Annotated in this window: 55 protein-coding genes (2 of these 55 only partly in view); 38 read left to right on the top strand and 17 right to left on the bottom strand. The window is 71.1% G+C overall.

The features are described from left to right. Positions 1–119: the start of a 5'-3' exonuclease gene (locus QQ657_RS26500; RefSeq protein WP_284744958.1), read on the bottom strand. The gene continues 826 nt to the left of window position 1, outside the view; 119 of the gene's 945 nt are visible here — the first part of the coding sequence; it begins with the start codon at positions 117–119; the stop codon falls past the left edge of the window. A gap of 208 nt (positions 120–327) precedes the next feature. Between QQ657_RS26500 and QQ657_RS26495 the strand changes: the two genes are divergently transcribed. From QQ657_RS26495 to QQ657_RS26480, 4 genes are read left to right on the top strand one after another with little or no spacing between them, the layout of a single operon-like run. Next, a complete protein-coding gene (locus QQ657_RS26495) occupies positions 328–1,470 on the top strand; it encodes a M24 family metallopeptidase (RefSeq protein ID WP_284744957.1) in 1,143 nt (380 codons plus the stop codon). After that, positions 1,467–1,922 carry an Lrp/AsnC family transcriptional regulator gene (locus QQ657_RS26490; RefSeq protein WP_247023285.1) on the top strand — a complete coding sequence of 152 codons (456 nt, stop codon included), beginning with the start codon at positions 1,467–1,469 and terminating at the stop codon, positions 1,920–1,922. Before QQ657_RS26495 ends, QQ657_RS26490 begins: the two co-directional genes overlap by 4 nt. Positions 1,923–1,968: 46 nt before the next feature. Then, the gene (locus tag QQ657_RS26485) at positions 1,969–2,193 is read left to right on the top strand and encodes a hypothetical protein (RefSeq protein ID WP_284744956.1); all 225 of its coding nucleotides are present in this window, start codon (positions 1,969–1,971) and stop codon (positions 2,191–2,193) included. Next, positions 2,180–2,479: a hypothetical protein gene (locus QQ657_RS26480; RefSeq protein ID WP_125316436.1), complete on the top strand. Its 300-nt coding sequence runs from the start codon at positions 2,180–2,182 to the stop codon at positions 2,477–2,479. Before QQ657_RS26485 ends, QQ657_RS26480 begins: the two co-directional genes overlap by 14 nt. A gap of 91 nt (positions 2,480–2,570) precedes the next feature. Here QQ657_RS26480 and QQ657_RS26475 read toward each other — a convergent pair whose 3' ends face one another. The 3 genes from QQ657_RS26475 to QQ657_RS26465 all read right to left on the bottom strand — a co-directional run bounded on the left by QQ657_RS26475 (position 2,571) and on the right by QQ657_RS26465 (position 5,983). Beyond that, positions 2,571–3,650 (bottom strand): GDSL-type esterase/lipase family protein, encoded by a 1,080-nt coding sequence (locus QQ657_RS26475; protein ID WP_284744955.1) that lies wholly within the window; start codon positions 3,648–3,650, stop codon positions 2,571–2,573. A 47-nt stretch (positions 3,651–3,697) separates the two neighbouring features. Beyond that, the gene (locus QQ657_RS26470; RefSeq protein ID WP_284744954.1) at positions 3,698–4,888 is read right to left on the bottom strand and encodes a cytochrome P450; all 1,191 of its coding nucleotides are present in this window, start codon (positions 4,886–4,888) and stop codon (positions 3,698–3,700) included. A gap of 192 nt (positions 4,889–5,080) precedes the next feature. Beyond that, entirely contained in the window at positions 5,081–5,983 is a 903-nt protein-coding gene (locus QQ657_RS26465) for a LysR family transcriptional regulator (protein ID WP_284744953.1), read from the bottom strand. A 98-nt stretch (positions 5,984–6,081) separates the two neighbouring features. On the opposite strand from QQ657_RS26465, the gene QQ657_RS26460 reads away from it, so the two are divergent. Next, positions 6,082–6,921 carry an oxidoreductase gene (locus tag QQ657_RS26460; protein ID WP_284744952.1) on the top strand — a complete coding sequence of 280 codons (840 nt, stop codon included), beginning with the start codon at positions 6,082–6,084 and terminating at the stop codon, positions 6,919–6,921. Here the strand turns inward: QQ657_RS26460 and QQ657_RS26455 are convergent. The 4 genes from QQ657_RS26455 to QQ657_RS26440 all read right to left on the bottom strand — a co-directional run bounded on the left by QQ657_RS26455 (position 6,918) and on the right by QQ657_RS26440 (position 11,422). Next, positions 6,918–7,268, bottom strand: coding sequence for a VOC family protein (locus tag QQ657_RS26455; RefSeq protein ID WP_284744951.1), 351 nt, complete (start codon positions 7,266–7,268; stop codon positions 6,918–6,920). The genes QQ657_RS26460 and QQ657_RS26455 overlap by 4 nt on opposite strands. Positions 7,269–7,471: 203 nt before the next feature. Next, entirely contained in the window at positions 7,472–8,158 is a 687-nt protein-coding gene (locus QQ657_RS26450; protein ID WP_284744950.1) for an ABC transporter ATP-binding protein, read from the bottom strand. Beyond that, entirely contained in the window at positions 8,155–8,847 is a 693-nt protein-coding gene (locus QQ657_RS26445) for an ABC transporter ATP-binding protein (protein WP_284744949.1), read from the bottom strand. The genes QQ657_RS26450 and QQ657_RS26445 overlap by 4 nt, the downstream gene beginning before the upstream one ends. Further along, the gene (locus tag QQ657_RS26440) at positions 8,840–11,422 is read right to left on the bottom strand and encodes an FtsX-like permease family protein (protein ID WP_284744948.1); all 2,583 of its coding nucleotides are present in this window, start codon (positions 11,420–11,422) and stop codon (positions 8,840–8,842) included. Before QQ657_RS26440 ends, QQ657_RS26445 begins: the two co-directional genes overlap by 8 nt. A 286-nt stretch (positions 11,423–11,708) precedes the next feature. Here QQ657_RS26440 and QQ657_RS26435 point away from each other — a divergent pair, with 286 nt between their 5' ends. Further along, on the top strand, positions 11,709–13,424 hold the full coding sequence (locus QQ657_RS26435) for a glycosyl hydrolase family 18 protein (protein WP_284744947.1): 1,716 nt from the start codon (positions 11,709–11,711) through the stop codon (positions 13,422–13,424). A gap of 101 nt (positions 13,425–13,525) precedes the next feature. Next, positions 13,526–14,059: a carboxymuconolactone decarboxylase family protein gene (locus QQ657_RS26430; RefSeq protein WP_284744946.1), complete on the top strand. Its 534-nt coding sequence runs from the start codon at positions 13,526–13,528 to the stop codon at positions 14,057–14,059. Here the strand turns inward: QQ657_RS26430 and QQ657_RS26425 are convergent. The 5 genes from QQ657_RS26425 to QQ657_RS26405 all read right to left on the bottom strand — a co-directional run bounded on the left by QQ657_RS26425 (position 14,056) and on the right by QQ657_RS26405 (position 18,709). Continuing rightward, positions 14,056–14,994 (bottom strand): quinone oxidoreductase family protein, encoded by a 939-nt coding sequence (locus QQ657_RS26425; RefSeq protein ID WP_284744999.1) that lies wholly within the window; start codon positions 14,992–14,994, stop codon positions 14,056–14,058. The two genes, QQ657_RS26430 and QQ657_RS26425, sit on opposite strands and share 4 nt — an antisense overlap. 20 nt (positions 14,995–15,014) lie before the next feature. Then, entirely contained in the window at positions 15,015–15,875 is an 861-nt protein-coding gene (locus tag QQ657_RS26420; RefSeq protein WP_284744945.1) for a dioxygenase family protein, read from the bottom strand. A gap of 11 nt (positions 15,876–15,886) precedes the next feature. After that, complete coding sequence (locus QQ657_RS26415) at positions 15,887–16,678, bottom strand: citryl-CoA lyase (protein WP_284744944.1); 792 nt, start codon at positions 16,676–16,678, stop codon at positions 15,887–15,889. After that, on the bottom strand, positions 16,671–17,831 hold the full coding sequence (locus QQ657_RS26410; RefSeq protein WP_284744943.1) for a CaiB/BaiF CoA transferase family protein: 1,161 nt from the start codon (positions 17,829–17,831) through the stop codon (positions 16,671–16,673). The genes QQ657_RS26415 and QQ657_RS26410 overlap by 8 nt, the downstream gene beginning before the upstream one ends. 68 nt (positions 17,832–17,899) lie before the next feature. Further along, positions 17,900–18,709, bottom strand: a complete 810-nt coding sequence (locus QQ657_RS26405; RefSeq protein WP_284744942.1) for an IclR family transcriptional regulator domain-containing protein — start codon at positions 18,707–18,709, stop codon at positions 17,900–17,902. 141 nt (positions 18,710–18,850) lie between these two features. Here QQ657_RS26405 and QQ657_RS26400 point away from each other — a divergent pair, with 141 nt between their 5' ends. From QQ657_RS26400 to QQ657_RS26385, 4 genes are all read left to right on the top strand, one after another. Then, complete coding sequence (locus tag QQ657_RS26400; RefSeq protein WP_284744941.1) at positions 18,851–20,266, top strand: amidohydrolase family protein; 1,416 nt, start codon at positions 18,851–18,853, stop codon at positions 20,264–20,266. Between the two features lie 494 nt (positions 20,267–20,760). Then, positions 20,761–21,504 carry a hypothetical protein gene (locus QQ657_RS26395; protein ID WP_284744940.1) on the top strand — a complete coding sequence of 248 codons (744 nt, stop codon included), beginning with the start codon at positions 20,761–20,763 and terminating at the stop codon, positions 21,502–21,504. 17 nt (positions 21,505–21,521) lie between these two features. Continuing rightward, on the top strand, positions 21,522–22,022 hold the full coding sequence (locus tag QQ657_RS26390) for a hypothetical protein (protein WP_284744939.1): 501 nt from the start codon (positions 21,522–21,524) through the stop codon (positions 22,020–22,022). 109 nt (positions 22,023–22,131) lie between these two features. Next, a complete protein-coding gene (locus QQ657_RS26385; RefSeq protein ID WP_284744938.1) occupies positions 22,132–23,247 on the top strand; it encodes an epoxide hydrolase family protein in 1,116 nt (371 codons plus the stop codon). Here QQ657_RS26385 and QQ657_RS26380 read toward each other — a convergent pair. After that, a complete protein-coding gene (locus QQ657_RS26380; protein ID WP_284744937.1) occupies positions 23,235–24,056 on the bottom strand; it encodes a hypothetical protein in 822 nt (273 codons plus the stop codon). The genes QQ657_RS26385 and QQ657_RS26380 overlap by 13 nt on opposite strands. 136 nt (positions 24,057–24,192) lie before the next feature. Here QQ657_RS26380 and QQ657_RS26375 point away from each other — a divergent pair, with 136 nt between their 5' ends. From QQ657_RS26375 to QQ657_RS26275, 21 genes are all read left to right on the top strand, one after another. After that, a complete protein-coding gene (locus QQ657_RS26375) occupies positions 24,193–24,834 on the top strand; it encodes a TetR/AcrR family transcriptional regulator (protein WP_284744936.1) in 642 nt (213 codons plus the stop codon). A 75-nt stretch (positions 24,835–24,909) separates the two neighbouring features. Next, entirely contained in the window at positions 24,910–25,620 is a 711-nt protein-coding gene (locus tag QQ657_RS26370; protein WP_284744935.1) for a hypothetical protein, read from the top strand. A 109-nt stretch (positions 25,621–25,729) separates the two neighbouring features. After that, a complete protein-coding gene (locus QQ657_RS26365; protein ID WP_284744934.1) occupies positions 25,730–26,947 on the top strand; it encodes a cytochrome P450 in 1,218 nt (405 codons plus the stop codon). A gap of 88 nt (positions 26,948–27,035) precedes the next feature. After that, entirely contained in the window at positions 27,036–27,863 is an 828-nt protein-coding gene (locus QQ657_RS26360) for a hypothetical protein (protein WP_284744933.1), read from the top strand. Positions 27,864–27,872: 9 nt separating this feature from the next. Next, entirely contained in the window at positions 27,873–28,016 is a 144-nt protein-coding gene (locus QQ657_RS26355) for a hypothetical protein (protein WP_284744932.1), read from the top strand. 11 nt (positions 28,017–28,027) lie between these two features. Further along, entirely contained in the window at positions 28,028–29,158 is a 1,131-nt protein-coding gene (locus QQ657_RS26350; protein WP_284744931.1) for a hypothetical protein, read from the top strand. A gap of 13 nt (positions 29,159–29,171) precedes the next feature. Beyond that, a complete protein-coding gene (locus tag QQ657_RS26345) occupies positions 29,172–29,564 on the top strand; it encodes a hypothetical protein (protein ID WP_284744930.1) in 393 nt (130 codons plus the stop codon). 4 nt (positions 29,565–29,568) lie between these two features. After that, positions 29,569–29,835, top strand: coding sequence for a hypothetical protein (locus QQ657_RS26340; protein WP_284744929.1), 267 nt, complete (start codon positions 29,569–29,571; stop codon positions 29,833–29,835). Between the two features lie 22 nt (positions 29,836–29,857). Further along, positions 29,858–30,361 carry a hypothetical protein gene (locus QQ657_RS26335; protein WP_284744928.1) on the top strand — a complete coding sequence of 168 codons (504 nt, stop codon included), beginning with the start codon at positions 29,858–29,860 and terminating at the stop codon, positions 30,359–30,361. 14 nt (positions 30,362–30,375) lie between these two features. Beyond that, on the top strand, positions 30,376–30,738 hold the full coding sequence (locus tag QQ657_RS26330) for a hypothetical protein (protein WP_284744927.1): 363 nt from the start codon (positions 30,376–30,378) through the stop codon (positions 30,736–30,738). Then, positions 30,735–32,396, top strand: coding sequence for a hypothetical protein (locus QQ657_RS26325; RefSeq protein WP_284744926.1), 1,662 nt, complete (start codon positions 30,735–30,737; stop codon positions 32,394–32,396). The genes QQ657_RS26330 and QQ657_RS26325 overlap by 4 nt, the downstream gene beginning before the upstream one ends. After that, on the top strand, positions 32,396–32,725 hold the full coding sequence (locus QQ657_RS26320; protein WP_284744925.1) for a hypothetical protein: 330 nt from the start codon (positions 32,396–32,398) through the stop codon (positions 32,723–32,725). The genes QQ657_RS26325 and QQ657_RS26320 overlap by 1 nt, the downstream gene beginning before the upstream one ends. Beyond that, positions 32,722–33,162 carry a GPW/gp25 family protein gene (locus QQ657_RS26315; RefSeq protein ID WP_284744924.1) on the top strand — a complete coding sequence of 147 codons (441 nt, stop codon included), beginning with the start codon at positions 32,722–32,724 and terminating at the stop codon, positions 33,160–33,162. The genes QQ657_RS26320 and QQ657_RS26315 overlap by 4 nt, the downstream gene beginning before the upstream one ends. Continuing rightward, positions 33,159–34,469, top strand: coding sequence for a baseplate J/gp47 family protein (locus QQ657_RS26310; protein WP_284744923.1), 1,311 nt, complete (start codon positions 33,159–33,161; stop codon positions 34,467–34,469). The genes QQ657_RS26315 and QQ657_RS26310 overlap by 4 nt, the downstream gene beginning before the upstream one ends. Continuing rightward, positions 34,466–37,594: a LamG domain-containing protein gene (locus QQ657_RS26305; RefSeq protein WP_284744922.1), complete on the top strand. Its 3,129-nt coding sequence runs from the start codon at positions 34,466–34,468 to the stop codon at positions 37,592–37,594. Before QQ657_RS26310 ends, QQ657_RS26305 begins: the two co-directional genes overlap by 4 nt. Further along, positions 37,587–38,195 (top strand): hypothetical protein, encoded by a 609-nt coding sequence (locus tag QQ657_RS26300; protein ID WP_284744921.1) that lies wholly within the window; start codon positions 37,587–37,589, stop codon positions 38,193–38,195. The genes QQ657_RS26305 and QQ657_RS26300 overlap by 8 nt, the downstream gene beginning before the upstream one ends. Positions 38,196–38,213: 18 nt before the next feature. Continuing rightward, positions 38,214–38,849: a hypothetical protein gene (locus tag QQ657_RS26295; protein ID WP_284744920.1), complete on the top strand. Its 636-nt coding sequence runs from the start codon at positions 38,214–38,216 to the stop codon at positions 38,847–38,849. A gap of 17 nt (positions 38,850–38,866) precedes the next feature. Next, positions 38,867–39,499, top strand: a complete 633-nt coding sequence (locus QQ657_RS26290; protein ID WP_284744919.1) for a hypothetical protein — start codon at positions 38,867–38,869, stop codon at positions 39,497–39,499. 31 nt (positions 39,500–39,530) lie between these two features. Beyond that, entirely contained in the window at positions 39,531–41,351 is a 1,821-nt protein-coding gene (locus tag QQ657_RS26285) for a hypothetical protein (protein ID WP_284744918.1), read from the top strand. Beyond that, positions 41,348–43,030, top strand: coding sequence for a hypothetical protein (locus tag QQ657_RS26280; protein ID WP_284744917.1), 1,683 nt, complete (start codon positions 41,348–41,350; stop codon positions 43,028–43,030). The genes QQ657_RS26285 and QQ657_RS26280 overlap by 4 nt, the downstream gene beginning before the upstream one ends. A 106-nt stretch (positions 43,031–43,136) precedes the next feature. Then, positions 43,137–43,700, top strand: coding sequence for a hypothetical protein (locus QQ657_RS26275; RefSeq protein WP_284744916.1), 564 nt, complete (start codon positions 43,137–43,139; stop codon positions 43,698–43,700). A 385-nt stretch (positions 43,701–44,085) separates the two neighbouring features. Here QQ657_RS26275 and QQ657_RS56990 read toward each other — a convergent pair whose 3' ends face one another. After that, positions 44,086–44,466 carry a hypothetical protein gene (locus tag QQ657_RS56990; protein WP_284744915.1) on the bottom strand — a complete coding sequence of 127 codons (381 nt, stop codon included), beginning with the start codon at positions 44,464–44,466 and terminating at the stop codon, positions 44,086–44,088. A 124-nt stretch (positions 44,467–44,590) separates the two neighbouring features. On the opposite strand from QQ657_RS56990, the gene QQ657_RS26265 reads away from it, so the two are divergent. Next, complete coding sequence (locus QQ657_RS26265) at positions 44,591–45,151, top strand: hypothetical protein (protein WP_284744914.1); 561 nt, start codon at positions 44,591–44,593, stop codon at positions 45,149–45,151. A 418-nt stretch (positions 45,152–45,569) separates the two neighbouring features. On the opposite strand, the gene QQ657_RS26260 is transcribed toward QQ657_RS26265, so the two are convergent. Further along, entirely contained in the window at positions 45,570–46,811 is a 1,242-nt protein-coding gene (locus QQ657_RS26260; protein ID WP_284744913.1) for a hypothetical protein, read from the bottom strand. 1,223 nt (positions 46,812–48,034) lie between these two features. Here QQ657_RS26260 and QQ657_RS26255 point away from each other — a divergent pair. Then, entirely contained in the window at positions 48,035–48,997 is a 963-nt protein-coding gene (locus QQ657_RS26255) for a serine hydrolase (protein WP_434056779.1), read from the top strand. Positions 48,998–49,385: 388 nt separating this feature from the next. Here QQ657_RS26255 and QQ657_RS26250 read toward each other — a convergent pair whose 3' ends face one another. Beyond that, positions 49,386–49,811: a hypothetical protein gene (locus QQ657_RS26250; protein WP_284744911.1), complete on the bottom strand. Its 426-nt coding sequence runs from the start codon at positions 49,809–49,811 to the stop codon at positions 49,386–49,388. Between the two features lie 98 nt (positions 49,812–49,909). On the opposite strand from QQ657_RS26250, the gene QQ657_RS26245 reads away from it, so the two are divergent. The 4 genes from QQ657_RS26245 to QQ657_RS26230 form a co-directional block, all read left to right on the top strand. Beyond that, positions 49,910–50,701, top strand: coding sequence for a DeoR/GlpR family DNA-binding transcription regulator (locus QQ657_RS26245; protein WP_284744910.1), 792 nt, complete (start codon positions 49,910–49,912; stop codon positions 50,699–50,701). Positions 50,702–50,787: 86 nt separating this feature from the next. Further along, entirely contained in the window at positions 50,788–52,395 is a 1,608-nt protein-coding gene (locus QQ657_RS26240) for an alkaline phosphatase D family protein (protein ID WP_434056776.1), read from the top strand. 95 nt (positions 52,396–52,490) lie between these two features. After that, positions 52,491–53,780 carry an MFS transporter gene (locus QQ657_RS26235; RefSeq protein WP_284744909.1) on the top strand — a complete coding sequence of 430 codons (1,290 nt, stop codon included), beginning with the start codon at positions 52,491–52,493 and terminating at the stop codon, positions 53,778–53,780. Beyond that, positions 53,777–56,551, top strand: partial view of a hypothetical protein gene (locus QQ657_RS26230; protein WP_284744908.1) — the 5' portion only. Its footprint extends 777 nt past the window's final position; 2,775 of the gene's 3,552 nt are visible here — the first part of the coding sequence; it begins with the start codon at positions 53,777–53,779; the stop codon falls past the right edge of the window. The genes QQ657_RS26235 and QQ657_RS26230 overlap by 4 nt, the downstream gene beginning before the upstream one ends.

Genomic DNA, 56,551 nt, shown 5'->3' with positions numbered 1-56,551 from the left:
GCGAACCCGCGCACGGCGTTGACCTGCGTCCCGTCGGCCGCGCGCATCGAGTCGGGCAGGGCGAAGAACGAACGGAAGTACAGGCTCGCGGAGTCGAGCAGGGCAAGGGATCCGGTCACCCGCACAGCCTGCCACGCCGGGCGGTGGCTCGGGGCAAGCCACGCGCACGCGCACCGCCGCGGCGGTGCTCGGGAGGCCGTGAACGGCACGTCAAGAGAACTGAAGCCGCGGGGGAGTGGAGCGCGTGCGCGAGCCGCGTCACCCGGCACGGCATGTCGTGGGCCCGGGCGGGCGGATCACCCGGGCCGCCCCACTAGGCTCGGCTTCATGTCGCGCCGTTCCCTCCACACGCCCGCCCCCGACGCCGCCGCCCTCCGGGCCCGCCTGGACCGCGCCCGCTCGGCCGCGGCCGCCGCGGACACCGATGCCCTGCTGATCGCGCCCGGTTCCGACCTGCGCTACCTGATCGGCCAGGCCGGCGGCTCGTTCGAGCGCCTCACCACCCTCGTCGTGCCCGCCGACGGCACCCCCGCGCTGGTCGTGCCGAAGCTGGAGGCGCCCGGGTACGCCGACGTCCCCACCGACGAGCTGGGCGTCGAGCTGGTCACCTGGGTTGACGGCGACGACCCGTACGCGCTCGTCGCGGACCGGCTCGGGAAGCCCGGCCGCGTCGCGGTCAGCGACTTCACCCCGGCCCTGCACGTCCTGGCCCTGCGGACCGCGCTCGGCGCGGCCGAGCAGACGCTGGCCGGCCCGGTGGTGCGGGAGCTGCGGATGCGCAAGGACGCCGCGGAGGTCGCGTCGCTGCGGGACGCCGGTGCGGCCATCGACCGCGTGCACGCCCGGGTCCACGAGTGGCTGCGGCCCGGCCGCACCGAGGCGGAGGTCGGCGCCGACATCGCCGCGGCCATCGTCGAGGAGGGCCACGTCCAGGCCGACTTCGTGATCGTCGGGTCCGGCCCGAACGGCGCGAGCCCGCACCACGACGTCTCCGGCCGCGTCATCGAGAAGGGTGACGTCGTGGTCGTCGACATCGGCGGCCCGCTGCCCGCCGGCTACAACTCCGACTCGACCCGCACCTACGCCGTCGGCACCCCGCGCGACGCCGACGTGGCCGAGACCTACGCGGTGCTGCAGCGCGCCCAGGCCGCCGCGGTGGCCGCGGTGAAGCCGGGCGTGACGGCCGAGGCGGTCGACGCGGCCGCGCGCGACGTCATCGCCGAGGCCGGGTTCGGCGAGTACTTCATCCACCGCACCGGCCACGGCATCGGCCTGGACGTGCACGAGGAGCCCTACATCATCGCGGGCAACGCGCTGCCGCTGGAGCCGGGCATGGCCTTCAGCGTCGAGCCGGGCATCTACCAGCCGGGCCGCTGGGGCGCCCGGATCGAGGACATCGTCATCGTCACCGCGGACGGCGTCGAGTCCGTCAACAACCAGCCGCACGAGCTCGTCGTGCTGGACGCATGACGGTCGGCGGCCTGGAGCCGCTGGACCAGTCGATCGTCCAGGAGCTCGCGGCCGACGGGCGGCGCAGCTTCACCGACCTCGCCGAGCGGGTCGGGCTGTCGGTGTCGGCGGTGCACCAGCGGGTGCGCCGCCTGGAGCAGCGTGGCGTCATCCTCGGGTACACCGCGCGGCTCGACGGCGAGCAGATCGGCCTGCCGCTGACGGCGCTGATCTCGCTGACACCGAACGACCCGGGTGCGCCGGACGACTACCCGCAGCGGATCCAGCACATCAAGGAGATCGAGTCGTGCTACTCCGTGGCCGGCGACGAGTCCTACATCCTGCTGGTGCGCGTCCAGTCGCCGCTGGCCCTGGAGGATCTGCTGCGCCGGATCCGCGAGGCCGCGAAGGTGTCGACGAGGACCACGGTGGTGCTCTCTACGCCGTTCGAGGGACGTTCGCCGACGTTCTGACACCAGCGCTCCGCCCGGCGGCCGGGGCGCTGGTACGGTAAAAGGTATGGCAACACGTAAGGTCACTCTTTCACTGGACAGTGGCGCCCTGGACTTCGCCGAACGCGCCGCGAAAGCACACGGGATCTCGGTCTCGTCCTGGCTGTCGAAGGCAGCCAGGCGCGAGGCGGTACGCACGGGCTACACCCCGCAGAAGCCGGAACCGGCCGTCGCCGAAATCGACGAGGCCGAGCTCGCGGCGGCGGAGAAGGATCTGCGTGCGCAGGGGTGAAGTCTGGACGTACCACCCCCCAACCGAACCAGCCCGGCAACGCACCGTGGTGCTGCTGTCCTCGGACGGGGTGAACGAGTCCGAGCGCCCCTGGCTGCTCGGCACCGAACTGCTCGAACGCGACCCACAGGACATCCTCGGTGTCGCGATCGACGCCCGGTACTGGGTGTCGACGCTCAACCTGACCCGGCTCTACCGGCCGTGGTTCGACGAGCGCATCGCCGAGATCGACCTCGAGGTCCAAGAGCGCATCGACATCGCCCTGCGAGCCGCCCTCGATCTCTGAGTGTATAACGGCCTATACCGCTCGACAGGGCTGAAGAACAACGGTCCGGTAAGCGCCCGCGTCACCCCTAAAGCCGCTCAGAGCGAGGGGGTCAGCGAGCGACGACCTCCGGGGCCGCGTGCAGCTTCCCGTCCGCGCCCGCGAGGCAGGACGCGTTGCCGTCGCGGGCCGCGATGAACTCCGTCAGGCAGTTGGCGATCGCCGCGTGGCCGGCCGCGTTGGGGTGGAACGACTCCTGGAGCGCGTGGCCCGCGCGGTCGGCCTGGCCGAGGTCCGCCAGCTGGAGCGTCAGCCGGGTGAACCACTCGGTCGCCGGGTTGGCGCCGCCGCTGCACGCTTCGTGCTTGACGCCGGCCTTCGCGAGGTCGAGGAACCGTGCGCCGGTCTGCTGGGCGGCGGATTTCAGGCCGGCGGAGAGCACGCCGATGCCGGTCTGGGAGATCCACTGGAGGTCTTCGACGCGGAACGGGCAGCCGTTGAGGCTGCGCAGTTCCTCGGGGAGGTCCGGGCCGATCGGGGCGGCGTAGGACTGCAGGATCAGCTGGTAGTCCGCGGGGACGTACCCGGCGGCGGCCAGCACCTTCTTCACGTCGGCGACGGCGGTGGCGACCTTGGGCACCATGGCGTCCACTTTGGACTGCCAGGTCTGCTTGAGTGCGGTGCTGCACGGCGGGCCGACGGCGTTGAACCAGGCTTTGAAGCAGTCGGTGACCTGGCTGGAGAACTTCGGTTCGTCGTTCGCGCCGACGGCGATCACGACCGCGGCGACGCGGTGGTCCTTGACGAGCGCGGCGAGCTGTTGTGCCTGGGAGGGTTCCGTCCACTGCTTGACGTCGCCGAGGGCGACCTGTTCGGCGGGTGCGCCGGAGCAGGCGAGGTTGACGTGGGCGGTGATGCCGGGGATGGCGATCTTGTCGACGAAGGCGTTGGGGGAGCGGTGGCACCAGTTGCCGCCCTGGCCGTTGGTGGTGGGGGTGTACTGGCCGGCGCCTTCGCCGGAGACGGTGCTGTCGCCCATCGCGACGACGGTGAGCGGTCCGGTGCCGGGTGGGCCCTGCCGGGGTTGCGGTTGCCCGTTTTTGCTTTCGGAGCCGAAGAAGACGAAGAATCCGGCCAGCAGGGCCACGCACGCGAGGACCAAGGCTCCCCAGTACCACTTGAGACGTCGCATCGTCGTCGAGTCTACGGATCAGGGGTGGGCGGGGTGTGCGTCACCGGTCACGCCGTGCGGGCGACGGCGTGGCGGGGGACGAGTTCGACCGGTAGTTCCCGGACGCCGAAGATCATCGGTGAGGGGTAGCCGACCTGGACGCCGTCGCGGACGCGGATGTCGTCGAAGCGGTCCAGCAGTTGTTCGAACACGACTCGTCCTTCGAGGCGGGCCAGGGGTGCGCCGAGGCAGAAGTGGACGCCGCCGCCGAAGGCGAGGTTGGCTTCCTTGCGGGGGCGGGGGCGGGGGTCGAATTCGGCGGCGCGGGTGTGGTGGCGCGGGTCGCGGTTGGCGCCGAGGACCCAGGGGGTGACCATCGACTTGGCGGGGATGGTGACGCCGCCGAGTTCGACGTCGGTGGTGCTGATCCGCAGGAGGCGCATGATCGGGGGCCGGTGGCGGGTGACTTCGTCGAGGAGGCTGGGGATGAGGCTGGGGTCGCGGCGGACCGCGGCGGCGGCGTCGGGGAATTCGTGCAGGGAGAGCACGGTGTTGCCGAGCATCATGGTGGTGGTGATGTGGCCGGCGGCCAGCAGCAGGGAGGCGAAGTTGAGGACTTCGTGGTCGGCGAGGCGTTCGCCGTCGACTTCGGCGTGGGCGAGTGCGCTGAAGAGGTCGTCTTCGGGGTTGCGGCGGCGCTGGGCGAGCAGGGCGGCGAGGTAGGTCTCCATGACCTCGGTCAGGGAGGTGCCGTCTTCCTGGGGGGCGCCGCCGGCGAGCAGGGCGTCGGCCCAGCCGCGGTAGAGGGTGCGGTCTTCGGGTGGGATGCCGATGAGGTCGCCGATGACCACGACGGGTAGTGCGTAGGCGAGGTCGCGGATGAGGTCGGGGTCGTCGCGTTGCGCCATTTCGGTGATGAGGGTGTCGGTGGCGGTCACGATCCGCGGTTCGAGGTCGGCGACGACTTTGGGGGTGAAGGCTTTGCTGACCAGTTTCCGCAGGCGGTGGTGGACCGGCGGGTCGACGGCCGCCATATTGCCGCGGACGGCTTCGGCGGTGTCCGGGAGGAGTAATCCCGGGTCGGAGGAGAATGTCTGGTGGTCGGTGAAAATGCGGCGGACGTCGGCGTGTCGGAATACGTGCCAGGTTTCGTTGTCGTCCTCGATGACCGGGTGGTTCTCGCGCATCTCGTCGACCCATGCGAACAACGCGGATCCGCCGTCTTCCAGTGACGGTGGGCGGACTTCGGGCGAGTTCATCCCGCGGCTCCTTCGCTGAAACCGATTTCCCCAGAACGAAGAAATTCATTCGTTGACATTGAACAGGCTATTGGCGTTGCCGGTTGGGCGTCAACAAGAAAAGGTGATCACCGTTGTCAACGAAATGGGCTTGTCGATCAACTTTCGATGTGAATGCGGCGAGATCGGGCAACCTTCGCGATTCGGGGCGTGCTATCCGGCTTCGGTGAGGTCGGTGGTCGCGGCGAGTTCGGCGGCGACGTCGGCGATGACCGGGATCGCGGGGTTGTCGTGGCCGGGTACCCAGACGAGTTCGGTCCGGGCGACTTCGTCCTCGAGGGGCACGAACGCGACGCCGCTGCGGCGCAGGCTGTGGGAGGAGCGGGTGAGCCGGGTGACTCCGACGCCGGCGGCGACGAGGCCGAGCAGTCCTTGCACGGTGGCGGCGCGCTGGACGACGTGCGGGGTGAAGCCGGCGGCGGCGAAGTCGGCATCGTAGCTGCGGTGCCAGGGTTCCCAGGTGCTGCGCGGGGTCAGCACCCATGGTTCGCGGGCCAGGTCGGCGAGTTTCAGCGACGGGCGTGCGGCGAGGGGGTGGCCGGTGGGGAGGACGGCGCACACTTCCTCGGTGAGCAGGGTCCGGGACGCGAGGCCGTCGACCAGGGGTGGCCGGGTGAAGGCGAGGTCGAAGCGGTGTTCGCGGAGGCCGTCGACGAGTTCGGCGATCGAGGCTTCGGCGGTCGTCACCGTGAGGTCGGGGAACCGTTCGCGGGCGGCGCGGACCACCGGGGGCAGCAGGTAGTTCGCCGTGGTGGTGAGGAAGGCGAGGCGGACGGTGCCGATCTCGCCGCGCACGGCCCGCGCGAGGGTCGCGACGGCTTCGTCGGCGCGGGCCAGGACCGCGCGTGCTTCGGGCAGGAAGAGTTCGCCGACGGCGGTGAGGCGGGTGCCGCGGGGGTCGCGGTCGAACAGGCGCGTGCCGAGGCTGCGTTCGAGGACGGTGATCTGCTGGGAGAGCGACTGCTGGGCGATGTGGAGGCCGGTGGCGGCGCGCGTGAAGCTGGTTTCGTCGGCGACGGCGACGAAGTAGCGAAGCTGCCGGAGCTCGGGGGTCACAGGCTGGGACTGTAGCCCCGGCAGGAGATCGATGTTGGCGGCGCGGTCGTGATCGTCCCCAGGATGGCAGGGAGGACACCACTGGGAGGAACGTGAAGATGACGAACACCGATGGCCGCGTCTGGCTGATCACCGGGTGCTCGGCCGGGTTCGGGCGGGAGATCGCGCTGGCCGCTTTGGCCGCGGGTGACCGGGTGCTGGCCACCGCGCGGCGCCCGGAGGCCCTGGGCGAGCTGCGGGAGCGTGGCGGGGACCGGGTCCGGACCGCGGCGCTGGACGTCACCGATGCCGGGCAGGTCGACGCCGCGGTGAAGACCGCGCTGGAGGAGTTCGGCCGGATCGACGTCGTGGTCAACAACGCCGGCAACGGGTCGGTCGGCGCGGTCGAGGAGCTCACGCTGGAGGAGCTGCGCGCGCTGATGGAGGTGATGTTCTTCGGTGCGGTGGCGGTGACGAAGGCGGTGCTGCCGCACCTGCGTGCCCAGGGCAGCGGCACGGTGGTGCAGATCAGTTCGATGGGCGGGCAGCTGTCGATGCCGGGCTTCGGTGCTTACAGCGCGGCGAAGTACGCGCTGGAGGGCTTGTCCGAGGCTCTCGCGGAAGAGGTGAAGCCGTTCGGGGTGCGGGTGCTGATCGTGGAGCCGGGTGCGTTCCGCACGGAGTTCGGCGGCGGCCGCATGCATCGTTCCCGCACGATCGACGCCTACGCGGTGTCGACGTCGGGCACGCGGGACGCGGTCGAGTCGATGGACGGCACCCAGCCGGGCGACCCGGCCAAGGCGGCCGCGGCGATCGTGCGCGCGGTCGGCAGTGCGGACGCGCCGCTGCACCTCGCGCTGGGCGCGGACGCCGTGGCGGCGATCCGGGCCCAGCATGAGGCGCTCGCGGCGGACCTGGCGGCCTGGGAGGAGGTCAGCCGGGCGACCGCGCTGGCTTAGGCGGGGTCCTCCAGCAGGCCCAGGACGTTGCCGTCGGCGTCGGTGAAGGTCGCGACCAGGCGGCCGTTGCCGACGTCCTTCGGTTCGTCCTTGACCTTCGCGCCCGCGGCGGTCACCTCGGCGAGCTTGGCGGCTATGTCGCTGACGTGCCAGTAGGTCACCGGGCCGGTCATGCCCTGCTGCGCGCCGTTGGGCACGAGGCCGATGTGCTGGCCTTCGGTGTCGTAGCCGACGTAGTAGGGGGCGTCGGCCACGGGTTCGATGCCGAGCAGGGCGGTGTAGACGGCCTTGGCGGCGGCCACGTCGGTGACGGGGTGGAGAACGGTCTTGATCCCCTGGGTGCTCATCGCGGGTTGCTCCTGAAGTCGGTGGTGCGGTACGGCGATGACGCTATTCGCGGCCCGGTGACCAGCGCTTCTCGATTCCTGATCGGTTAGTGCGGGCCGACCCTATGTCTTGAATGAGTCATTCAGGTCTTCCGGCGTCCTGAATGACTCATTCAAGACATCGCTGTGCGGGACCCCAGCCGAACGCGGAAGGTCCGCCCCGGTTAGTCCAGGAGGGCGGTGAGCACTCCGTCGAGGAGGCGGACGCGGCGGTCGGCGATGCGGTGGACCTCGTCGTCGTGGGTCGCGACGATCACCGCCGCTCCCTCCTCCGCGCAGCGGCGGAGCAGGCGCAGGACCCGGGGTGTGCTGCCGGCGTCGAGGTGGGCGGTGGGCTCGTCGGTGAGCAGGACCCGGGGCTTCCCGGCGACGGCGCGGGCCAGGGCGACGCGCTGCTGCTGCCCGAACGACACCTCGAGGGGGTAGCGGTCGCCGAGCTCGCCGATGCCCAGCTCGTCGAGCAGTTCGGTGACGCGGGAGTGGATCGCCGCCGGCGCCGGGCGGGGTACGTCGGAGCGCAGCCGCAGGGGCAGTGCGACGTTCTCCGCGATCGTCAGTTCGTTGGCCAGCCCGAGGGCCTGCGGCAGCACCGCGCAGGTGTGCCACGGCGGGGCGCCGCTGATGGGGACGCCGTCGAGCAGGACGCAGCCGGAGTCGGGGGAGTCGAACCCGCACAGCAGCGCCAAAAGAGCGCTCTTGCCGGAGCCGGAGCGGCCCGAGACCGTCACGAGCTCGCCGGCGGCGACGCGCAGTTCGAGCCCGCGCAGGACCTCGATGTCGCCGCTGGGGTGGGCGAAGCTGCGGCGCAGCCCGACGGCTTCGAGCATGGACGGCGCGATCTGGGCGGTCATCGCTGCGGCTCCCGTTCTTCGACGCCGTCGAGCGTGCCCTTGTGCAGCCGGGCCACACGCGCGCCGAGGTCGATGAGGCGTTCGTCGTGGGAGGCGACCAGTACGGCGAAGTCCTGGTCCACCAGGTACTGCAGCGTGTCCAGCACGAGGTCGGCGGAGGCTTCGTCGAGCTGGGAGGTCGGTTCGTCGGCCAGGATCACCGTGGAGCGCGCGGCGAGCACGCATCCGAACGCCAGCCGCTGCTGCTGTCCGCCGGAGAGCGCGGAGATCTTCCAGTCGCCGGTGCCGTGCAGGCCGAGCTGCCCGAGGATGTCCTCGGCGTTGCAGTCGGTCCCGGCGGCTTCGGCCGCGGCGCGCAGGTTCTCGGCCACCGAAAGGTAGCCGAGGAGGTTGTCGGACGGGTTCTGGAACACCAGCCCGAGGTGGTGGCGTCGCAGTGCGCGCCGCTCGCGGTGCTTGAGCTTGCGGACGTCGGCGCCCTGGAAGGTCAGTGTGCCGCGTGCGGGCTGTTCGAACAGGCCCAGTACGCGCAGCAGGGTCGACTTCCCGGAGCCCGACGGTCCGGCGAACACGGTCATGCCGCGGGCGGGGACGTCGAAGCTGACGTCGTCGACGCCGGTGACGACGCCGGCGGGGGTCGGGTAGTCGACGCCGATGCCGCGCAGGGAGAAGATCGGTTTGTCAGGCACGGATCAGCTCCGCGGTCCGGGCGGTGCGCACCGAGCGCACCGCGATCCAGCCGGCCAGGGCCACCACCAGCACCCCGACGACGAGCACGGTCAGCACGAACGGCAGCGGGTCGGGTAGTTCGGAGCGTGGGGCGAGGAAGGTCGCCGGGTCGAAGCGCGGCACCGACAGTCCGGCCACGGAGACCCCGCAGACCACGCCGACGACGATCGCCAGCCCGCTGAGCGCGCCGAGTTCCATCAGGTGGCTCGCGAGCAGGGTCCGCGGCCGCATGCCCATCCGCAGCACCAGCGCTCCGGCGAGGGCGTTCTGCCGTCGCCGGACTTCGACCGCCACGAGCAGGGCGAGGATCGCGACGACGCCGAGGACCGCGCCGAGCAGCGCGACGAACGAGAACGTCCACGACACGACGAAGAACGGCAGGCCGTCGAGTGCGGTTTCGCGGCTGATCCGGTTGGGGATGAACACGCCCGCGGCGCGCAGGGCGGCGGTCGCGTCGGCCAGCGACGCGCCGGTCAGGACGCTCCACTTCGGGATCCCGTCGAGCTGCCCGTGGTCGAGCGCGGTGCGGGAGACGACGTAGCCGGGTGAGGTGCCGATCATCGGGAACACCGGCAGGTCGGCGACGGTGACGGCGTCGCGCAGCCCGCCGGGCAGCTGGGCGCTCTGCTTCGCGGTGTGGCCGACGCGGATCACCGGGGTGCCGCGGGGGTCGGGTTGGGAGATCTTCCGCAGCAGCCCGTCGAGGTCGCCGGCCGGGATGTCACCGACGGCGGCGCCCTTGGTGAACGTTGCGGGGTCGATGACGAGCACGACGCTGCCGGTGCCGGTCAGCTCGCCGACGACGGTGCTGGTGCCGGCGAGCGCGGCGGGCATCGCGACGGTGCCCATCCCGATCGGGCTGTCGGTGTCGAGGCGGGCGTTGCCGCCGACGAAGATCGCCGACTTCGTGTCGAGGGCGGCTTCCTGGCCGTTGGCGATGCCGATGCCGGTGGCCAGCGTGCCGATGGCGAGGGTGCCGATGACCAGGACGCCGGTCACCGGGGCGCGGGCGCCGGCCAGCCGCCGGATCGCCAGCTGCAGGGCCGGGCGTGACCAGAACCGGGCCCGGTGGGAGGCGTGCAGGGCCAGCCACGCCAGCCGCGCGGTCAGCAGGCCGACGGTGAGCACGACGAACACCGGGTAGGTCAGGGCCAGCGGATCGACCTGGGGTAATGGATTTCCGAGGCGGGAGCCGGTGCTGTAGTGGGCCAGGCGGGTCCAGCCGAGCCACGCCATGCCGGCGGTCGCGAGCTCCCACGGGAAGTACCCGAGCAGCCGCATCCGGTGGCCTGCGCGGCGGACGCGGCCGAGTTCGAATTCCCGGTGCGCCCGCACGGCGACGACCAGGGCCAGCAGCGCGAGCGACACCACCAGCACCCCCGCGGCGACGATGCCGGCGCGCAGTTCGGCGTCGGGGTCGGGCGCGCCGGGTGGGCCGTACACGCCCAGCAGCAGCCGGGCGGCGGCCGCGCCGAGGGCGCCGCCGAGCAGGATGGGCAGGCCCAGTTCGGCGACGGCGAGGCCGCCGAGGGCGCCCGGGCCGCTGCCGCGCGCGGAAAGCAGCCGCAGTTGCGCGTGCCGCCGCTGGTACCACTGCAGGGCGACGGTGCCGAGGCCGGCGCAGCCGACCAGGACGCTGATCAGCGCGAGCGGCAGGATCGAGACGAACACGTTGTCCTGGGCCTGGCGGGCGATCTGCACCGAGCGATCGAACGTCGGGACGTCGCCGGGGACCAGGTTCCCGAGCCCTTGGGCGGTCAGGTCCGCGCGGACGTCGGCGACGAGGTCGCGGGAGCGCTGCAGGAGGTCTTCGGCCGCGCTGAGGGTGGCCGGGGCCGGTTCGTAGAAGGAGATGTGGAAGTACTGCATCTTCGGCAGGCCGATCGCGCGGACCGTGTCGTCGAAGGTCTTGCGGTCGGTGGCGAACACGATCGAGTCGATGGGGTCGTTGGCGAGCCGGTCGACGACGGCGCCGGACTGCTGCGAGCACCACCACCGCGGTGGCGGGTCGACCAGGTCGCGGTAGATGCCGGTGACCGGCGGCAGGACGTCGCCCCGGATGCTCGGCTTGGTGCCGATGCCGATGTGCTCGGCGTCGGCGACGACGTTGCCGAGCCACAGCCCGGGGGCGCGGCTGCCCTGCTGCAGCGTCAGGTTGTCCAGACCGGCCTGGTCGCGGTAGGCGAGGCGGATCTTGTAGTTCGGGTCGCCGTTGAACTGGGTGCCGGGCAGGACGGTGGTGTACTGGCCGACGACGGGGGTGCCGAAGCCGTGTGCGCCGGCGTGGCGCTGCACCGCGCCGGTCACGGCCGGGATGTCCTGGACGGGGATGTTGCCCTTGCCGAAGACCGGGCCGTAGCTGTCGGGGCAGGTGATCCCGGTCTGGTAGGCGATCGTCGCGCCGCCGGCGGCGGAGGCCTGCAGGACCGCGGCTGTGCCGAGGAAGCAGGCGAGCAGCGAGGTCACCGCCGCGACGATGAGGGTGAGCGGGCTGGAGAGGGCGGCCTTCGGTGCCGCACGCCACGGCTTGGTCACTCTGCGCTGTCCAATGTTCCCCCATTTCACCCGCATGGACGCGCACGCTACCGGCAGATCGCAGGAGTTCGCACGTTTTTGTATCCGATTGTTGCTCACAGGCGGTCATCGGCCGTCGATTGGGGAGCGAGCAACGTGTGCGGCCATCCGGCCGGTTTAATGGTCTAGACCTTGACGCCGATATTGGTCTGATCCAATCCTGAAGACGTTCTCGCCGTGTTACGCCGCGGCACGGCTCCCCGCCGGCACTGGAGCGCAGATGCGTCGACGCAGACCTTTCTCCCGAATGTCCGTTTTGCTTGCCCTGGCAGCGATCTCGACCGGCTCGCTGGTCACCGGCGCCGGGACCGCCCAAGCCGCGCCGCCGCTGCCCGCGCACGTCTTCGCGCCGTACTTCGAAGCCTGGACCGGCGAAAGCCCCGCCGCGCTGGCCCAGCAGTCGGGCGCCAAGCACCTCACGATGGCCTTCATCCAGGCCGCCACCAAGGGTTCCTGCACCGTCTACTGGAACGGCGACACCGGGATGCCGATCTCGACCGGCGTCTTCGGTTCCGACATCGGCACCATCCGCTCCCGCGGTGGCGACGTCATCCCGTCCTTCGGCGGCTACACCGCCGACAACACGGGCACCGAGATCGCCGACAGCTGCTCCTCTGTGGACTCGATCGCCGCCGCTTACGAGTCGGTGATCACCACTTACGACGTCCCCCGGCTCGACATGGACATCGAGGACAACTCGCTCACCAACTCCGCCGGGATCGACCGCCGCAACAAGGCCATCAAGAAGGTCCAGGACTGGGCCGCGGCGTCCGGGCGGTCGCTGCAGATCTCCTACACCCTGCCCACGACCACCCGCGGCCTCGCCGACAGCGGCCTGGCCGTGCTGCGCAACGCCGTCAGCAACGGCACCCGCGTCGACGTGGTCAACATGATGACCTTCGACTACTACGACAACGCCGCCCACGAGATGGCCACCGACACCCAGACCTCGGCCACCGGGCTGGTCTCCCAGCTCGGCGCGCTGTACCCGGGCAAGACGCAGGCGCAGCTGTGGGCGATGGTCGGGATCACCGAGATGATCGGCGTCGACGACTTCGGCCCGGCCGAGACGTTCACGACCGCCGACGCGGCCACCGTCTACAACTGGGCGGTCTCGAAGGGCATCAACGAGCTGTCGTTCTGGGCCCTGCAACGCGACAACGGCAGCTGCCCCGGCGGCGCCGCCGCGGACAACTGCTCCGGCATCGCCCAGGACACGTGGTTCTTCAGCCACGCCTTCGCACCGTTCACCGGCGGCACGACCGTGCCCGGCAACGACTTCTCCCTCGCCGCGAACCCGGCCTCGGCCGCGGTGAACCCGGGCGCCTCGACCTCGGCGACGATCAGCACCGCCGTGACGTCCGGCTCCGCCCAGCCGGTGACGCTCTCGGTCACCGGCGCCCCGGCCGGCGTCACCGCGTCGGTCAGCCCGGGCTCGGTGACCGCGGGCGGCAGCGCGACCCTCTCGGTCGCCACGACCGCCGCCGCGGTCCCCGGCGTGTACCCGCTCACCGTGACCGGCGCCGGGACCTCCGGCAGCCACAGCGCCACCTTCACCCTCACGGTCAACGGCACCGTCCCGGCCGGCTCGGTCGTCAACGGCGGGTTCGAGACCGGCGCGCTGAGCCCGTGGAGCGCCGCGGGTGACGCGATCGTCGCCACCCCGGCCCACTCCGGGACCCACGCGCTGCAGGTGGTGCCCACCTCCTCGGCCACCGGGGAAGCGGCGCAGAACGTCACGCTCGCACCGAACCACGCCTACACGCTCAAGGCGTGGGTGCAGGGCAGCTACGCCTACGTCGGGGTCCGGGGCGGCGCGAACGCCAGCACGTGGACCTCGAGCAGCGGCTGGACGCAGCTGTCGGTGCCGTTCACGACCGGCGCGTCCGGCGCGGTGACGGTGTACGTCCACGGCTGGTACGGCCAAAGTGCCCTCTACGCCGACGACTTCACCATCAGCTGATCCTTTCGGCGGCGGCCCGGTTGGGCAACACGGAGGTTGGCCGGGCCGCCGCCACCCGAAAGACTCCTCGGGGGAAGATCTCCGCCCACGAGGAGGACCGGATGCCGCACATCCCGCTCGACCCGCAGCTGCCCGGGATCTCGGCGCTGTTCGCCTACCGGCCGGAGACCGCGGTGCCGCTCGGGCAGCTGGGCCAGGTCCTGCTGCGCGGCCCCAGCACCCTCACCGTCGGAGAGCGCGAGCTGATCGCCACCCTCGTCTCGCAGGGCAACGAATGCCGCTTCTGCACCGGCAGCCACGCCGCCGTGGCGGCCCAGACCATCGAAGGCGGCCGGGCCGTCGTCGACGCCGCGTGCGACGGGATCGACGACGCCCCCGTGTCGGCGAAGCTCAAGGCGCTGCTGCGGATCGCCCTCGCCGTGCGGGAGACGGGCCGCGCGGTCACCGAAGAGCTGGTCGCCGCCGCCCGCGCGGAGGGGGCGACCGACACCGAGCTGCACGACACGGTCCTGATCGCGGCGGCCTTCTGCATGTTCAACCGGTACGTCGACGGCCTGGCCACCGTCGTGCCGGAGGATCCGGCCGTCTTCGACCTGATCGGCAAGCGGCTGGTCGAGAACGGCTACGGCCGCTAGGGCACCAGCACGACCCGGCCCGGGCGGGTCCACGCGTCACCCGCGTCGCGCAGCGGGACGCGTTCGTAGTCGACGGTGAGCGCCCCGGCGATCGCGTGCTCCACCACCGCGAGGAGTGCTTCGCGGCGGCGGCCGGCGTCGAGCTCGTTGTTCGTGTAGCCGTGGATGTGCAGTGACTTGCTGCGCAGCACGGCCGAGGACACCGGGCTCTCGTCGCCGGCCGCGCCGCCGAGGTTCACCAGCCGCCCGCCCGGGCGCAGGGCGCGCAGTGCCGCCGCGGCCGGGATCCCGGACACCGGGTCGATCACCAGGTCCACCGGGCCTTCGCCGAGCCGGCGCGCCAGGCTTTCGACGTCGTCGTCCGCCTCCAGCCGCACGACGGTGTCCGCGCCGAGCCGCCGGGCCCGCTCCAGCGCGGCGTCCGAGCGCGCGCACGCGACGACGTGCCCGGCTCCGGCCACGCGGGCCAGCTGCACCGCCGACTGGCCGACCACACCGCCGGCGCCGAGCACGAGCACGGTCTCGCCCGGGACGAGGTTTCCCTTCCAGGTCAAGCACATCCACGCCGCCACCGCCGACAGCCCGAGCGCCGCCACGAGGGCGTGGTCCGCGCCGGGCGGCAGGACCACCAGGTCGCCCGGCGCGGCGACGGCGTGCTCGGCCATGCTGCCGTCCCCGGGCCGCATGCCCGCGGTCGTGGCGAACCAGACCGGGGTCCCGGCCGGCTCGGTCGGCGTCGGGCGCGTCAGCACCCCCACCCCCTGAACCCCCGGCACGTACGGCGTCTCAGGCACGCCGAAGTAGGACGTGCCGGACGCGCACAGCAGGTCGAGCGGGGTGATCGGCGCGGCGGTCACGCTCACCGCCACCTCGCCGGTCCCGGGTTCGGGCACCGGCCGGTCGGCCACCACCGGGGGACCACCGGCCACCCGCATCTCCGCCGCGCGCACCGGCGTCAGACGGGCTGGAGGACGAAGTCGTAGCGCGCCTCGAGCCACGGCTCGGCGGACTCGCCGCCGTCGGGTGTCGGGCCCGGGTCGCGGGGCACGAAGGTGACGACCAGCTCCTGCTTGGTGCCGAACACGACGTCGCTGTCGAGGTACTCGGCGCCCTCCTGGAACAGGTGCGTGATCAGCGGCTCGTAGCCGGCCGCGTTGATCAGGAAGTGCACGTGGGCCGGGCGGAAGTGGCTGATGTCGGTGCCGCGGATGAGCTCGCCGACCGGGCCGTCCATCGGGATCGAGTAGCCCTTCGGCGCGATGGTGCGCAGGCAGTAGGTCCCGTCGGCGCGCGCGGTGTACTTCGCGCGCAGCCGGGCTTCGTCGATGTCCGGGATCTGCGACTCGTACGCGCCTTCTTCGTCGGCCTGCCAGACGTCGAGGACCGCGCCGGCGACGGGGGAGCCGTCGAGGCCGGTGACGGTGCCGGTGACGTAGAGCGGCGTGCCGGGCAGGCCGTCGGACATGTCGCCGCCGAACTCCTGCTCCGGCGAGCCGTCGATGTGGAACGGGCCGAGCACGGTGGCCGGGGTCGCCTTGGCGTCGAAGGCGTGGTTCATCTGCACCACCAGCATGCTCAGGCCGAGCACGTCGGAGGCGAGGATGAACTCTTCGCGCTTCTCGTTGCTGATCTGCCCGGTTTCGGTGAGCCACCGCATGGCGGCCATCCACTCGGTCTCGCTCAGCCGCACTTCTCGGGCGAAGGCGTGCAGGTGCCGGACGAGGGCGGCCATGACCTGCGCCGTGCGCGGGTCGTGTGCGCCCGACCAGCGCTGCGCGGCGAGCTCGGTGATGTTGTCCTCGGTGACGAGCTGCATCGGCGTTCCTCTCAGCGTTGCGGGTCCGGGGGGACCGGCCGGTTGTTCAGGTCGACCGACAGGAAGATGTCGTTCGCGACCGGGTGGCGCAGCTCTTCGGCGAGCTGGCCGATCAGCCCGGCGGTCCGGGCCAGCAGCGCGAACCCGCGCAGCAGCTCCAGAGGCAGTCCGAGATCGGCCAGCGCGGCACCGCAGACGCCGGCACCGTTGAGCGGCAGCGTCTTGCCGAGCACCTGCGGGTGCACGCGGCCGATGGCGGCGAACAGCTCCAGGTGCGGGCCGCGCAGGCCTTCCTCGTCGGCGATCTCGAACAGCCGCCGCGTCCGCGGGTCGCCGTCCTTGTGCACGTGGTGCCCGAGCCCGGGGATGAACTTCTTTTCCGCACGGCGGTTTTCGACGGTTTTCAGGGCGAGCGCGTCCCAGCCCGCCTCGTCGGACGGCCGTTCGGCGGTCGCGAGGACGTCGTGCAGGAACCGGCCGCAGTCCTCGGTGACGCCGAGGAAGCGCGACCCGCCGCCGAGCAGGCCGGCGGCGAGCGCGCCCTGGACCGAGTCGGGGGCGGACAGGTAGGTCAGCCGGGTGACGATCGCGGTCGGGGTGAAACCGTGGTCGGCCAGCGCCGCCAGCACCGCCTCGAAGACCCGGGTTTCCCCTTTGGACGGACGTCGTTGCGTCGCCAGCCAGAAGGCCAGCTCGCCGAAGCCGACGGTGCCCATGACGTCTTCGGCGAGGTCCTGGCCGAGGAGGGTGATCTTGTCCTTCGTGGACGATCCGAGCGCGGTCTCGTAGACGGGGTCAGTCATCCGTGGTCTCCGTGAGCCAGGCGCGCAGCTCGGCGCCGTGTTCGTCGAGCTCCGGCGGCGGCAGCCGGTAGGCGGCCGGGGTCGCGGAGAAGCGGATCGGGTGCCGGGTCGTCGGGACGGCGCGGTCGCCGTCGCCGACCTCGACGATCGGGTCGAGGCCGAAGCGTTCGGCCATCGCGAACCCGCCGTCGATGGTGTTGATCGGTCCACAGGGGACGCCGACCTTCGTCAGCGCGTCGAACCACTCCACCGCACCGCGTTCCTTGAGCCGTTCGACCAGGATCGGGCGGAGCTCTTCGCGGTTCTTCGTGCGGTCGGCGTTGCGGGCGAACCGCGGGTCGTCCGGGACGTCGGGCAGGCCGAGGACCTCACACAGCCGGCGGAACTGCCCGTCGTTGGCCGCGGCGACGATCAGGTCGTGGTCGGCGGTGGGCAGCGGCTCGTAGGGGAAGACGCTGGGGTGGGCGTTGCCCATCCGGTACGGCACCACCCCGCCCGCGGCGTAGGCCGAACTGTGGTTGACCAGCCCGGTCAGCGCCGAGGACAGCAGGTTGACCTCGACGTGCTGGCCTTCGCCGGTCGCGTCGCGGTGGCGCAGCGCGGCGAGGATGCCGATCACCGCGTGGTTGCCCGCCATCACGTCGAACACCGAGATCCCGGCCCGGTACGGCGGTCCGTCCGGGTCGCCGGTCAGGCTCATCAGCCCCGAGATCGCCTGCACCATCAGGTCGTAGCCGGGCACGTGCCGGCCTTCGCCCGAGCCGAAACCGCTGATGGAGGCGTAGACGCTGCCGGGGTTGGCCGCTCTGACGGAGTCGTAGTCCAGGCCGTACTTGGCCAGGCCGCCGGGCTTGAAGTTCTCGATCACCACGTCCGCGCGGGCCGCCAGCTCGCGGGCGACGGCGGCGTCGGCCTCTTCGCGCAGGTCGAGCGCGATCGACCGTTTCCCCCGGTTCACCCCGAGGTAGTAGGTCGAGACGTCGCCGCGCACCGGCGGCATCCACGTGCGCGTCTCGTCGCCCTGCGGCCCTTCGACCTTGACGACCTCGGCGCCCATGTCGGCGAGCAGCATCGTGGCGTAGGGCCCGGCGAGCACCCGGGAGAAGTCCGCGACCAGCAGCCCGGACAACGGGCCGGCTGCGCTGTGTCCCACCCGGATCCTCACTTCCTGTCCGTCTGACGGACTCTTGTCCGCAGTCTGCTACCGAGGTGCGGTGGCGGTCAAGACACCGCGGGCACGGTCACGTGCGGGACGTCGTGCAGCCGCGCGAAGTCGGCGCTGATCTGCCCGGCGGTCTGCAGCAGCAGCGGCAGGTGGTGCTCCAGCAGCCGCTCCACCGGCGTCTCTGCGGCGTGGCAGTTGACGTTGACGCCGGCGATCACCCGGCCCGAGCCGTCCCGCAGCGGCGCGGCCACCGAGCGGATCCCCAGCGCGAGCTGCTCGTCGGTGAGCGCCCACCCGCGGGCGCGGACCTCGCGCAGCTCGGCGTCGCGCTCGGCCCGGTCCGGCTGCCAGCGCGGGACGAGCCCGGAGCGGGTCGGCTGGGCCAGCACCGCGTCCAGCTCATCGGGGGCCAGTGCGGCGAGCTGCACCTTGCCCAGCGACGTCGGCAACGCGGGGAAGCGGGTGCCGATCTGGACGGTGAGCCCGACGATCTTCGGCACCGCGACCCGGGCGACGTAGACGATGTCGGAACCGTCGAGCTGGGCGATCGAGCACGACTCGTTCGTCCGCGCGACCAGGCGTTCCAGGTGCGGCCGGGCGATGTCCCACAGGCCCATCGAGTGGACGTAGGCGACGCCGAGGTCGAGCACACGCGGGGTCAGGGCGTAGCCGCGCCCGCCGGCACGGACGTAGCCCAGCTCCTCCAGGGTGAGCAGGATCCGGCGCGCGGTCGGGCGGGCCAGGCCGGCGGCCGTCGCCACCTCGGCCAGGGTCATCTCCGCCTGGTGCGGCCCGAACGCCGTGATCACCTCGAGCCCGCGCGCCAGCGCTTCGATGAAGTCGGGACCCGTTCCCTCGCGTGGCATGCACGACCTCCCTCTGCAGTCCTGCCCCGCAGCGTAGCGGCGGGGATCGACGGGGATTGACACCGGCGCGGCGCTGGGCAAAGGTGACTTCGCCCGTTGAGTGTCCGTAGAGCGGACGAGTGTACGCAGTCGGAGGCAGCGATGTCCGGATCGATCGTCCTGCGAGGTGGCACGGTGCTGACCCTCGACGACGCCCACCGGGTGCTGCCCGGCGAAGACGTCCTGGTCACCGGCGGCGAGATCGCCGCGATCGGGCCCGCGCTCGAAGTCTCGGCGGGCACGACCGAGATCGACGCCGCGGGCGGCATCGTCATGCCGGGAATGATCGACACCCACCGGCACCTGTGGCAGACGGCGATGCGCGGGTACGGCGCCGACTGGACGCTGACGCAGTACTTCGTCTGGTACTACCTCGAATGGGGCAAGGTGTTCCGCCCCGAGGACATCCACGCGGGCAACCTGCTCGGCGCGTGGGAAGCGCTCGAAGCCGGCGTCACGACCACAGTGGACTGGTCGCACGGCCTGCAGACCACCCAGCACGCCGACGCGGCGGCCGACGCGCTCGAAGCCGTGCCCGGCCGGTTCGTGCTGGCCTACGGCAACATCCAGGACGCCCCGGCGACGTGGACGGCCACCCCCGAGTTCCGCGACTTCGTCTCCCGGCGCACCGGCGGCGACCTGGGCTTCCAGCTCGCGTTCGACGTCACGGGCGACCCGGCGTTCCCGGAGAAGCCGGCGTTCGAGGTGGCGCGCGAGCTCGGCGTGCCGGTGACGACGCACGCGGGCGTCTGGGGCGCGACCGGCGACGACAGCATCCGGCTGATGCACGACAACGGGTTCATGACCCCGGAGACGATCTACGTGCACAGCGCGTCCCTGTCGGCGGACTCCTACCACCGGATCGCGGCGACCGGCGGGTCGGCGTCGGTCTCGACGGAAAGCGAGCAGAGCGCGGGCCAGGGCTACCCGTCCACCTGGGCACTGCGGCAGTACGGGATCCCGGTGTCGCTGTCGATGGACACCTCGGTGTGGTGGAGCGGCGACCTGTTCTCGGCGATGCGCACGACCCTGGGCGCGGACCGCTCCCGCGAGCACCTGGAGGCCCACGCGAAGGGCGAGACGGTGACGCACGCGGCGTTGCGGGCGGAGCAGGTGGTGGAGTGGGCCACCCGCGGCGGCGCGGCCGCACTGGGACGGTCGGACATCGGCAGTCTCGAGGTGGGCAAGAAGGCGGACGTGGTGCTGCTGAAGAACGAGCACTCACCGGTGTCGTTCCCGCTGCTGAACCCGTACGGCCACGTGGCGTTCCAGGCCCAGCGCGGCGACGTCCACACGGTCCTGGTCAACGGCCGCATCGTGAAGCGCGACGGCCGCCTGGTGGACGTGGACCTCCCGGCGGTGCGCCGCGAGGTCGAGTCGACGGTCGAGTACCTGCGCGGGCAACTGGGCGAGGAGGCGTGGGCGAAGGGGATGAACCCGGACGTCCCGGAGGCGAAGATCCTCGACAACCCGTACACGTACACGACCTACCAGAGCGACACCACCCACGGCGGCTGAAGGTCACCCACAGAGACCGCGGGAGCCACGCTCCGCACCCGGATCGCTGGGCCGTTCCACGGATTGCCGATCGCACCCGTGTGACCACCGGTGACAGCGCCGGTCCGCACGGCTCACGGTGGAAAGCGTGGGAAGTGCGGGTCTGGCCGAAATCGCCGGGCGGCTGCTCATCCAGTGCCGGCCGCGCGAGGCGCTCGTCGCCGCGGAGATCGCGCAAGCGTGGGGCGCCGGCCTGGTGCTCACCGGCGGAGACCTCGAGCGAACCGTCCGAGCCTTGCGCGACCGCGGATTCACCGGTCCGCTCCTGTGCGACGCCGACCGGTACTCGGGGAGCAGGGGGCGTCGGTGCCGGCCGGGGGACGCACCCGGCGTGGCTCGGCCGGCAGGCCGCGCTCGGGCTCCTGCCCCTCACCGATTCCGGGTACGTCGGCCTTTACGACATCCGGGGACTGCGCACGATTCTCCGCGCCGCCGCGCATTCTCGATCCCCGGTGGTGGCCGTACTGCCCCTGGCCGCCCGCTGGTTCGCCACGAACGCCGCGTGCGGGGCCCTGATCCGCGAGATCAACGCGCAGGGCGTTCCGGTCGCGATCACGATCGAGCACCGCGACGACCCGTTCGGGATCCAGTACCTGGTCCGGCGGTTCCTCCGCCTGCTGGCCGCCGTCACGGTGCCGGTGATCCTCCTGAGGTCGGACATCGCCGCCGTGGGCGCGCTGTGCCACGGGGCGCACGCGAGCGCGGTCGGCACGACCAGCGCGCTGCGGCACACCTATCCCCACTTGCGGCGCGGCGGCGCGCCGCGCCCCGGGGTCTCGGCGTTCGTGACCCCGCTGCTGGCCTACCACCGCCTGGAGACGCTCGGCCAGGTCTTCGCGAAAACTCCCGACCTGGCACAGCTGTGGCCGTGCGACTGCCCGGTCTGCGACGGGCGGACCCCGGCGGGTCTCGGCTCGGCCGGCGACGTCTCCCGCCACTCGGTGCACGAACTCCTTGCGGTGCACGCCGACCTCAAGCGGGCCCGTACCCGTGCGGCGATGATCAGCGCGTGGCACGAGCACTGCAGCCACGCGCTCGGGGTGCACGAGCAGATCGCCGAGGAGGTGCGGGGGTGGCGGGCACCGGCCGGGGTGCGCGGCTGGGTCAAGGTCACCGACGACCCCCTTGCCGTCCGCGACGGCATCCCCGCGCAGGAGCCGAGGGTCTCGCCGGCGCAGGTGGTGGCGCGCGAACCGTGACCCGGTACCGTGCGGCCGTGGTCCAGGTCTTCATCCAGCCCGCCTACGGCACCGCCGACGCCCGCCGGTACGGGGCGGAATCCCTCGAGAAAACCGCGGACTTCCGCGCGTACGCCGACCTCCTCGACCCGGCCGACCTCGCCCGCCTGACCGCCCTGCACGCGAACGGCCGGGCGCGGTTCTGGGGCGCGAAGGACAAGTACGACCGCCGGATGGACACCGTGAGCACCGGCGACGTCGTCCTGTTCACCGGCCGCAAGCACGTCCAAGCCACCGCCGAAGTGGGGCACGGCTTCCGCAACCCCGCCTTCGCACGGCGCCTGTGGAACCCGGACCCGGGCAAGTGCCTCTTCAGCAACGTCTACAGCCTGCGGCGCTACCGGCCCCTCGGGCTGCCGTACGAAGCACTCTGGGCGTTGCCCGGCTTCACCACCGGAGACCACTTCATGGGCCTGCGCTTCCTGGACGACGCGAAGTCGGCCGCGGTCGTGGCGTTGCTCAGTTCGACCTCGGCGTGAGAGCGGTGTCCGGGCCGCGAGACCTGGCGGCGGTCCGGTTCAGCCACCGGCGCGCGGCGGAAACCGGCGCCGGAACCCGGGTCGCCTGCTGACTCAGTAGGGTCGGGCCATGGAGAGTTTCGCCCCGCAGACCGCTCCGGCGGTCCTCGAAGACCTCCGCACCCGGCTGCGCGCCACCCGCTGGCCGGACGCGCCCGAGGACGCCGGGTGGTCGGCCGGTACCGATGTCGGCTACCTGCGTGAGCTCGTCGCGTACTGGGCGGACGGGTTCGACTGGCCCGCCCGGGAAGCCGAGCTGAACGCCATCCCGCGGTTCAAGATCTCGGTGGGCGGCCACGACATCCACTACGCACACGCCCGCGCGGCCGGGCCGGCGTTGCCGCTGGTGCTCACCCACGGCTGGCCGGACTCGTTCTGGCGCTACACCAAGGTGATCCCGCTGCTGACCGACCCCGGCGCGCACGGCGGCGACCCGGCCGACGCCTTCGACGTGATCGTCCCGGACGTGCCCGGCTTCGGGTACTCCTCGCGCCCCGGCACGCCGCTGGACTCCATCGCCGTCGCCGGGCTGTGGGCCGAGCTGATGACGGAGCTGGGCTACCCGCGCTTCGGCGCGGCGGGCGGGGACATCGGCAGCCACGTGAGCCGCTACCTGGCGCTCGACCACCCCGACCGGGTGGTGGCGGTCCACCGCACGGACGCGGGCCTCCCGATCTTCACGGGCGACCCGGCGGACCTGACGCCGGAAGAGCGCGACTGGATGGCCGAGGTGACGACCTGGGGCGCAGCCGAAGGCGCGTACGCGGCGATGCACCGCACCAAGCCCCAGACCGCGGCGGCCGCCCTGAACGACTCGCCCGCCGGCCTGGCGGCCTGGATCGTCGAGAAGATGCAGTCCTGGAGCGACGGCTTCCGCTTCACCCAGGACGAGATCCTCACCAACGTCACGATCTACTGGCTGACCCAGACGATCGGCTCGTCGATGCGGATGTACCGGGCGAACGCGGCCATCCCGCCGGCCCAGCTGGCCCGCCGCGTCGAGGTGCCCTCGGGGTTCGCGCTCTTCGCGGGCGACGTCGTCCTGCCGCCGAGGGCGTGGCTCGACCGGATGGCGAACACGGTCCGCGTCACCGAGCCGGAGCGGGGCGGGCACTTCGCGGCGTTCGAGGAGCCGGAGCGCTACGCCCAGGAGCTGAGGGACTTCTTCCGCCCCTACCGTTCGTAGCGGCCGTCGATCGAGATGTGCGGCCGACCCCACCGCGCCCGGGCGACGCGGGCGAGGGGCATCAGGGTCTTCGCCATTTCCGGGACGATCGCCATGTGGCGCGCCCAGCCGCGGTCGGTCAGCTTGATCCCGGTGGGGGTCCCGCGGAAGGTCCTCGGCCGGCCGTCGGCGGGACTCTCGTTTCCGCCGCAGGCGAAGGTCTTGACCTCGCCGGTCCCCAGCAGCCTCGCGGCCTCTTCGACGGAGATCCACCGGCGGTCGACCGACGACGGGCCTTCGCCGGTCTCGTCCTCGTAGCCGACTTTGCGGCCTGAGGCGAGGACTTCGGCCACGAACGCGAGGTAGTCGCGAGGGTGGGCGCGACGTGTCCGCAGCGCGGGCTCCTTGGCCGCGGCGAGTTTGAGGTCCACCTCCAGGACGCCGTCGTGCCGCGAGAGGGAGTGCACCAGCCCGGCCCGGATCAGGCCGAGCACCTCCTTGCGGGAGAGGATCCGGGTGCGGGCGCGGGATTGCCGCCGGAACAGCCACCTGTGTTTGAGAACGAAGGACGCGACGAACGCGGCCCCGGCGAGCAGGACGGCCGTGCTCGCGATCAGGACGACGCCGGCGTCGGTCAGCAGGATGAGCAGCAGGCCGCTGAAGCCGCCGACGAACGTCGTCCCCATGGCGAATATCGCCAACAGGGTCGTGAGAAATGCCGGGCCCACGGTGGTCATGACGCGAGCTCGGATCAGGTACACCACCAAGCTCACCGCCAGCGCCACGACGTTCAGTACGGCGATTCCCCACAGGACCCACAACACCGGCATAGCGCCTCCCGGACTCGGTCGGCCCAGGATGCGCCGCAATCGGACACGGCGTCAAGACGCAATGTCTGGACACTGTGTCCGGACTTGGCGTCCGGCTAGGATGCGGGTGATCAGGATCGCCGATGTGGAGTAACCGATGCCCTCAGTCACCCGGCCCGCCGCCGGCAAGCGCCAGGACCGCCGGGAAGAGCTGGAGCGCCGCCTGTTCGCGGCCACCGAAGAGCTGGTCGGCGCGGGCGCGAGCTTCACCGAGCTGAGCGTCGAGCGCCTCGCCGCGGCGGCCGGCATCTCCCGCTCGACGTTCTACGTCCACTTCGAAGACAAGGGCGACCTGGTCCGGCGGCTCGCCACCACCGTGCTGAGCGAGCTGCGCGACGTGGCCGGCGCCTGGTGGGAGACGGCGGAGCACGCCGGCCGAGCGGGGCTGACCACGGCCATCACGGCGATCGTGGCCGTCTACCGCCACCGGGCGGCGGCGTTCACGATCATCACCGAGACGGCGGCCTACGACCCGTCGGTCGCCGACGAGCTGCGCGTGCTGATGCAGTCGATCATCGACGCCACCCGGCAGGCGATCGAACGCGGCCAGGCCGCCGAGGTGATGCGGCAGGTCCACCCGGCCGAGACGGCGGCGGTCCTCACGTGGATGGTCGAGCGGGCGGGCTACCAGCTGGTGCGCGGAGCCGACCCGGCGCGGGACGCGACCGTCATCGAAGTCCTCACCGACATCATCTGGGCCACGCTCTACACCGATCCACCGGCGAAGCCCCGGACCTGACAGATACCGGTCAGTCTCCGGCCACCCGCCCCCGGCCGCGGTGATCGCCTCGATGATGCTGTCGAGGGGGATCGCATGGGGCGCTGGATCACGAAGGATGGCAAGCGGATCTACATCCGCGACAAGGGGACGGGCGTGATCGTCGCTGCGGTCGCCGCCGCCGCGATCGCCGGGGGCGCGGGCGGGGCCAGCGCCTTCGGCGGTGCGACGGGCGGGGCGGCCCCGGAGGCACTGGCCGGGAACACCGCCGGCGACGTCGTCGACTCGCTGCCGGGCCGCTCGCTCACGACGCGCCGCGCCGAAGCGCGGGAATCGGCCAAGCGCGGGAAGCCGCAGGAGGCGTGGAGCCGGCTGAAGGTCAAGGAGCTCAAGCGCGCGGTCCGGCGGCTGGAGCGCGAGGGCGACTGCGTCGCGGCGGCGTCGGGCAAGGTGCGGGACTTCCTGGCCGGGACGCCGTGCACGGCGCTGGACCGGATGCTGCTGGCGGTCGGGGACGGGCACGGCAACGCCGCGGTGATCTCGGTGGTACGGGTCGGTTTCCGGTCGACGAATCAGGCGAAGGCGTTCGAGCGGGTCGAGGCGGTGCAGGGCAGCGGCGACGTGCGGCCGCTGGAGATCGCGGCCGTCCTCGGGATCACCGGGGTGCGGATGACCGGGCTGCACTACGAGTCCCGCCCGGACGGTCACGGCATGGTCGTCGCCGAGGCCGACACCGCCACCGGGCACGTCGACCGCGCCACCTTGGACGCGCTCGCCGACGTCGCGGCCTTCCTGCCGATCCGGTGACCGGTCCACGGGTCCTGCCATCCGGGTGAAGTCGCGGCCCGGGACCTGCCCCGGCGCGGGAGCCGGGGAGAAGACTGCGGGCACCGGTTCGCCACCTGAGGGGAGCACCATGTCCGCCGACGATGCCCTGCTGTCCCTGTCCACGCCCGCCGGCCTCGCCGATCCCTACCCGGTTTACGCGAAGCTGCGCGAAGAAACGCCTATCTTCCGCAGCGAGGCTTTCGATGGCTGGGTGCTCAGCAGGTTCGCCGACTGCCAGCAGGTGCTCGCCGACGGCGAGACCTTCCTCGTGCTGGACGCGCAGTGGCGCGACCGGCACCGGCCGGGCTGGCGGGACAACCCGGCCATGGTGCTGCTGGCCGACCTCCTGCCGTGGAAGAACCCGCCGGAACACACGCGCGAGCGCCGCCTGCTCATGCGGGACTTCACCGTCCGGCGCGTCCAGGGGCTGGAGCCCGCGGTCCGCCGGGCCGTCGACCGGGTGCTGGACCGCTTCGCCGACGCCACCGCGGACGGGACCGCGGCGGACTTCGTCGGCACGGTGCTCTACCCGCTCGGGATGGCGGTGATCGGCGACCTGGTCGGCGTGCCCGACTCCGACCACGACCGGCTCCGCCGCGTCACCGACCTGATCGGCAAGCAGGTCGATCCGGCGATGTCGGCGGACCTGCGTGCCGAGGTCGACGCGGCCGCCGTCGAGTTCCGCGCCTATTTCGCCGACCTGATCGCACTTCGGCAGACGGAACCGCGCGACGACCTCACGTCCGCGCTGCTGGCCCGGCCCACCCCCGACGCGGAGCTGATGTCCGCCGAGGACGCGCTCAACTCGCTGCTCGTGTTGTTCGGCGGAGGCTACGAGACCACCGCGGGCGCGCTGGGTCTCGGGATCCACGCGCTGGTGACCCGGCCGGCGCAGTTCGCCCTGCTCGCCGGTGATCCCGGGCTCGCGGCCGGGGCGGCGGAGGAGATGCTGCGGTGGGACGGGGCCGCCCAGATGAGCCAGCGCGCGGCCGTCCGGCCGGCGGTGCTCGACGGAGTGGAAATCGCGGCCGGGGACCTGGTGGTGGTGCTCATGGGAGCGGCGAACCGGGACCCGGCGCGCTTCGCCGATCCGGACCGGTTCGACATCACCCGCAGCGCCGGCCGGGGGCTTTTCTTCGGGCACGGCCTGCACCTGTGCCTCGGCGCGGCACTGGCCCGGCTGGAGATGACCGTGCTGCTCGAACAGCTAGGTAAGCGCTTCCCGACGTTGCGGATCGCGGGCGAGGTGCAGCGACGCCCGAACCCGGCCTTGCGCGGAATGGCAGCCCTGCCACTCACCCGGTGACGCCTGTCGGCCGACTGTCGACGGATTGTCGACGAGCCCTGCAAGGGTGACGCGGTCGGCGAAAAACCGGGGTGGCAGGGCGGGTGGGATGGCTTCGTTCAGGGATCGGGTGCTGCTCGAACTGAGCGACGCGACCAGGCTCGCCGCGGCGCTGCTCCCACCCACCGACACCGCCGGAGCCAGGATCCGGACGATGCTCGGTGCGAGCTACGACCTGTCCGCGGCCCGGATCGACCAGGTGCGCGGGGTCACGGCGGAGTCGGTCGAGCTGGAGCACCCGCTGTTCCCGGTGCGCCGCCGGACCGGGGGCTGGTCGCAGACCGTCCCCACCTTCAGCCGCACCGACCTGACCCTGGACGTGCCCGCGCCGGCGAACCCGGTCTGGGTCGACCTGCTCGCCCACCTGACGGTGACCGTGGCCGCCGAAGTCGATCCCGGTGGTGCCGAAGCGGTGCTGGCCAAGGGTTTCGACACGTTCCGCACGCTCGACGAGTTCCGCGCGCGGTTCGCCTTCATCGACCTGGACGAGTTCATGGCCCGCCACCACATCACCACGGTGGAGGAACTGCGAGAGGCCTTCGACTACGTCGTGACCGAGATCCGGCTCCGCGAACCGGGGCCGTTCGACCCGGCCGATCCGGCCAGCACGCACACCCTGCCGGTCACCCTGGCGGCGGTGGTGGCGGACCCGTTCAGCCTGGCCGACGGGCTGCGCGCGGCACGCCTGGTCCAGGACGCCGCGAAGGACCTGACCGGTCCGACCCCGGCGGCCATCCCGGCCGAACCCATCGCCGCGTACGCGACGGCGGTGGTCCTGTCCGCCGCCGCGCTCGGCGCCGCCGGGCTCGAAGCCACTGATGTGGAACAGGTCTACGCCGCCCAAGGCGTAGCCAGCCTGGTCCTGACCACTGAGTGAGGAACCCCGATGCCGACGAAACCGGACCGCGAGCGGCGCGAAGATGCCGAGCCGCCCCCCACCGCTCCCGCCGAGGAACGCCCGGAAGCCGCGGAGCTCGACCCCGAGGCGCTCGAGCTCCTGCGCGCCCGGCTCGTTCGCAAATACCACTGAAGGAGGGGTCGATGACCGTCCGGTATATCAGCGTGAAAGCGCAGGTCAATTTGTTCGCACCGGCCGTGCGTGCGTTCGGTGACGTCGCGATCGTGGGCCGGTTCACGCTGCCGACGACCAATCCACCGCCCGACCCGCTCGTGGCCGGGGTGCCGGTCGCGTTCACCGACCCGAACGAAGCACGCCGCCGCGCACCCGGCGAGCTGGGTGAGGCGATCGCGCTCGCGTTCGGCCAGACACCGGGGCCGACGCTGGTGTACGGGGTCGCGGTGAACTCCGCGACACCCGACTTCGCCGCCGCGCTGCGGGCCGTCGCCGGGCTGAACGTCCAGCTCGTGATGCTCGCCAACACCCCGGTCACCGCGGCCGCGACCACCACGGGCGGCCCGCTGGCGCTGCTGGTCGACCACGTCGTGTCGGTGTCCAACACCGGTGGCGACGGCCAGGAGCGGATGGGGGTGGCCATGCTGACCAAGGGCTCGACCACCGTCGCCGATGTCCCGAAAGCGCTCGCGAACGAGCGCATGGTCTACATCGCGCACCAGAGCGACCAGGACGTGGCCGCCGCGGTCACCGGGGTCATCGCCGGCTACGAGCCGCATGTTTCCCTGCTGCTCAAACCGGTCCGGGTCAACAACGTCTCCTTCACCGCCGCCCAGATCGAGCTGATCAACGGCCCGGAGAACCTCGACGCCGGCGGCCCGGCCGGGCGGGGCGTCAACTGGCTCACTTCCCCGTCGCTGATCCCCGGGCAGGGCGTGTTCCTGGGTGAGGGCTACACCGGTGACCCGGCGGGCAAGAAGTTCATCGACATCGTCCGCACGGTCGACGACGTGTCCTTCCGGCTGAAGGCGCAGCTGATCAAGAGCGTCGGCAACCTGCGGATCAGCCGGTCCGGCCTGCGCGGGCTGGTGGCGCAGCTGGAAGCGGTGCTCGGTCCGCTGGTGAGCGCCGAGGTCCTCGACGATTTCGAGCTGATCGTCCCGCTGCTCGTCCTGCTGGACAAGGATCCGGCGACGCTGACCGCGGACGAGCTGAACCGGATCCACACCGCCAATGTGCAGCGCTTGGTCCAGGTGCTGGCCGCCGTGCGCTACGCCGGCGCCATGCACCGGATCTCCATCGTCATGAATTTCGAATAGGAGAGGTTAGCCGATGGCCGACTGGAACACGCGGCTCGAAGTCCGGCTCGGGGACGCCACGATCACTCCGATCTCGACGTTCACGCCGACCTTCAACGTGCCGCACACCGTGCTGCACAGCATCGAGGCCGACAATGTCGGCTTCGTGCGCCAGCCCTTCACCTTCACCTTCACGATGGGCGTGCCCGCCGTGGCCGCCGCGGTCGCGGACCTGACGAAGCTCGCCGTCGACGGCACCGAGTTCCAGATCGTGGTGGCCGAGAAGAAGGGCACGGACTGGGCCTTCAACGCGATGAAGTTCGCGCGGTGCGTCGCCACGTCGGCGAACCCGAGCAACGTCGTCGTCGACGGAGTGCCCCAGGCGAGCTTCACCTGCATGTCGCTCTCCGTCGGCATCGAGGCGTAGCGCCGTGGACGACGAGTTCGAGGTGCCCGGCTTCGCCGCGGGCGGGCGGGTGGACCGCACCGGGATCGCCCTCGTGCACGAGGGCGAGTACATCGTGCCGCAGCCGGGCAGCGAAGCGCTGATCTCACCGGGACCGGGGCACGACGCGGTCGTCAACTACTACTTCCCGGTCCGGGTCGAGGTGGTCGGGACGTTGCCGGACGAAGAGGTCCGCAGGGTCGCCGAGTACGTCTTCGGCGAGCTGGACCGGGAACTGGCGACGCGGCTGTAGCCGCTTCGGGGGGAGGAATGTGATGGCGACGAACGTGCCTGTGCTCGTCGGGCCGGTCCAGCTGCGGTACGTGCAGAGCATGACCGTCACCGAGGGGTACCGGATCGAGCGCATCATGGGCAGCCGGTTCTCGCAGGCCACCCAGCCGACGAACAAGACGATCGTGATCGAGGCGGTGCTGCTCGGTCCGCAGCGGCTGACGCAGAAGAAGGAGCTGGAGGCGCTGGCCCTGGTCTCGCGGCTGCTCGTCGCCGCGGTGGCGCCGGCGCTCGCCGCGTCGGGGATCCCGGTCGTCTCCGGTCTCACGATCAGCCTGGACATGCAGATCACCGATCTGCGCTTCACGCAGAGCGTGGCCAAGCGCGAGGCGCTCGACGTGTCGATCACCTTGCAGCAGGTGCCTCGCTCGAGCCTGAGCGCGGTGCTCGGCGAGGTGGCCGATCTCAGGCTGGCCGCCGCCACCGCCGCCGTGCCGTCCGGGCCGGCGGCCAACCCGATCGCCCGCTCACTGGGCTCCTTCATCTGACGGGAAAGGCAGGAATGACGGCATTGAGTTTCCGGCGGCTGCCGATCGACCCGGCGGAGGGATTCCCCCAGGCGTTCCGGCTCGCCGTGGCCGGTCGTTCGTACCGGTTCCGGTTGCACGCGAACGTGGCGGAAGAGCTGGTCGGCGGCGCCGGGCAGCTGGAGTTGCCGGTCAAGGGGGCGTTTCTCGTGGTGGAAGTGGGCAGGGAAGAGCCGGTGGGGCTGGTGCCGCTGCTGCGCCGCAAGCTGGTGCCGGACGTGGAGTACCACGCGGGCGAGCTGGCGCTGGTCTTCCGCACGATGCGGCTGGATCTGCGCAACCTCAACGGTTTCGGCTCATTCGGGTCCGAAGTGGTCGGCGGGGTGGCACTGCGATGAGCTTCGTCATCTGGTACAAGGTCGAGATCGGTCAGGCGGCGTCGGCCGGCCTCGCGGACGTGGCGGCGTCGGTCACCGGTCTCGGGCTGCCGATCACCGTGTCCAACGACGTCCTCGCCGGGTCCGTGGTGCTCGACGCCGACATCAAGGTCGTGATGACCGAGGGCGCGTCGGCGGACACCTTCGAGATCACCCTGATCAACCTGCCGACCAGGACCACCGAACTGATCCGCGCCGTGCGGGCGAACGCCCCGTTGAGCGTCTCCGTGCACCTGGGCTACTTCGACGAACCGGTCACGCGCACCGGCGACGGCGGCCTCGTGCTGTCCGGCCGGATCACCCGCGTGACCGGCTGCGTCGGCCAGGACGGGCTGGCCCGCACGACGCTTTACGGGCAGGAGGAGGCGGGCTACCTGCTGCGCACGAAGCTGGCCGCGATCAGCGTGCCGGACCGGACCCTCGCCCAGGACTTCGCCGGTGAGCTGCTGCGGTCCCCGCAGGTGGAACTCGCCAAGGGATCCACGCTGCCCGGCGAGCTGACCGGCTTCACCACCCGTGCCGGGTCCATTTTGGACGCGTTGCGGCGGCTGGCCGACCGGGCGGATGTCGCGCTCGTGGTGCGGGACGGGAAAGTGTTCACCGGTGCGGCGGTCGGCGCGGCCGACGACCTCGCCCCGATGGCGTTCGACCCGGACACCAACATCGTCGCGCTGGACAACACCGACGGCGAGGACTCCGCCGCCGAACCGTCCCCGCCGGTGCGCACCACGATGAACCTGACCGTGCTGGGCCACCCGGGACTGCGCGTCGGCCAGGTCGCCGAGGTCACCGGCCTGGCCGGGGTCCCGGCGGGGACACTGCGCATCACCAGGGCGATCCACCAGTTCAGCACGGGCGGCGGCTACACCGTCGAGCTCGCGCTCATCTCGGCCGAAGCCGGGCAGCGGGCCCAGCTCACCACCGGCGTGCAGGGCGCGGTGAACCGGCTGCGCGACGTGACCGACCGGGCCAGGGGCGACAACCCGGCCGTCGACATGGGTGAGGTCACCGGCTACGTGGCCGACGGGCGGCATGTCACGACCCTCCACTACGGACAGAACGTCGTGTCGGACTCGCCCAGCGTCGCCGACCCGATCGACCCCACGGTGGGCTTGCACGACAAGCCGATCGCGTCACCGTTCGCCTTCGACCGGACCGGGTTGATGACGCCGGTCTACCCGAAGATGCGCGCGCTGCTGGCGCACAACCGCGGGCTGGTCAACGACGCGGTGGTGACCGGATTCGTGTGGGCCGACAACCCCGCGCAGCGGCGCCCGGCCAACCAGCCGGGCGACTACTGGCTGGCGCTGCCCACCGGACTCGACGACGACGGGCTGCCCACCGGTCGCGGCGCCAACGACCTCATCGACGCCGGCGGCCGCCGGGTGATCCAGGCGACCGGCCTGCACATCGTGGTCGGCGCGGGAGCGCTGCCCGAGGTGGGCGAGCGCCCCGAACCCCCGGAGGACGACACGATCACCATCGAGCACGCCAGCGGCACGACGATCACCGTCGGCGCCGACGGCGGGGTCACCGTCACCACCGACGGCAAGCCGATCACCATGACCAACGGTTCGGTGAGCCTCAAGCTCGACGGCGCCGCCGTGGCGGTGTCGTGATGCCGGCCGTCCTGACCGCCGCCTCGACACTGGTGTGCCCGCACGGGTTCCCCATGCTGGCGACACCCGGCGCGGCCCTGGTGACCGTGGACGGCAACGCGGTGCTGGTCGGTGCCGACCTGCTGAACGCGACCTTCGCCTGCACGGTCGCCACCCCGGAGACCAAGCCCTGCACCAAGGTCGGGTCCATCGACGCCGGACTGTCCGGCACGTTGTGGATCCGCGACGAGCAGGCGGCGTTGGCGACCGCGCTCGGCACCACCGACGGAGTCCCGCCGACGCCGTGGCACGTCACGTCCGCCGGTCAAACCAAGCTGGAGGCGACATGACGGCGGCGGGCCGGTTCGGCCGCGGGCTGCTGCTCGACGACGGAGATCTGGTCTTCGACGGTCGCCGCCTGCGCGAGGTCGAGGGCGTCGCCAACCTCGTCCAGGCGCTGACCCTGCGCGTGCTGACGCCGTTCGGGTCCGACCGCTTCAACACCGGCTACGGCCTGGACCTGGCCCAGGTGTTCGCGGAACCGAGCGGCATCCGGATGGTCAAGGAACTCATCAAGCTGAACCTGGTCAGCACCCTGAGCGGCGATCCGCGGGTCCGCGAGGTCCGCCAAGTCGTCTTCGACGACGACCCCGACCGGCTGGCCGCGCATCCGGAGCTGGCGGCGTCGGCACGCGAAGCCGCCCACCGTCGCAACTGGACGGTCGAGGTCGACCTGGTGACGGTGGACGGCACCGCGCTGACCCTGCCGGTGAACGTGGAGGTATGACGGCCGTGGCCGACTTCGGAGTGACCCCGGACGGGTTTGTCGTCAAGCCCGTCGACGTGATACTGAGCGAGTCGCTGGCTCGCGCGAACGCCGTCTTCGGTGACGCGGACCTGACCAGCACGAGCGTGCTGCGGAAGCTGCTGGAAACCACCGCGGCCGAGGACGGCGAGCTGTGGAAGCGGCTGGAGGACCTGTACTACGGGAACTTCGTGTCCACCGCGGTCGGCGATGACCTCACCCAGCTCGGCGAGGACGTCGGCGTGGCGAGATCATCGCTGGTCAGCACCGGCACCGTGCGGTTCACCCTGGCCAACGCGGCGCCGGGCCGCCGGTACGTGCTGCCCGAAGGCACCATCGTCGTCACCGGGCCGGACCCGGTGCGGGCGTACGGCACGACCGCCTCGGTCACCATCGACTCGGCACCGGTCAATGTCGGTGTCGTGGCGTTCGAGCCCGGCCCCCTCGGTGACGTGCTCGCGGGCAAGATCGTCGACATCGATCCGACCTACCGCGCGACGTTCCTGGCCGATTTCGGCACCGCGAAGCTGACGGTGACCAACCCCGCGCCGACGACCGGTGGTGCCGCACTCGAAGCGGACGGCCCCTACCGCGCGAAACTGCTCGGGCTGGCCCGCAACCTGTGGACCCCGGAGGCGGTGGCGCAGGCGGCGTTGCGGGTCAGCGGGGTCGTTGACGTCGTGTTGTCCGACCCGCTGGGCGGCGTGGACGTCTCGCAGAGCTACTTCGACCTGTTCACCTTCGACCAACGCGCGTTCAGCAGTGAACGCCGCGTCGGCGAACCGTACTTCTTCACCGTCGTGGTGGCGCACGAGTTCCGCGCGCCGTGGCGCACGATCGGCCCGGTGCAGGGCATCTTCGAGCGGGTGACCGCGGCCGTCGACCAGGTCCGCCCGATCGGCGTGCACGCCAACATCGTGGAAGCCGACCACATCGAAGTCGGCCTGCGCGCGACGGTGGTGGTGCAGCCCGGTTCCGACGGGGCCGCGCTGCTCGCCTCGGTCCGGCAGCGGCTGGCCGGCGACATCGGCGGGCTGCGGCTCGGCGGCGACGTCCGGTACTCGCAGGTGGTCCGCGCCTTCGTCGAGCAGCCGGGGGTGCTGGACGTGCAGGGCCTGCACCTGCGCCGGTCGCCCGCCGCGTTCGGGCGGATCACGTTCGGCGATGTCGGTTTCCAGCAGGTGCTGGCGGAGGCCGCGGTGGGGGAGAACCTGGTGATGGGACCGACCGAACTGGCCATCTTCGCGGCCAGCGGTGAAGCACTCGAGGTGACGCTGGTGACCGGATGAGCACACTGCTGACCGGCGACGCCGTGCTGGCCGCGACCCGGATGGCCGGCCGGCTGACGGTGCCGTTCGACCGGGGCGCGGACACCCTGCGGCTCCGGATGTCCTTCGCGGGCACCGACGGCACTGTGGACGGTTACGACTTCGCCGAGCATTCCGCGCGGTTCGGCAGGGCGCCCGAACCCCGGTACGTGCTCGGCCTCGCCCGTGACGTCGACGACGGCGCCACGGTGACGGTGACGTTCGCCGACCAGGGCACGACGAACACCGTGACCGTCCCGCTGCCGGCGGGCACACCGGCCGGGACGTCGTTCCCGATCGCGCTGCCGGTGTCGGCGACCGGCCGGATCACGACCGTGAAGATGGTGCCGGCGCCGAAGGACAACCGCCCGGACCTGTCCCTCACGCTGACCGCGCTGCTCGGCACCATCGCCAAGCTGCTGTGGGTGCTCGGCGCCGAGCGCGACCAGCTGCGCCGCCACGCCGGGCGGACGGCCGCGCAGCGGCACCTGCGCGACGCCGAGGGCTTGAGCCTCGACCTGATCGGCTTCGACCTGGGTGTGCCGCGCTTTCCGCCCCTGCCGGCCGGCTTCGACCCGGACACCGTCGCGCTGTACCACCTCGACGAGGAACCCGGAACGAAGGTGGTGGCCGACTCCACCACCGGCTTCCCTGGCCGCGCGGGGAATCCGGGTGCGGTCGCCGGTGCCGTGGAGCTGGGAGCGGCCGGGCGGTACGGCAAGGCGTTCGGGTTCCGCACCGCCGGGGGATCGGTCGATGTCGCGACCGGGAGCGCGTTCGACATCGCGGCCGCGGCCGGCGCGACGGTGGAGTGCTTCGTGCGCCCCGATCCCGGCGCGGACGGCCCGGTGCTCAGCAGGCATCCGCTGCCCGGCGGGGCCGGTGCGGGCTGGGTACTCGCGGTCGGCGAGTTCGGGAGAGGGGTCGCCGGCAGTGTGCGGCTGACGTTCAGTGACGGCACGCGGGCCGTGGAAGTCTTCGCGGACACGGCTTTGCCGGTCGACGCGTTCACCCACGTCGCCGGGGTGCTGGACCGGGTCGCCGGCGAGGTGCGGCTGCTGCTCGACGGGGTCCCGGTGGCCGTCAAGGCGTTCACCACGCTCGGCGCGATCGTCACCACCGCCGCGCTGCGCATCGGCGCCGCGGCGGGCGGGTTCCGCGGTGTGGTGGACGAAGTCCGGATCAGCTCCGTCGCCCGCAAGGGGTTCGCGCCGGTGCTCGGCGAGGACGACGAGCACTACCGGCGCCGGCTCCGGCCGTTCCGGCGGTGGAGCCTCCCGACACCGGCGAAGCTGCAGTCGATCCTCAACGAGGTGGTCGGCCCGGTCGGCGGCCAGCCCGACCCGCTGGTCGTGGACGACGCCAACGCGCAGCTGGTCCGGGGTACCCGGCTGGTCCACATCCGGCCGGTCGCGCTGCTGCCGGGTGAGAGCATCGACGCGGCCGGTCGTCGCCGGGCCGACGAAGCGGCCGCGGTGGGTACCGCGGCGCAGGAGGAGGCCTTCGACCCGGACTTCCTGCTCCGGTACGACCGCGCGAACGTGGACTTCGGCCGCGCGGCCGACCGTCCGCCGCGCCCCGGCGAGCGCGCGGCCGATCCGCACCTCGTCCAGCTCGGGGTGGCCGACCGGCTGGACCGGCTCGTCGCGCTGGTGGGCGCCGAGCCGGGGCGGCTGCTCGTCGGCGCGGCGTTCGACCCGGGCGCGAGCGACCTGCGGGCCACCGGCCGGGCCGTCCTGATGGGACACAGCACGGTCGGCCCCGGCCGCCTGGCGGCGCTGGCGCACCGCGCGGGCTTCGACTTCGTCCGCTTCCGCTCCGGCGCGGGCGACGCCCAGGTCTACGCGGCCGCCGCGCCCGGTGACTACTTCGGGATCGTGCCGGCGCCGGCGAGCACCGGCCCGACCGCGCTGGACGTCGGGAACACCGTGGCGCTGTCGGTGACCCCCGCGCCGCCGCCGGACGCCCTCGTCCGCTGGTTCCTCGTGCCGGGCGGCGCGGGACGCGCCACGATCATCCCGGACACCGGACCGAGTACCGCGCAGCTGACCGCCAAGCTCACCGCGACCGCGGCCGGACGGCTCGTGGTGAAGGCCGACGTGATCCGCGGCAGGCGCACGGTCTCGGCGACCCGGCCACTGCGCGTCGGCATCACCGACCTCGCGGACGGCGTCACCATCTCCGGGGACGGCACCTTGGGCACCCTGCCTTCCGTCGTGGACGTACCCGGCGCCTTCTTCCACCCCGCGTTCCTGGCCAGGCACGCCGACGCGCGAGTCGATTACGGCACGGTTGCCGACAACCACCTGATGCAGCCCGCCGTGGCGGAGCTGCTCGACGCGTTGCTGGCCGAGCTCGCCCGCCGCAAGGTCGCCGACGGGCTCGTGGTCACCGCGGCGTTCAACGCCCAGGGCGACCTGTCGGCCAAGGAAGGGCGACGGCTCGCGCTTCGCCACAAGACGCTCACACCAGGGGCGCTGGCCGGTGCGGCGTTCGCGGTCGGTTTCGACCACCTCCAGCACCTCGGTGCGGACCTCGTCCTCAGGGAGTCACCGGGACAGCTCGTCGCCGTCCGCGGTCCGGCCGGGACCGAGCAGCGCGGGGTCATCGAGCTGGCTGAAGGGTCCACCGCGGACTTCACGGTCACCCCGGTGCCGGGTGCGCTCACCGCGGCCGGGTTGCCGGGGCCGCTGCCGGGGCTGGATCCGAGACTGGGCTGGTCGTCCGGCACCTTCGACCAGGCACACGTCACCCTCGGCTCCAACACCCAGCCCACCACCCGGGTGACCGCCGAGTCGGCCGGCGCCGCCTGGGTGCAGGCGAGCTACCAGATCGGTACTTCGCCTACCCCGTACACGTTCCAGGTGCGGCTGAGGCCGCCGTTGGACACGCCGTCGACCGTCCTCACCCGGGATCAGCACGACCTGATCATGAACGTCCTCAACGTGCTGCACCCGGTCGGGGTCGAGGTCGGCACCAGCGCCATCCGGGAGCACGTGGTCGAGCTCAAAGGCGACCTGCTGCAGGTCAACCCGGACTACACGTATCCGAAGTTCCGCGTTCGCGGTGTCCTGCCGCGTCAGGTGAGGAGGCCGGCCGGTGGGTGACATCCGCTTCACGCCGCAGTTCCAGCACGTCGACTGGGTCGACGGCAAGGACCGGGTCCGGGCCAAGGACCCCAATGGCTTCAACGCCCGGTTTTCCACCATCGAAAGCGATCTCGTCCAGTTCTCGACCGTGGTCGCCAAGGTCGACGCCAAACTCGACCAGATCGAAAACCGGCCCCCACGCCGCGAGCTCTGGCTGCCGCCGCAGCAGCTGGCCGGACCGGGCAACGCCACCCACGGGTGGCAGGTCACCGCTACCGGGGCGCTCGTGAACACGCCCAGCATTTGCACCGGGGTGATGGACCTGCTTCTTCCCGACGGGGTCCGGCTGCTCACGTTCCGGGCGATCGGCCAGACCACCAACAACGTCACCGTGGCGATCAAGCTGTCCCGCGCACCGATCGGCCTTGGCGCCTTCCCGCAGGCGATGGCCACCGTCACGGGGAGCGGGGCCCAGTACGACGTGACCGTGGACGTCGATCCCGCACAGGCGCTGACCACGACCGCCTCGGTCCGCTATTTCATCGACGCACGGTGCGAGAACAACTTCGTAGCAGCCGTGACGATCTCGGCCTTCCAGATCGTCTACTCGACCAGCTGACCAGAAAGAAGAGCCACCATGGCCGATGTGAGCTACACCCCGGTGTTCCACCACACCGACTGGGTGGACAAGGTGGACCGGGTGGAGGCGAGCGGGCCGAACGGCTTCAACATCCGGTTCAACGCCATCGAGCGCGACCTGCGTGAAGCGTCCACTGTGGTCACCGAGATCGCCACGGCGATCCGCACGGTCCGCACGTCCACACCGGACACGCCGGCGCGGATCACCTTCACCCCTCAGCTGCGCGACGTTCCGCCCGCCTTGGGCTTCGAAACCACCAACGTGGGCTTCCAGACCGGGTTGAGCAATGCCCAGCTCGGAGCCTGTGCCGGTGTGGCGAACTTCGTCCCGCCCGACCGCGCCCGGCTGACCACGGTGCGGATCGTCGGCGGGATCGATGCGGGAGGGACCAACACCGCGACCATTTCCGTGATGCGCATTCCGCTGCTCGGCGCCACGCCCGCCGCGACGAAGCTGGGCGGCGTGTCCCTCACCACCGTCGGAGATTTCGACCTCCAATCGACGGTGGGCAACGACCTCGCCCTGGTCGATCTCAGCACTTTCCGGTACTTCGTGACCGTCTCATACCAGTGCTCGGCCAGTGGCAGGCTGCAGATCCAGGCGATCCACCTCGGCTTCACCCCGCCGGCCTGACTTTCGGAAAGGACGTCATGACCGATCCACGGTATGACCCCAAGTTCCAGCACACCGACTGGGTGGACAACGTCGACCGCATCTCCGCGGGTGGCGCCAACGGGTTCAACGTGCGGTTCGACACGATCACCAGTGACCTCCGGCAACTGTCCACCGTGGTCCTCCAGGTCGACGCCGCGCTCGACCTCGCCGCCGGTGGCGCCGTGGGTCCTCAGGTGCTCACCGTGCCACTGGATTTCCCGCCGACGCCTCAGCGCGACGGTTGGACCTACGACGCGAACGGCGCGGGGCATCCACAGGCCGGGGCCGCCGGTGGCACCGCGGTGATGGGCCTGACGTTGCCCGACCACATCCGGCTGACGTCGTTTCGCGCGATCGGCCAGTTCGGGGGCGGAACAACCCGGCTCATCCTGACTCTCGGCCGGGCGCAGCTGACCGTCGCCGCCCCGGTGCCGGACAAGCTGGCCGAGATCCGCAGCGACACCCAGACCCTCCCCGCCTCCTACGACGTCACGGCGGCCGTCGACAGCCGATTCGGCCTGGTCGACCTCAGCCTGTTCCGCTATTTCCTCCTCGCGAACGCGACGCAGGTGTCGTCGCCGCAGCTCACCAGCCTGTCCGCAGTCCAGCTCGGCTTTTCCGCCGCTTGAGCGGGCCGGCCTGATGCGGATCGACTGCCACGTGCCGATCACCCTGCGGATCGCGGGAGTGCCATCCGACGACCAGCTGGCGGCACTCGGCCGGGCACTGACCCGTGCGGTGGCGGCCAGCCTGGCCGAGGCGGAGCGCCTCCTCGCCGACCGGCACGGTGTCGGCGCCGGCGCGGTGGTGGAGGTCCGCGAGCCCTACGACCCGCGGCGGGAAAGCGCCGGCCGTTACGCCGTGCCGTCCTACCAGCACAAGGGCGAGCCTTCCGCGGTACGGCTGCGTCCTGTCTCCGGGACGTCCGGCGATGAGCGCGAGGCGGCGATCCGGAAGGTCACCAGCCACCCGGGCGCGAAGGCGCTCGAGGGCAGGGCGGACTACCGGGCCGACCCGGCACGGGCCGACGCGAACCTGCGTCACTCCCATTTCCGCGACGATGCCGAGCGGCTTTCGTACGCGGTCGGCGTCTTCCGGGCCTACCTCGAGGCCGGCGGCAAGGGTGCTCTGGCCAACCTGATGACGGCCTACGAGTCGAACCCCGGCACGTACACGTTGCTCTCCGCGCGGGAGCGTGACCAGCTGCGCGAACGACGTACGCGGCAGCAGGCCGAGGAAGCCACGTGGCAAGCCGAGCAGGAGGCGGAGCGCGTCAAGCGTTCACCCGAGGATCTGTCCGGGTATCCCGATCCGGCGGTTTCCGGTCCCTATCTCGACCAGGGCATCGTTTTGCCGTACGACAAGCTGGTTCCGATCCCGGACCCGAGAAAAGGGTACGACGCAGAGGAAGTCAGCAGGGTTCTCAAAGAACCGCCGCGCCTGGAGCAGCTCTACTACGACGCCACCCACGGTCAGGGCAGAGCCGCCTGGCTGGCGGTCGTTTTCGAGTCGCGCGTCCGAGAGCTGGCCGCGGGCGCGGTGCACGCCGTCAGCGACCCCTTCGACCTGCGAGGTCTGGAGAACATCCTTTTCGGCACCATCGGGTTCGACTTCGGGAGGTACGGCTTCTCGCCGCACACCGCTTCGGGCCGCCGGATGTTCATCGTCTTCGCACAGGCCTATGCCGACGAGGCTCGCGATGTGCGCTTGTTCGTCACGGTGCTGAACAACCTGTTGAGCCTCGCGGGTGCCGGAAAGGTCGCCGGCACCGCGTTGACCGCGGTGGAAACCCGAATCCCGATCCCGCCGGTGCCGGAACCGGCACTGCCCAAGCCGCCACCGCCACCGCCGGTGCCGGAAATTCCGTTGGCACCGGCCAAACGTCCGATCGGCTTCCAAGCGCCGGACGCCGCTCCGCCGGTGCCGAAGGCCGAAACTTTGAGCCCGAAGGTCGCGGGCTTCGGCAGGCCCATCGAACCGCCGCCACCGGGTGTGCCAGGTCCCGGGACCGCGCATCAGCTGCCGCCCGCACAGCAGGTCCCGTCCGCGGTGGAGCCTGCCGCGGGCGGGAGCAAGCAGGTGACGTCGATGTCGTCCGGCAAACGCAAGCGCGGGGGACCCAAGCAGACGGCACCGTCGCCCGAGGAACGTGAGCAGGTGCCGGAACCCGTGCGCAGGGCGGCTCCGGCTCCGGAAGAGCGCGCGGACACCCTGCATTTCGGGGATCAGCAGGCTGAGCGCGGTCACCTCAGTGAACGCGATCTGCGGCGCGAACAGCAGTCCGTGCCGCACGTTCAGCCTCACGACGACGCTGTCGCGCGGGTTCTCAACGAAGGCGGCGGGAGCTACACGGTGATTGTCAGGAATGCCGAAGGCGAGGGCGTGACGGTGATCAGGGACTTGTCCAGCGACGAGGTGGTGGGACTGTCGAACAGATACGGCTGGAACCCACCCTTCCGGCCGGGGCGGAGCCGACGTTGAGCAGCGGCAACGGATCCGTCAAACGGTGTTACCACCTGCCCGACGACATCAGTGTGCCGGAGTCCATGGCACCGGACGACCGGCGACGGCTCACCTCGGTGGTTCGTGACGCGATCACCGGTGCTGTCCGCGCCGCCACCACCGATGACACCGTCGTGGTCCGAGCAGCCGCGCGCGCCGTACCGCGCGAGCGCGCCGACCGAACGGGTGCCACCTATGACATCCCGAGCTTCGGTGACGAGGGCCGCAAAGTGCCGTTGCCCGTCGGCGGCGCGGGTCCGGAATTCGAGGACCGGCCGACCTTGGGCAACCTTCCCCGGGACGAACCGGACACCGTCCGCCGGGTCGAGCTGAGACTGGTGCGCGGGAAATGGCGGGAGGTCGATCTGCGCGGCCGCACGTCACACGCGAGCGGCAATTACGTCTTCGTGGTTCAGGACGAGCGGATCTACGCGGTCAAGCGGCGCTGGACCACGATCGAGGGCGGGCCGGCCGGGCACACGGAGGCGGCACGGGGTCACCGCGTCACGTGGGCGGGCACGGTGACCATCAGCCGGAACACCGGGCAGGTCACCCGCTGGGACGACGCGTCCGGGCACTACCGGCCCGCGGCGATGCTGCGGCAGAGCGCCATCGACGCCGGACTGCCCGAGAACAGGTGGCGGCAGTCCCCGGAAACACTGGCCAGGCCGCGCCCGGCCAGCGAACCAGGATCGCAGTTGCCTGTCTTCCAGCCGCGCACGCGGTCGAGAACGGGTGAGCCGGCCCGGATCCGGCCCGGCGCACCGCAACCCGACCTGCTCGAAGCGCACCTGCGCGGTGGCGGCTCGGCACCCGTTGCCGCGCCGGCAGGCAATCCCGAGGTGCCACCACAGGGCCGAAAGGTGGTCGGGCGCGTGTCGTTCTCCTACGACACCGAGGCGCACGGCGACGACCGCGTGCTGGCGAGGAACATCGATCTGTCCGACTACCCGGGCCGCGGCCCGGGCCGGATCAACCGGTTCTTCGCCGCGAACCCGCTCGCCGAGGGATTCACCCGCATCGGTGTGTCCGAATCGGCCAACAAGATCACCGACCTGCTGATGGACAAGGTCGCCGACCATTTCGCCAAGGTCGTGCCCCAGGCTCGCGCGGCACTTCTGGAGATGTTCCCGACCGGCGAGCAGATGATCGTCGACTACCAGATCGTGGCGTTGTCGGCCGCGGCCGACGAGGTCATCGATGGCCATCAGCCCCAGGAGCGGCCGCTGGCGGAGAACATCGCCGACCTCACCGCGTACCAGGACGCACTGAACGAGGCGGTCGACCAGGCGCGGCGGTACCAGGCGGAGATCGTACCGATCCTCGACGACCTCCAGCGGCGCGCGAACGTACTCGCCGACGTGGTCAACGACCTCGACCGAGCGTTCGCCTGGATCCACCGGTACCTGCCGGTTCTCTTCGCCTACTACCAGTCGTTCCTGCTGTGGCGCGCGAAAGAGATGTTCCACCGCTTCCACGAGGAGATCAACGTCCTGATCCGCTTGCTGGACGGCCGCGACACGCAGTACCGGAGGCTCGTCGAACACCTGGACAAGCGCCAGGACAGCCTGATCGACCGCGTCGGCGACCCCAGTGCGTGGGCGGACGAACTACTGGCCCGCGCCCGGCGAGGTGGGACTCCGCAGCGGAAGCCCTGACCGGTCCCGGTGGCGAGCCGCCACAGCTGCGCCGCACCGAAGTCGCCGAGACGGCTCCCGTTGCCATGGCTGTCACCGAGCGCTCGCGGTGCGTAGTATCGGCTGGGTGATCGAGCTCGTGATGGGGACGCTCGACCTGGCGAAGGTGCGGTTCGCCCGTTCGCCGATGGAAGAGCTCCGCACCAGCGTCTACGTCCTCGAGGGCCGCCGGGGTGTGGACCTGCACCGCCCGTGGGTGTCGATGGCTCGCGGCCGGCTGGCCGGCCTCGACCTCACCGTGCTCTTCACCCTGCTCTCGATCGACCACGCCTTCCCGGGCTTCCTGAACCCGCTGACGGAGCCCGCCGACACGTTCGACGACCAGCTCGAGCGCGTGCGCGCCACCGACGACGCCGGGATCCGGTGCTACTTCGACGAAAGCTGGGCGCCGGAAGAGATCCCGACGGCGGTGCGGCCGCTCTACGACGATCCCGGGCGCACGCTCGGGCCGTTCTGCGACCTGCTCGCCGCCTACTGGCGCGCGGCGATCGAGCCGGTGTGGCCGCGGCTGTGCGCGCTGCACGAGGCCGACTTCGCCCACCGATCCGCGAGGTCGACATCGCCCTCGCCCGCCTGCCGCTGGATCCGGAGTTCTGCACCTGGACGCCACTGTTCGAAGATCGCCACGTAGCCGTCGTGGGAATGGGCAACCCGTTCTTCGAGGCAGAGTACGTGGAAATCGAAGACATCGTGGGCATGCCAATACCCGACATGGTTTTCAAGTCGCCTGCCCCCGAGCTTTTTTCGTACTGGACGCTCGAAGCGGACCGGGGGGCGAGCGCGCGGATCTCGGGAAACCCGGTCAGCTCGACGATCGAGGTTTCCTACGCGCTCGTCGACGAGCCCGGTCTCGTGGTCCTCGGCCCGGAAACCGTTCGGAGGTTTTCCGGCGCTTCCGCAGTCGTTCCTGCGCTCTGCCGTGATCGCCGACGCCAGCCAGAATTGCGCAGTGGTCGCGCGTCGCCGCACCGACGACCGTCCGGCCGTGCTGAGGTTCTGCGAGGTCGCGGCGGCGGTCACCCGGCACCTCGGACTACGACGCGCTCGGCCGCTGCTTCCGCCGCCGGACGCCCGGCGGCACCGTGACGACGTGGGAGTTCGCCGCCGCCGGCGCACCGGTCGCGCTGCGCAACGGCAGTCGCGCGCTGACGTTCGCCTACGACGCCGCCGGCCGGGAAACCGCCCGGACGAGCCCGGCAGGCCTGCGCCTCGTCCAGACGTGGAACGCGAATGACCAGCTGGTCGGCCAGACCGTGCTGGGCGGCAACCCGGACCGCCCGGTGCAGCAGCGGACGTTCCGCTACCGCACCGACGGCCACCTCACCGCGGTCACCGACCGGATCCACGGCGCCCGCCGGTTCGACCTCGACGCGTTCGGCCGGATCGAGCAGGTGCACTGCTCGCCGAGTCCGGCGCGACGAAGAAGATCCGGAACATCGCGAAGAACCGTAGGCTGGAAACGGGCTGAACGCCGAGCCCGCGCGGGTGCGACGCCGTCGGCGAGGTTTGTACGCTGGGGTGATGGAGGCGGAACTGGCCCGCGAGCTGGAACGAGTGGGGGCGGTCGCACTGCGGGCGACGGCGTGCGGCATGGCCTGGGTGATCGGCCTGGTGGTCCTGCCGATCTCGTACAGCAGTGGCAGCGACATCTTGTCGTCCGTTGCGTTTGTGGTGATCGCAGTGTCGGTGTGCTTCATTCCGGGCGCGGTGGTGTGGTGGATGCGCTACGAGTCGGTCCGGCGTACCGGCTGGCGAGCTGTGACGGTCCAGGCGGTGATCGTGAGCGAACCGGCCGGGTGCCTCGCCGTCGCCCTCGCCGCGGTCCCCGGGCCATCGGTCGATCCTGAGCGGAAGCTCGACTACGTCGTCCGGTACCGCGACGGCGGTGGTGCTCGGCTGCGGGGTGGAGCCAGCTTGTGGCACCGCCCTCCGCTGTTGGCGTTCGATCGCGCGCAGCCTGGATGGGTCGGTGGCACGGGCCGCTCGTGCGTCGTCCTGTTCGCCGGCGGGGGCTGGGGTCCCCGCCGGCCGCGTGCTGTGCCCGCGACGTTCCTCGCCGACCTTCCCGCACGCCCGCAGTAGCCGGCCGGGGCCACCGAGATCAGGGATGGGCGGAGTTCCGGTCCGCGGGCGGCGGGGGATGGGGCGCGCCGCCGTAGTGAGTGGCGCCGAGCGTCTGGTTGCCCGAACAGGAAATGATCACCGTCCCGGCCGGAGCGAACGCGCGCTTCCAGGCGCGGGTTACGCACGCTGAGGCAGTCGATCATCGACGTCACCCAGGACGCGATCGAACGCGGCCACGCCGCCGGCGTGATGCGACCGGTCCGCCCGGCCGAGACCGCGGCCGTCCTCACCTGAATGGTCGAACGTGCGGGCAACCACCTCGTCCGCGGCACCGAACCGGCCCACGACGAAAACGTCGTCGAGGTCCTGACCGACATCATCCGGACGACCCTCTACACCGCCACTCCCTGACGGTGGCTGCTCGACAAATGACGTCTCAGGAAGCGCCGGGCACGCCGAGTTTCCAGAACACGAACGCCGGCTCCTGGTGCACCTTGGCTTCCCGGCGAAGGCCGTCGCGGACCGCCGGGCCGAAGCCGAGGAGGCTCGAGAGGGCACCGAAGATCGTCGCAGCGGGTGGTGCGGCGCCGGCCATCCCGCCGACGACGGCGAAGCCGGCCGTGGCCAGGACGAAAGGCAGGTCACGCAGCAGAGTGTTGCGCCGCATGGCCTTCTCGATGACGCGGATGTTCGGCCGAAACACCTCGTCGAAGACCCGGATGACGTCGGCGGGGAACCGCTCCTCGTCCGGATCCGAGCCGATCAGGTCTTCGGTCAACGCGAGGTGCCGCCGGAAGGCGTCGAACGCCTCGTCGTTCCCCCGGATCGCGAGCAGGTCCCGCGTCGGCACCTGCTCCAGGACCGGCCGGGTGAACGTGTCGACGAAGGACAGCAGCCTCGTCCCGGGATGCAGGCCGTTCATCGCGTCCCGGGCCAGCCGCCAGTACGCGTCGGACGTGCTCCAGAACGTCCCGTCGACCGCTTCCGCGTGCAGCAACCCGTTCCACGTGGTCAGGGACTGCAAGGTCAGCCGCGGCTCGACGGTGAAGCGGGCTATCTCGGCGGGCCCCATGCCGAACTCCGTCCACAGCTCACGGTCCAACTCGATCTTCGCGTGCTCGGCCAGCAACGGCAGCCGGTACTCGACCCACTGCGGATAGCTGTACACGTCGTAGCCGAGCATCTCCAGGTGGTCGCCGAGGTGGTCGGTGACCGCGCGCTCCACCGCGGTCACGGTCTCCTCGGCCGCCATGCGCAGCGGCCGGAACACGACGAATCCGGCCCGCACCAGCGGCAGCACGTCCCACATCCGCTCGAGCTGCGTCGCCAGGTGGGCCAGCAGCCGGGTGCCGGTCCGCCGGCCGAAGGTCCGCCGGTAGAAGTGGGCGAACCGCCTGATGTGGTCCTGCACGTACAGCAGCGGGTCGTCGCAGATCACCAGGTCCGCGACCAGCACCGCGCTCTTGACCTCGGCGGACCAGTCGCGCCAAGGATCGAGGGCGATGACGGCGACCCGGCCCGGTTCCGGCCGCGGCTCCCGGCCGGGCGCGGGCAACGCCGCGTAGTAGGCGCGGAGCCGCTCCAGCGCCGCTTCGGCATCTTCGCGCTTGCTCAGCGACAACTCGAGTTCGGGGAGCAGTTCGTCGAGGAACCGGCTGTACTCGCTGTCGGCGGACATCAGCGACCCCGGGCGTAGCCGGGTCCGGCGTGCCCGGTGACGACCTCGAGGGTGATCAACGGGGAAGTGTGATCGGCCAGCGCCGGACTGCTGAACAGCACACGCATGCCGGCACTCTACGGTGCGAAGCGCGTTGGCAGGGCAAGTCCGGGTGATCTTTGATCTGCCGGTGTCCGCCACTCGGCCACTGCACCACGCCGTGATCACCGCCGTAGCTACGCGACAGCGCCCAGGCGGAGCGAATCTGCAGCCAAACAGCAGGTTCATCGCAGACCAGCTGCCCCGCACGACCGGGCCCGCGCACCTTTCGCGCTCGCGATCGGCACCTACGAGGACACGATGCGCCGCAACAGCTTCACGTCTCTCGCGGCGAAGGCCGGCGCACAAGCCTCGATGTACTGACCCGGAACTCCTTCTCGGCGACGTCGGCGGCCAGGACCGGGGGAGCGGGTGTCGAAGACGGTGGTGCTGTCCTCATCGAGGAATGCAAGTGGGGTGAGGTATTCGGGCAGCCCCGCTTGGCGGGCACTGCGCTCATGAGCGGCTCGCACCAGGGATCGAGGTCCTCGGCAATGATCAGCTTCGTCAGGCCCGCCTCCTCGAGGCGTACCTCCACCAACGCGAGCGAGCCCCTTCGGGGCCGGAGGTGGCGCTGGTCGAGCCGGTATTCGCTGGCCTGCGCCCTACGTCACAGAGGTTGCGCGCTCGGGCTGTGAACCCGACGTTTCGGCCGGGTGCGAAACTATTGGGTGAGGTCTACGGGCAGATCGTCGAATGGACACGGTCCGGGCAGCGCACCTTCGACCTGGAGAAGTCCCGCTGACCGGCATCGAGGCCGCTTGGCAGCGCACCGACCTGCGCGGCAAGCGCTTCGTCGTGGTGCCATAGCCGGCTTCACGATCCCGTCCGGCACGATTGCCGACGACGCGCCTCGGGTAACGCCGGCGAAGCGCTCGGCGCAGGTGCGGGGTGTTCGCCACCGGCCAGGGCCGTAAGACCGACCCGGTCGACGCGCACTCGGTAGCCGTAGTCGCGTTACGCACCAAGGGTTTGCGGACGTTCAGGTCGATGACGGCGGCGGTGAATTCGCCACCGTCGCCTGCGCCGTAGCTGGCTTCGGCGAGCCGTTTATCCCCCTACACGGCACCGGACCCGGTCGGTTCATCCATCCGTGGTTGGATCTTGCGATGGGGTATCGACTCAACAGGCGAGCGGCGTTCGGTTTGGGGACCGCTGTCGCCGCTGGAAGCCTTCTGACCGGCTCTCCCGCGTTCGCGCAGGAAGCAGACATCGAGGCCAGCCCGGCCACACCGGACCGGGCCAGGCAGAAAGTGAAGCGCGTCTACGACACCGCGGCCGCGGAGGCAGGCGGCATCTGGAACTCCTACATCAGCGTGGCCGACCAGGTGGCCGTCGACGTGGCGTCCGACGAGATCGTCGAGGCGTACAGCGTCAACAAGGTGGCCGTCGCGGTCACCTTGATGGACAAGATCGACCGTGGCCTGCTCACGCTGGACCAGCAGGTCCAGGTGCCGGCGAGCATCGTCGTGCCGGGTGGCGACGGCATCATCATCCTGGACAAGGCGTACCCGAGTGCGTTCACGCTGGGTCACGTCCTGTCGCTGTTCCTCACTGTTTCGGATGACACGTGTGTTCGGCTGGTGGGGCTCGTGGTTCCGGCGGCCGAGATCAACCAGATCCTGGTGACCAAGGGCTTCCCCAAGACCCAGGTCACGCCGGTGGCCAACCCGAACCGCTACTTCCTCGGCCAGACCACTCCGCGCGAGACCCACGACCTGCTGAAGGCGCTGATCGCGGGCACATTGCTGAGCCCGGCATCGACGGACTACCTGCTGTCCATCCTGCGGTCGCAGGTCGCTTTCACCGACGGTATCCGCCGTGAGATGTCGTCCGTCGATCGGGCGAGGATCGCCACGAAGGCGGGCTGGCTGAACGACGGCCGCAACGAGGCGGGAATCATGTTCGACGCAGCGGGCAAGCCGGTGTTGATCTACTCGATGTTCGCGCACGGCCAAGCGAACCCGGAGGACTTCGGGGCCACGCACCCGGTCCGGCAGGCCACCGCGAAGATGGGGCCGAAGTTCCTGCGCGCGGTCGACAAGATCGCGGGCGTCGGCACCAAGGCATTCCGGGCACCGGCTTACCAGCCGTACAACGGTGGCTGAGAGCAGCTACGGAGGGCAGCGACCACCGTGGACAGATGGCGGTCGCTGCCCTCCGGCAGTTCTGCCGCCGTGATCCGATCAGCTTGTTCAGAGAGCACGTCACCCGGTTCGTGGGCTCCGGTGCCGGCCGAGCGAGCAAGATCTCGGACACTCAATTGCCCCATGGAGCCGCGCATTGCGGCTGGGGCGGAAGAATTCCCCGGTGACCAGCACGAATCCGCCCTGTTGCCCGCCAAGGGCGAGCTTCGTGTGCAGGTCGGCGTCGATGTCCCACGGGCACGTACGGCGGCACCACGTCGTTCCCTGAACTGCTGTGGCTGGTGCCCTTCTGGGTGGTCGACTTGGATCGCATGCGCGCCACACCGCCGCCGCGCGTCGCCGGCCCGGCTCAGCGCACCCGCCAGGCACAATCGTGGTGGTGCAGGTTGGCCACGGAGACGTAGATGACTCCGGCGTATGTCGAGTAGTTGTCGGAGTCGGTGAATACGGTGCCGCCGCCCGAACTGTCCCGCCACCACTCGACCTTCGCAGTTCCGATTCCCAGCAGATCTTCGCCCGCCTTGTAACCCTTGTATGCGGCCGTGAACGGGCACGAGAAGCCGGGCGGGGCGGCTGATGCGGAACCCGGACCGCCGAACATGGCAACCGCCGAAATTCCGCACAGCGTCGCTGTGGACAAGAGGCGCTGTTTCGTCCTGGTGATCGTCACTCGCCTGCTCATTCCGTTGATCCTTTCGGTCCGGCGATCGGGCGATCGCAGGAGCTTCAGGCGCGGACGAGCGATGCTGTTCAGCCGGTTCTCCAGGTGAACCACCTGAGCACGAACGGGCGGTCCGGCCGAGGGCTAGCTTGACCTGGGCGGCTGGTTGTTACAGGCTGTGTGATGTTGATGCGAAGAATGTTAAGAGGGGCATGACCGAGAACCACAACGCCCGTCGCGGGCCGGACTGGCGGCGGACGGCCGTCGCCGACCATGTGCTGTCCGCCGGCTCCGTGAGCGCCGCCGAGCTGGCGGAGCGGTTCGGGGTCAGCCTCATGACCATCCACCGGGACCTCGACGAGCTCGAACGCCAGGGGATCGTGCGCAAGTACCGCGGCGGGGTCACCGCGCAGCCGTCCGGGGTCTTCGAGAGCAACGTCGCCTACCGGATGAAGTCCATGCGCCACGCCAAGGACGCCATTGCCGAACGGGCCGCCGCGCTGGTCGAGCCCGGCATGGCCGTCATGGTCGACGACTCCACGACCGCACTGGCCCTCGTCCGCCGCCTGATCGGGATCACCCCGCTCACCGTCGTCACCAACTTCCTCGAGGCCATGAACCTGCTGGCCCGCGAGCGCGACATCCGCCTGATGGCGCTCGGCGGCGACTACGACCCCCTCCACGACTCCTTCCTCGGCGTGTCCTGCGTCGACGCGATCGAGTCGTTCCGGGTCGACCTCTGCTTCGTCTCCACCTCCGCGGTCTCTGCCGGCTTCGCCTACCACCAGGAGCAGCACATCGTCGCGGTGAAGCGGGCGATGCTCGCCGCGGCGAGCCGGAACGTCCTGCTCGTCGACCACACCAAGCTCGGCCGGGTCGCGTTGCACCGGGTCGCGCCGCTCGAGGTGTTCGAGCGGGTCGTCGTCGACGACGGCGCGGACGCGGAGGCGCTGCGCGAGCTGGACGAGCACAAGGTCGCCTACGAGGTCGCCACCGCGTCTTGACACGTTTCAACTCTGCTCTCTACCCTCCTCATCACACTCTTCGGTGTTAACTTCACATCTCCGCGTTGATATGTGATCGGAGCGGCATGACCGCACCAGAGGAGGCTGTCTTGACGACACCCATGTCACGCCGGCGGGCGCTGGGGCTCGGCGGTGCCGGGGCGGCCGCGGTGCTGGTGGGCACCGGCGCCTGGGACGCCGCCGGCGCGTTCGCCGCACCCAAGGCCGGCGGTCTGTTCACCCTCGGCGTCGCGTCCGGCGACCCGTCGCCGGACGGGGTCGTGCTGTGGACGCGGCTCGTCGCCGACCCGTTCGCGGTGGACGGCAAGGGCGGCATGCCGGCCACTCCGGTGCGGGTCGAGTACGAGCTCGCGCTGGACGACCGGTTCCGCCGCGTGGTGCGCCGCGGCTCGGTGGTCGCCACCCCGGACCTCGGCCACTCGGTGCACCCGGAGATCCACGGGCTGGCGCCCGGTCACGAGTACTTTTACCGGTTCCGCGCAGGCGGGGAGATCTCACCGGCCGGCCGCACGCGGACGATGCCCCCCGCGTGGTCCGACCCGCGTGAGCTGAATTTCGCCTTCGCGTCCTGCCAGGCGTGGCAGGACGGTTACTTCACGGCCTTCGACCACATTGCGGCCGAGGACGTGGCCTTCGTCGTGCACCTCGGTGACTACATCTACGAGTCCGGGGTGGGCACGAACCGGCGTGGAGTGGTGACCGACCCCCGGTTCCACACCGAGGCGATGGACCTCGCGCGCTACCGGCTGCAGTACTCGCTGTACAAGATGGAGACGCCGCTGCAGAACGCCCACGCGGCCCACCCGTTCATCACCACCTTCGACGACCACGAGGTGGAGGACAACTGGGCCGGCGACATCTCGAAGGTCGACACCGAACCGGACCAGGACCCCGCGGTCTTCCGCCGGCGCCGGGCGGCGGCGTTCCAGGCCATGTACGAGAACCTGCCGCTCCGGCGCGCGCAGATGCCGGACGGCCCGGACATCCACATCTACCGCAGGCTCAACTACGGTCGCCTGGCCGACCTCACGATGGTCGACACCCGTCAGTACCGCGACGACCAGCCCTGCGGCGACGGCAACGGCACGAACTGCACCGAGCGGTTCGACGAAAACCGCACGATCCTCGGCGCGCAGCAGCGGAACTGGCTGTTCGACGGCTTTTCCCGCTCGCGGGCGCAGTGGCAGATTCTCGGCAACCAGGCCCCGATCGGCCAGACCGACCGGGACCCTGGCCCGGCCCTCGACGTCTGGTACGACCCGTGGGACGGCTACGTCGCCGACCGCAATCGGCTGCTGGCGGCGGTCCAGGACCGGGGCGTGCGCAACATGGTCGTCATCACCGGCGACCGGCACCAGAACTACGCCTGGAACCTCAAGCGCGACTATGCCGACCCGACTTCGCCGACGGTGGCGTCCGAGTTCGTGGGCACCTCGGTGACCAGTGGTGGCGACGGCGCCGACACCACCGACGAGGCGCAGGAATTCCTCGCCGCGAACCCGCACATGAAGTTCATCAACACTCAGCGTGGCTACGTGCGGGTGAACGTGAACCGGGAGCGCTGGCGCAGCGACTTCCGCGTGCTGCCGTACGTGCAGAAGCGGGGCGCACCGGTCGCCACCCGGGCGAGCTTCGTGGTGGAGGACCGGGTCCCGGGCGTGCAGAACGCGTGATCGATCTTCGCCCCGGTGCAGGGTGCCGCGGGACGAGTTGGCCTGATTAATACGTTTCAAGTGTGACCTGCGTCAACGAAGACGAGGAGTCCCGCATGACATCCAGTGAAGCGGTCGGAACCCACTCGGTCGAGGACGGCGGCACGATCAGCCGGCAACAGTGGCGGTGGTCCGTGCTCGCGGGCATGGCCTCTTACCTCGACGCCGGATCGATCGTCGCGCTCGGCGCCGGGCTGGCCTTGTTCCAGAGCTACCTGGGCCTCTCGGACGGCGCGGTGGGCGCGCTCGCGGCGATCGGCCCCAACGCGATCGGCTGCGCCGTCGGCGCGTTCGTCGGAGGCCGGCTCGGCGACAAGCTGGGCCGGAAACGGATCTACAAGTACGACCTGCTGGTCTACGCGCTCGGCATTCTCTGCATCGCGCTCGCGGTCAACACGCCGATGCTGTTCATCGGCACCTTCGTCGTCGGCGTCGCGGTGGGCGCGGACGTGCCGACGTCGCTGGCGCTGGTCGGTGAGTTCTCGCCGGCGAAGGCGCGCGGCAAGCTCCTGGGCTTCACACAGGTCGCCTGGAACCTGGGACCGGTGATCGTGCTGCTGCTGTCGCTGGTGCTCACGCCGCTGGACCTGCTGGGCACGCGGATCGTGTTCCTGCATCTGTTCGTCGTCGCGCTGGTGACGTGGGCGATGCGGCGCGGTCTGTCCGAATCGGCCCGCTGGACCTCGGCGTCGACCACAAGGGACGTCAAGTACCAGCTGAAAGCACTGTTCAGCGGCGCGCATCTCAAGGCCTTGCTGTTCACCGCGATCGTCTACGTGTTCTGGAACATCGCGGCGGGCACCGGCGGCATCTTCACGCCGTACGTCATCAAGACCCTCAACGCGGGCAGCCAGGCGGCCGGCGTCGCCCTGTCGTGCGCCGGGTTCGTGATCGGCATCGGCGTGACGATGCTGGTGTTCATGAAGTTCGCCGACCGCAGCCACCGCACGCGCAAGTGGATGTGGGGCATCGGCTCGGTGATGCAGGTCGTGGCCTACGGCATCTACGTCGTGCTGCCGTTCACCATCCCGGTGATCATCGCGAACATCGTGCTGTTCGGCGTCGGCTGCTCGCTCGCCGGCGAGGCCTTCTACAAGGTGTGGAGCCAGGAACTGTTCCCGACGATGCTGCGCGGCACCGCGCAGGGCTTCACCTTCGGCGTCGCGCGGACGCTGCTGGGTGTGTGGAGCTTCTTCCTGCCGACGCTGGCCGGCGGCGGGTTCGCCCTCGCCGGCGGTCTGCTCACGCTGTTCCTGGTGATCAGCGGCGCGACCGGGTTCTTCTTCATGCCGAACACCTCCGGCAAGTCGCTGGAACAGATCGAGGCGGAGCGCGCGGCCGCATGAGTTCCGACGAACTGCTGACCCGGTTCACCGATCCCGGCCCCGAGTTCTCCCCGCTGCCGATCTGGTGGTGGAGCGGCGGCCGGGTCACCGCGGAGCGGCTCCGGTGGCAACTGGAACAGCTGGTCTCGCAGGGCGTCCGGCAAGCCGTGGTGATGTGCCTGGCGCCGACCGGGCCGATGTTCGGCTCGCTTGCCGACGATCCGCCGTTCCTGAGTCCGAAGTGGATCGAGCTGGTGGACGGCGCCTGCGCGGACGCCGCCGAGCTGGGCTTCCGGCTGTGGATGTACGACCAGATCGGGTTTTCCGGGGCGAACTTCCAGGGCCGCCTCACCGCGGCCCGCCCGGAGTTCGCCGGGCGGGCCCTGCACCGCGAGCCCGACGGCACGATCGGCCACCGCGTCAGCGGCTTCGACTACTTCGGCGAAGCGGCCTGCGCGGCTCTGATCGACCAGGTGCACGGCGAGCTGGAACGGCACCTCGGCCACTGGTTCGGGACCGTCATCCCCGGGTTCTTCCAGGACGAGCTGCCGCCGCTGCCGACGTGGGGGCACGACTTCGCGGAAACCTTCGCCGAGCACCACGGCTACGAGCTCACCCCGCGGTTGTCCGCGCTCTACGAAGGCGCGGACGCCGAGTCCGCCCGCATCCGGCGGGACTACCAGGAACACCGCGCCCGGCTCGCCCGTCGCGCGTTCTTCGATCCACTGGCCGGGTGGTTCGGCGACCGCGGCCTGATCTGCGGGTTCGACCAGGCCAGCCCGGCACGCGAGGGCGACCCGGTCGGCGGGGTGCGGATCTACGGCGACTACCTGGGCACGCACTCGGGCTACGGCGCGCCGGGCAGCGACCACTGGGGCGACGCGAAGGTGCACAGCTCGCTCGCCCACGCGCACGGGCACCCGCGCACCTGGATCGAGGCGTTCCACTCCTCCGGCTGGGGCGGCACGCTCGAAGAGACCTACGACTGGCTCGCGCCGTTCCTGCGCCGGGGCGCGACGCTCTACGACCCCCACGCGGTGTACTACTCGACGGCGGGCGGCTGGTGGGAGTGGGCGCCGCCGTCGACCTGCTGGCGCCAGCCGTACTGGCCGTCCTACCACCAGTTCTCCGGCGCCGTGAGCCGGTTGTGCTCGGTGCTGACCACCGGCACCCACGAATGCGACGTCGTGCTGCTGTCGCCGACCAGCACCGCACAGGCCTACCTCACACTCGACGGTCCGCTGCCGCCCGCAGAGCGGGCCGGCGCCACCTTCCACGCGCTCAACGGCGTGGGCACGTGGTTCGCCGAGGAACGCGGCGTGCTGGAGCGGGCCGGCATCGACCACGACACGCTCGACGAGGCCACCATCGCGTCGGGAACGGTGACCGCGGAGGGGTTGCGGATCGGCGAGGAGACCTACCGCGCGGTGGTCTTGCCCGAGGTCGAGCTGCTGCTCCCGGCCGCGGCAGCCCGGCTCGCCGAGTTCGCCGCGGCCGGCGGGACAGTGGTCTGCGTCGGGGGTCCGGCGGTCGAGGGCGCGATCACGGTCGCGGAGCCGGACGACGTGCCCGCGCTGCTGCCGGAACCCCGGATCACCGCCGACGTCCCGTTCCTGCTGCGCCGCCACGGTGACCGGCACGTCCTGCTGCTCACCGCGCACGACGAGCACACCGGCACCCGCGCGCCGATCATCGACCTCGACCGGAAGGACTGGACGAACCAGGGCTTCCCGTGGGACGAGTACTGGCGGCAGCTGCACGAGACCGGGTACGAGTTCGTGCCGCCCGGCGACCGGGTCGCCCGCGTCCGCGGGGTCACCGGGCAGGCCCAGTGGTGGAACCCGCGCACCGGGGACCGCACGAACGTCCCCGTCGTGCACGGCGAGGTGGAGGTCGCCTTCACCGACGGTCCGATCACGCTGCTCGCGTTCGGCGACGACCTGCCCGAGCCGACCCGCACCCCACCCGGGCCAGTGGTCGGCGAGGCGGTCGTCGACGGCTGGCACGCGGTCGCCGAGTCCACATTGGACAACCGGCACGGCGACCTCGCCGACCCGGCCCGCACCGGGGTCCTGCCGCTCGAGGTCTGGCGGTTCGGTGCCGCCCTGGCCGGGTACGGCGTGTTCGCGGAGGTCCGGGACGCGGCCGGGTGGCGGCCCGCCACCTGGTCGCTGTCCCGCGGCATCCGTGACGACCCGGGACACGGGGAAACGCTGGGCCCCAAGGGGTACGTGCCCGAGGAGTTCCTCGACTGGCGGCACGTCCGCGCCGGGGAGACGGTCGCGATCCGGACGTATCTTCCCCTGCCCGACCGCGAGGGGCTGTTCCTCGCGGTCGGGGCGAGCGCGGCGCGGCGGGTGTTCGCGGACGGCGCGGAATTGCCCGCCGACAGCCCCGGGTACCAGTCGTTCAGCCCGCTTCCGGCCGGCCGCCCGGTGCGCGTGGAGATCGAGCTCACCGCCGTCCAGGACGGCCCGCTACGGGCGTCGTTCGCGGTCGTCACCGATCCGGCGGCCTACCGCAGGCCGGAATGGCTTGCCGGTGGCGAGATCGGCCGCACCTTCGACGTCGACGAGTGGCCCGGCGAGGCGATCGTGCAGGTCGCCAGTGAGGAAGCCTGCCGGGTGCTGGTGAACGGCACCGAGGTCGGGCGCCAGGGCGACTTCAACCCCTACCCGGGTTTCCGCGAGATCCGCATCCACCCCTACGACCTGCGCGAACACCTCCGACCCGGCGAGAACACCCTCACGCTCCTCACGTCCGGACCGGTGGCCGTCGACTCGGCCGACCCG

This window comes from Amycolatopsis ponsaeliensis, from assembly GCF_030182635.1.
GTDB classification, from domain to species: Bacteria; Actinomycetota; Actinomycetes; order Mycobacteriales; family Pseudonocardiaceae; genus Amycolatopsis; species Amycolatopsis ponsaeliensis.
The sequence above is the reverse complement of the archived record's forward strand: the minus strand, read 5'-3'. Positions and strand labels throughout refer to the sequence as shown.

What these genes read in the sequence shown, in the direction of transcription:
- QQ657_RS26490 (WP_247023285.1), top strand. Translation starts at nt 1,467, where the DNA reads ATGACGGTCGGCGGCCTGGAGCCGCTGGACCAGTCGATCGTCCAGGAG.
- QQ657_RS26420 (WP_284744945.1), bottom strand. Translation starts at nt 15,875, where the DNA reads ATGCAGCTCGTCACCGAGGACAACATCACCGAGCTCGCCGCGCAGCGC.
- QQ657_RS26460 (WP_284744952.1), top strand. Translation starts at nt 6,082, where the DNA reads ATGACGAACACCGATGGCCGCGTCTGGCTGATCACCGGGTGCTCGGCC.
- QQ657_RS26425 (WP_284744999.1), bottom strand. Translation starts at nt 14,994, where the DNA reads ATGCGGGTGGCCGGTGGTCCCCCGGTGGTGGCCGACCGGCCGGTGCCC.
- QQ657_RS26245 (WP_284744910.1), top strand. Translation starts at nt 49,910, where the DNA reads ATGACCGAGAACCACAACGCCCGTCGCGGGCCGGACTGGCGGCGGACG.
- QQ657_RS26240 (WP_434056776.1), top strand. Translation starts at nt 50,788, where the DNA reads ATGACCGCACCAGAGGAGGCTGTCTTGACGACACCCATGTCACGCCGG.
- QQ657_RS26435 (WP_284744947.1), top strand. Translation starts at nt 11,709, where the DNA reads ATGTCCGTTTTGCTTGCCCTGGCAGCGATCTCGACCGGCTCGCTGGTC.
- QQ657_RS26335 (WP_284744928.1), top strand. Translation starts at nt 29,858, where the DNA reads ATGGCGACGAACGTGCCTGTGCTCGTCGGGCCGGTCCAGCTGCGGTAC.
- QQ657_RS26430 (WP_284744946.1), top strand. Translation starts at nt 13,526, where the DNA reads ATGCCGCACATCCCGCTCGACCCGCAGCTGCCCGGGATCTCGGCGCTG.
- QQ657_RS26290 (WP_284744919.1), top strand. Translation starts at nt 38,867, where the DNA reads ATGACCGATCCACGGTATGACCCCAAGTTCCAGCACACCGACTGGGTG.
- QQ657_RS26355 (WP_284744932.1), top strand. Translation starts at nt 27,873, where the DNA reads ATGCCGACGAAACCGGACCGCGAGCGGCGCGAAGATGCCGAGCCGCCC.
- QQ657_RS26345 (WP_284744930.1), top strand. Translation starts at nt 29,172, where the DNA reads ATGGCCGACTGGAACACGCGGCTCGAAGTCCGGCTCGGGGACGCCACG.
- QQ657_RS26330 (WP_284744927.1), top strand. Translation starts at nt 30,376, where the DNA reads ATGACGGCATTGAGTTTCCGGCGGCTGCCGATCGACCCGGCGGAGGGA.
- QQ657_RS26470 (WP_284744954.1), bottom strand. Translation starts at nt 4,888, where the DNA reads ATGAACTCGCCCGAAGTCCGCCCACCGTCACTGGAAGACGGCGGATCC.
- QQ657_RS26365 (WP_284744934.1), top strand. Translation starts at nt 25,730, where the DNA reads ATGTCCGCCGACGATGCCCTGCTGTCCCTGTCCACGCCCGCCGGCCTC.
- QQ657_RS26305 (WP_284744922.1), top strand. Translation starts at nt 34,466, where the DNA reads ATGAGCACACTGCTGACCGGCGACGCCGTGCTGGCCGCGACCCGGATG.
- QQ657_RS26310 (WP_284744923.1), top strand. Translation starts at nt 33,159, where the DNA reads ATGACGGCCGTGGCCGACTTCGGAGTGACCCCGGACGGGTTTGTCGTC.
- QQ657_RS26315 (WP_284744924.1), top strand. Translation starts at nt 32,722, where the DNA reads ATGACGGCGGCGGGCCGGTTCGGCCGCGGGCTGCTGCTCGACGACGGA.
- QQ657_RS26485 (WP_284744956.1), top strand. Translation starts at nt 1,969, where the DNA reads ATGGCAACACGTAAGGTCACTCTTTCACTGGACAGTGGCGCCCTGGAC.
- QQ657_RS26450 (WP_284744950.1), bottom strand. Translation starts at nt 8,158, where the DNA reads ATGACCGCCCAGATCGCGCCGTCCATGCTCGAAGCCGTCGGGCTGCGC.
- QQ657_RS26235 (WP_284744909.1), top strand. Translation starts at nt 52,491, where the DNA reads ATGACATCCAGTGAAGCGGTCGGAACCCACTCGGTCGAGGACGGCGGC.
- QQ657_RS26400 (WP_284744941.1), top strand. Translation starts at nt 18,851, where the DNA reads ATGTCCGGATCGATCGTCCTGCGAGGTGGCACGGTGCTGACCCTCGAC.
- QQ657_RS26495 (WP_284744957.1), top strand. Translation starts at nt 328, where the DNA reads ATGTCGCGCCGTTCCCTCCACACGCCCGCCCCCGACGCCGCCGCCCTC.
- QQ657_RS26405 (WP_284744942.1), bottom strand. Translation starts at nt 18,709, where the DNA reads ATGCCACGCGAGGGAACGGGTCCCGACTTCATCGAAGCGCTGGCGCGC.
- QQ657_RS26320 (WP_284744925.1), top strand. Translation starts at nt 32,396, where the DNA reads ATGCCGGCCGTCCTGACCGCCGCCTCGACACTGGTGTGCCCGCACGGG.
- QQ657_RS26350 (WP_284744931.1), top strand. Translation starts at nt 28,028, where the DNA reads ATGACCGTCCGGTATATCAGCGTGAAAGCGCAGGTCAATTTGTTCGCA.
- QQ657_RS26265 (WP_284744914.1), top strand. Translation starts at nt 44,591, where the DNA reads ATGGAGGCGGAACTGGCCCGCGAGCTGGAACGAGTGGGGGCGGTCGCA.
- QQ657_RS26260 (WP_284744913.1), bottom strand. Translation starts at nt 46,811, where the DNA reads ATGTCCGCCGACAGCGAGTACAGCCGGTTCCTCGACGAACTGCTCCCC.
- QQ657_RS26380 (WP_284744937.1), bottom strand. Translation starts at nt 24,056, where the DNA reads ATGCCGGTGTTGTGGGTCCTGTGGGGAATCGCCGTACTGAACGTCGTG.
- QQ657_RS26325 (WP_284744926.1), top strand. Translation starts at nt 30,735, where the DNA reads ATGAGCTTCGTCATCTGGTACAAGGTCGAGATCGGTCAGGCGGCGTCG.
- QQ657_RS26385 (WP_284744938.1), top strand. Translation starts at nt 22,132, where the DNA reads ATGGAGAGTTTCGCCCCGCAGACCGCTCCGGCGGTCCTCGAAGACCTC.
- QQ657_RS26415 (WP_284744944.1), bottom strand. Translation starts at nt 16,678, where the DNA reads ATGACTGACCCCGTCTACGAGACCGCGCTCGGATCGTCCACGAAGGAC.
- QQ657_RS26455 (WP_284744951.1), bottom strand. Translation starts at nt 7,268, where the DNA reads ATGAGCACCCAGGGGATCAAGACCGTTCTCCACCCCGTCACCGACGTG.
- QQ657_RS26475 (WP_284744955.1), bottom strand. Translation starts at nt 3,650, where the DNA reads ATGCGACGTCTCAAGTGGTACTGGGGAGCCTTGGTCCTCGCGTGCGTG.
- QQ657_RS26295 (WP_284744920.1), top strand. Translation starts at nt 38,214, where the DNA reads ATGGCCGATGTGAGCTACACCCCGGTGTTCCACCACACCGACTGGGTG.
- QQ657_RS26370 (WP_284744935.1), top strand. Translation starts at nt 24,910, where the DNA reads ATGGGGCGCTGGATCACGAAGGATGGCAAGCGGATCTACATCCGCGAC.
- QQ657_RS26375 (WP_284744936.1), top strand. Translation starts at nt 24,193, where the DNA reads ATGCCCTCAGTCACCCGGCCCGCCGCCGGCAAGCGCCAGGACCGCCGG.
- QQ657_RS26360 (WP_284744933.1), top strand. Translation starts at nt 27,036, where the DNA reads ATGGCTTCGTTCAGGGATCGGGTGCTGCTCGAACTGAGCGACGCGACC.